We start from the raw sequence: 56,583 nt of genomic DNA, 5'->3' as shown, positions 1-56,583 counted from the left end.
AACAAGGAAATTGAGTGGCTATGCTATCCGGCATCGCAATGTCCCGCTATCCGATGCCATCCATATCGATGGGCTGCGCACCGGGTGGGTTGAACTGGCCCCGGGTAGAGGCAGCAACCCGGACAATGCAACATTCGTCACCCGGATGTATCAGAATATCCTCCATCGCGCGCCGGAACAGGCCGGCCACGACTACTGGCTCGATGTGCTCGACAGGGAAGGCGACCGTACTGCCGTGTTGATGTTCTTCAGCGAAAGCCAGGAAAATCGCAACGCCCTGGCTGCCACGATCGGCAAGGGTTTCGATTACATTCCATTCGCCTGATCCGGGAATTACTTGCCCCAATAGCACAGGAACATGTCGACGGCCGTTTCGACGACGGCCACTTCCTGTGCCTCGTCCAGCCCCGGCTGGCCCATTGCCACCTGGGGCCAGAATGCAAACGCTTTCAGCTGGCCCTGCAGCACATGGGCCATGAAGGCGGGATCACCGGGCTTCAGCTTGCCCTCCGCCTGTGCGGCGCGCAGCAGTGCCGCAGCACCTTCTTCCTTCTGAGACAGCTTTGCCACCATGCTGCGTGCCCGCTCGGGCGTGTGGATCGCTTCAGCGATCGCTACGCGTGCCAGGTCAAGAAAGTAGGGATCACGCAGCAGCGCTATCTTTTGCTGCAGCAAATCCATCAGTTGGCCGCGCAGCGGCTGATCAGCACGGTAAGACGCGGGATCGGTGGCGGCAGTGCAATCCCATAACTCTTCGAGGATCTGCGCAAACAGGTCGTCCTTGCTGGGAAAGTGATTGTAGACGGTCCGTTTCGATACGCCGGCCGTGGCGGCCACACGGTCCATCGACGTTGCATCGAAGCCGTTGGCACGAAATTCGGCAATTGCGGCCTGCACGATGGCGGCGCGCTTGCGGTCGGTCAGGCGGGTAGTGGTCATGCCCTATTTTACACCGGTAGTTTACTTTCCAGAGTCCGGGCGCTACACTTGAACTACACTGTGTAGTTTACATTTCATGCCACCCAGCCGCCAGGAGTTATCGTGCAATCCACCACCGCCTACGTGTCACCGCAGCTCCAGAATGGCCGCTTCCGCAATCCGGCGCGGATGCACCGCAGCGGATTCGGCAAGATGCTCGGGATCATGTGGCGTGCGCTGTTCCATAAGCCTGCCAACACCGTCCCGGCCGCGCCGGTTCCAGTGCAGACCATGGCGCGTGCCGCCATCGAGGCGGCGCCGGACCATACCGTGTGGCGGCTCGGGCATTCAACCGTGTTGCTGAAGCTGGAAGGCGTCCTGTGGCTGACCGATCCGGTCTTCGCGCGCCGGGCCTCGCCGTTCAGCTGGCTTGGGCCCGCACGGTTCCATGCGCCGCCACTGGCACTCGAGGAATTGCCGCCGCTCGAGGGCGTCATCCTGTCGCACGATCATTATGACCACCTGGACCGCGGTGCGGTCATGGCGCTGGCGGCAAAAACGCGGTATTTCATCGCGCCGCTCGGCGTTGGCGACCGGCTCGTCAGCTGGGGTATTCCAGCCGCCAAGGTACGGCAACTGGACTGGTGGCGTTCCATCAGGCTGGGCAATGTCGAACTCACCTGCACGCCGGCGCAGCATTTCTCCGGCCGTGGCCTGGCGGACGGCAACAGCACGCTATGGTGTTCCTGGGTGATCGCCGGCCGCGCACACCGGGTATTCTTCAGCGGTGATTCCGGCTATTTTCGCGGCTTCAAGGCGATCGGCGACCGCTTCGGCCCGTTCGACCTCACGATGATCGAAACGGGCGCCTACGACAAGGAGTGGCCGGATGTGCACATGCAGCCGGAGCAAACCCTGCAAGCCCATATCGACTTGCGTGGCGAAGTGCTGCTGCCGATCCACAATGGCACGTTCGACCTGGCCTTCCACGCCTGGCATGAGCCGCTCGACCGCATTGCCGCGCTTGCCGACCAGGCAGGCCAGCGGCTCGCCACGCCTCTGATCGGCCAGGCCATCCACTTGGCCGCGGCGCATGTCGATGATCGCTGGTGGCAAGTTGCCACCACGCGCTGAAGCCAGCGAAGGGACTGTCACGGAACGAAATCGGGGCAGGGGCCGGGGCTGCTGAACGGCCCGTTGTTGCGGCATTGCAGGTCTTGTGGGAGCCGATGCCGATAACTGGCATAACGAGGGGCCGGGCACGGCGCCGGGTATCAGCCTTTTCGGCGCCGCGGTGGTGCAGCGCGATCCGGTTCCTCGGGTGCTGCAAAACCATTGGCCGCGTAGCCGCCATGTTCGATCAGGTCGGAAAAGGTGCGGCGGCGGATTTCGTCACGCAGCAAGTCGGCCACCACTTGCGATTTCAACAGGCCCAGTTCGGCCGCCTCTTCGGCCAGGTCGCGCGGGAGATTGATTTCGATCGTCGTCATAGGCGGGAGTCTTTCTGTCAGGCCAGAATCAGGCGGTTGATGTAGGGGTCGAAAGGCAAGCTGCCGCTGTACGGTTCAGGTTCATACACATAGGCATAGCTGCGAAACAGCGAGTATTGAATCTGCAGCATCAGGCGGGGTTTCGATACAGGGGGAGAGCCCTTGTGCACGCCGGCGGTATCGACGGCAAAGCCGAAGCCCCGCTCGCCGACTGCGGTGATCAGGCTTTCTTCTCCATATTCGCGGCTGATCTCGCCGTCGGACTGGATCTTCAGGCGCACCGGTGCGCGTGTCTTGTGCGTGCCGCGCACGTACACATGGGGGCCGTCATCCGGCCCCACGTCCGTGAGGTAGACGATCACCTTGAAGTACCGCCAGTCCTCGGAATCGCGGTGAAACGTCTGCAGGTCCGAGCGCAGCCCCGGCGAGGGAAACGACCAGCGAACACCCAATTGCGATATCGTGGGCTTGCAGCCGATGTAGCGTTCGGCCAGTTCCAGCAGCCGGGTGTCGTTGGCCAGTGCCAGGATGTGCGGGCAGCGAACGATATCGTGCAGCTTGTATTCGGCCAGCCGCGCTGCCGGCGGCACGCGTGCCAGCGTGAACGTGGACGTTTCGTTCTGCCGGTCCGTCAGGATCTTGTTGGCGAAATAGCCGTGGATGTCGTCGCACTGGCTGGTGGTAAGTATGTTGCCCAGCGATGCGTAGCCTTCGGCGTGCAGCCGGTCCAGCAGTTGCAGGCGCGCGGGCACCGACACGCGGGTCGAGATCCCATGGCGGGCGCGCACCCAGTTGCGGAACATGCGTACGCACAGGCCACGCAGGGGAGGGGAAACGATGATGCGCTGCAGGTAATAGAGGAAGCTGTTGGCGGGCTTGAATCCGTGACCCGGCGTCAGTCGTGCATATCTCATATCGGTCTCCACCGAGGCCAGGCAATGAGATAGAAAGTTAGCGCAGGGGAAGTTTGCGGTATTGATGCTCAGCAGGCGCCACAGCCATACGGCTTCTGGCAAGGTTACCGATTTGATGGAGATCAGTTCGACTGTCCCGCGGGTCAACGCACAGGTGGACCCGCAGGCGCGGGGGGCTCGCCGTGTTCTTACATATTGCGCCGATACTGGCCACCGGTCTCGAACAGTGCGCTGGTGATCTGGCCCAGTGAGCAAACGCGCACGGCATCCATCAACTTCGCGAACACGTTCTGGTTGTCGATCGCCGCCTGTTGCAACGCTGCCAGGGCCGCCGGTGCGGCATCCGCATGGCGCAGGTGGAAGTCCGCCAACCGGTGCAACTGGGACTGTTTTTCGTCGTCGGTCGAACGGGCCAGCTCGATCGCCTGCGGCACCTCGGCGCCCTTGGGATTACGGAACGTGTTGACGCCGATGATCGGCAACGAACCGTCATGCTTCCTGTGCTCGTAGAGCAGCGACTCTTCCTGGATCTTGCCGCGCTGGTAACCCGTTTCCATGGCGCCCAGCACGCCGCCGCGTTCGGCGATGCGTTCGAATTCCTGCAGCACGGCCTCTTCCACGAGATCGGTCAGCTCGTCGATGATGAAGGCGCCCTGGTTCGGGTTTTCGTTCTTCGCCAGGCCCCATTCGCGATTGATGATCAGCTGGATCGCCAGTGCCCGGCGCACCGATTCGTCGGTCGGTGTGGTGATCGCTTCGTCATAGGCATTGGTGTGCAGCGAATTGCAGTTGTCGTAGATCGCGATCAATGCCTGCAAGGTGGTGCGGATATCGTTGAAGTCGATCTCCTGCGCGTGCAGCGAACGGCCCGATGTCTGGATGTGATACTTCAGCTTCTGGCTGCGATCGTTGGCGCCATACTTGTCGCGCATCGTCACCGCCCAGATGCGCCGCGCCACGCGGCCCAGCACCGTGTATTCCGGATCCATGCCGTTGGAAAAGAAGAATGACAGGTTCGGCGCGAAGTCGTCGATGTGCATGCCGCGCGCCAGGTAGGCTTCGACAAAGGTAAAGCCGTTCGACAGCGTGAATGCCAGCTGCGAGATCGGGTTCGCCCCCGCCTCGGCGATGTGGTAGCCGGAGATCGACACCGAGTAGAAATTGCGCACGCCGTGGTGCACGAAGTATTCCTGGATATCGCCCATGACCTTCAGCGAGAACTCCGTACTGAAAATGCAGGTGTTCTGGCCCTGGTCTTCCTTCAGGATATCCGCCTGCACCGTGCCGCGCACGTTCTGCAGCACCCAGGCCCGGATCTTCGTCGCTTCATCATCCGTCGGCTGACGCCCGTTCTGCGCCACGAACTTGTCGAGCTGCTGGTCGATCGCCGTGTTCATGAACATTGCCAGGATCGTCGGCGCCGGGCCGTTGATCGTCATCGATACCGATGTCGACGGGCTGCACAGGTCGAACCCGTCGTACAGTACCTTCATGTCGTCCAGCGTGGCGATGGAGACGCCCGAATTGCCCACCTTGCCGTAGATGTCCGGCCGCGGTGCCGGATCGGCGCCATACAGTGTCACGGAATCGAACGCTGTCGACAGGCGTTTCGCATCGAGCCCCTCCGACACCAGCTTGAAGCGGCGGTTGGTGCGGAATGCGTCGCCTTCGCCGGCAAACATGCGCGTCGGGTCCTCGCCTTCGCGCTTGAACGCAAACACGCCGGCGGTGTACGGGAACGAGCCGGGCACGTTTTCCAGCATCAGCCAGCGCAGCAGCTCGCCGTGGTCTTCGTACTTCGGCAGCGCCACCTTGCGGATCTTCGTGCCGGACAACGTGTGCTGCACGAGGCCCGTGCGGATTTCCTTGTCGCGGATTTTCACCACGTATTCGTCGCCGGCATATGCCGCCTGCATGTCCGGCCACATGGCCAGCAGCTTTTTCGCGCCGGCGTCCAGCGCGTGATCGCGCTCGCTGATGACGTCGTCGAAGTCGGCAGTGCGGCCGGCCGCCGCCAGCATGCGTTTTGCTTCCGTCAACTGCTGGCGCTCGCGCGCCAGCACCGATTGCCGGCGCACGTGCTTGTGATAGCCCCGCACGGTATCGGCGATCTCTGCCAGGTAGCGTGCCCGGGCCGGCGGCACGATCACGTTCTTGCCCGAAGAGTGGCGTACGTCCGCGCGGGCCAGCTGGCCGGGTTGCGTGCGCAGCCCGAATTGCGCCAGCTTCGGCAGCAGGGCCTGGTACAGCGCGGTAACGCCGTCGTCGTTGAAGCGTGAAGCCTGCGTGCCGAACACCGGCATCTCGTCCGGCTGGCGGCTCCACAGCTCGCGGTTGCGCTGGTACTGCTTGGCCACGTCACGCAGCGCATCCTGCGCGCCCTTGCGGTCGAACTTGTTGATCGCGATGAAATCCGCGAAGTCCAGCATGTCGATCTTTTCCAGCTGCGAGGCGGCGCCGAATTCCGGCGTCATCACATACATCGACACGTCCACGTGCGGCACGATCGCGGCATCGCCCTGGCCGATGCCGGACGTTTCCACGATGACCAGGTCGAACCCGGCCACCTTGCAGGCACGGATCACATCGGGCAAGGCCTGCGAGATCTCGGAACCCGCCTCGCGCGTGGCCAGCGACCGCATGAAGACGCGATGCCGCGTTTCACCGCCGAGGCTCCATGGATTGATGGCGTTCATGCGGATGCGGTCGCCCAGCAAAGCGCCCCCGGACTTGCGGCGCGATGGATCGATCGAGATCACGGCGATGTTGAGCGCATCGCCCTGGTCGAGGCGGATGCGGCGAATCAGCTCATCGGTCAGCGACGATTTGCCGGCGCCACCAGTGCCTGTGATACCGAGCGCCGGCACGCGCAGGCGGTCGGCCGTTTCTGCCAATTCCCGGCGCAGCGCGGCATCGGCCTTGTCGTTTTCCAGTGCCGTGATCAGCTGCGCCAGCGGGCGATGGCGCGCCACGATGTCGCCCGGCGCGTTGTCCGTGCTACCTCCACCCAGCAGCGGCGCCAGCGACGTGGGCGAATACTGCGACAAGTCCACATCGCACTGCTGCACCATCCACGCGATCATGCCCGCCAGGCCCATGCGCTGGCCGTCTTCCGGGCTGAAGATGCGCGTCAGGCCATAGGCATGCAGCTCGGCGATCTCCGCCGGCATGATCACGCCGCCGCCGCCGCCGAACACCTTGATGTGCGCGCCGCCGCGCTGGCGCAGCAGGTCGATCATGTACTTGAAGTATTCGACATGGCCGCCCTGGTAGCTGGAAATCGCGATGCCCTGCACATCCTCGGCCAGCGCCGCCGTCACCACCTCGTCGACCGAGCGGTTATGCCCAAGGTGCACGACTTCCACGCCGTGCGACTGCAGGATCCGGCGCATGATGTTGATCGAAGCGTCATGGCCGTCGAACAGCGACGCGGCGGTGACAAAGCGCACCTTGTTGGCCGGCCGCGGCGGCTGTGCATCGGCGGCGAGGGTCTTGGCGGAAGTCAGATCGTTCATGGAGGTCCCTGAAAATTCTGGCGGATCGCAATGATCCGATTATATGACGCTTACGTAAACGTAAAGATATCGTCTTTCGTTTCCTGAAACCGGGGTCAGACCCCGGTTTCAGGAAATATTTCTTAAAAATGGGGTCTGACCCCGGTGTCGAGAAACATCAGGCGGCGTGCTGGTGCGAGCCGCCGAAGGCGGCCAGCAAGCGGGCCTGCTCGGCGTGATACGTGGCGACGGCCTTTTCCTTCACGTGCCCGAAGCCGCGGATTTTTTCCGGCAGGGCGGCCAGTGCGACCGCGGTGTCGTAGTTCTCGGCGGTCAGGCGCGACAGCACGTCGGCGATCACCTGCCGGTACTGGCCGATCAGCGCGCGTTCCATCCTGCGTTCGGCGGTGCGGCCGAATACGTCGAGCGGGCCGCCGCGCAATCCTTTCAGGCGGGCCAGCACCTGGAAGGCCCGCCACGTCCAGGAACCATACTGGGCCTTGACCAGGTGGCCTTGCGCATCCTTCTTCGCGAAAATCGGCGGCGCCAGGTTGAATTTCAACGTGAAGTCGCCTTCGAATTGCGTCTTCAACTGTTCGACGAAGCGCCCATCCGTGTACAGCCGTGCCACCTCGTATTCGTCCTTGTAGGCCATCAGCTTGGCCAGCGATTTCGCCACCGCGATCGACAGGCGTTTCGACGGCATGCCCAGTGCGCTTTCCCGCTCGCGTACCTGTTCGACAAACTGCTGGTACAGCCCGGCATAAGCGGCATCCTGGTAGCCGGTCAGGAATTCCACACGCTTGCGCACGATCGACTCCAGGCCTTGCGGCATCTGCAGCACGACAGGCTGCGCCGGCGTGGCGATCAGCTCGACCCGCTTCGCATCCACCGCCGCGCGGCGGCCCCACAGGAAGCTTTTCTTGTTCGACTCGACGGCGACGCCATTCATCTCGATCGCGCGCAAGAGTGCCGCTTCGGTCAGCGGAATGCGGCCGTGCTGCCAGGCATAGCCCAGCATGAACAGGTTGGCGGCGATCGAGTCGCCCATCAGCGCCGTTGCCAGCTTCGTCGCGTCGACGAAGTCGGCCGCATCCGGTCCGCCCACGGATTCCTCGATCAGCGCGCGCACGTCGCCCACCGGATATTCCCAGTCGGCGTCCTGCGCGAACGTGCCGGGCGGCTGCTCGTGCAGGTTGACGACGGCCAGCGTGCGGCCCGGCCGCATCTTCGCCACCGCGTCGGCCGCGCCCGTGGTGAGCATGTCGCAACCCAGCACGAGATCCGCCTCGCCGGTGGCGATGCGCTGCGCACGCAGGTGCGCCGGCGACTGCACGATCTTCACGTGCGAGGTGACGGAGCCGTTCTTCTGCGACATGCCCGTCATGTCCAGCACGGATGCCCCCTTGCCTTCCAGGTGCGCGGCCATGCCCATCAGCGCGCCGACGGTGATCACACCCGTGCCGCCAATGCCGTTGATCAGGATGTTGTATGGGTGCTCGCACGCCGGGATCATCGGCTGGGGCAACGCACCCCATTCTTCCGTCTGGGTCTTGCCGGCTTGCGACTTCTTCAGTGTGCCGCCCTCGACCGTCACGAAGCTCGGGCAGAATCCCTTCACGCACGAATAGTCCTTGTTGCAGCTCGACTGGTCGATCGTGCGCTTGCGGCCAAACTCGGTTTCCTTCGGCAGGATCGACACGCAGTTGGACTGGATGCCGCAATCGCCGCATCCTTCACACACGGCCTCGTTGATCACCATGCGCTTGCCCGGATCGACGAGCTCCTGCTTTTTCCTGCGGCGCCGCTTCTCGGCCGCGCAGGTCTGGTCATAGATCAGCACCGTGCAGCCGGCGATCTCGCGCAGCTCGCGCTGCACCGCATCCATGTCCTTGCGGTCGTGCAGTGTCAGGAAGGCGGGCAGGTTCGAGCGGTCCGCATAGCGCGACAGGTCTTCCGTCACCAGGGCAATGCGCTTTACACCCTCGGCCGCCATCTGCTGCGCGATCATCGGCACCGATACCGTGCCGTCGACCGGCTGGCCGCCCGTCATCGCCACCGCGTCGTTGTACAGGATCTTGTAGGTGATGTTGACCTTCGCGGCCACGGCGGCGCGAATGGCCAGGTAGCCGGAGTGGAAATACGTGCCGTCGCCGAGGTTCTGGAACACGTGCGGCACCTTGGAAAACGCCGCCTGCCCAATCCACGGTGCGCCTTCGCCACCCATGTGCGTGGTCAGCTTGTTCATTTCCGGGTAGATGGACGTGGCCATCACGTGGCAGCCGATGCCGGCCAGCGCGAAGCTGCCTTCCGGTACCTTGGTCGACGTGTTGTGCGGGCAGCCGGAGCAGTAGAAAGCGGGACGGAACGGTGTGCTGATCGCTTTCTGCAACACGGCATCCTTGGCATCCAGGAACACCAGCCGCGCCTTGATCTGGTCGCAGATATGCGGATCGGTGACATAGCGTTTCACGCGCGAGGCAATCACCCGGGCAACCTGCGAGACCGAGAAATCGGCCTTAGGCGGCAGCAGCCATTCGCCGCGCGGCGCCACCCATTCGCCCTTGTCGTCGAACTTGCCGATCACACGCGGCCGCACGTCGTCGCGCCAGTTGTACAGTTGTTCCTTCAACTGGTATTCGACGAACTGGCGCTTTTCCTCCACCACCAGGATCTCGTCGAGGCCCTGGGCGAATTCGCGCACCGAATCCGGTTCCAGCGGCCACGGCATCGATACCTTGAACAGGCGCAGCCCCACCTTCGCCGCCATGTCTTCGTCGATGCCCAGCTCTTCCAGTGCTTCCAGCACGTCCAGGTAGGATTTACCCGAAGCGATGATGCCCAGCTTGGCATCGGGATTGTCGATCGTCGTGTGGTTCAGCCGGTTTTCACGCGCATAGGCCAGCGCCGCATAGATCTTGTAATCCTGCATCAGCGCTTCCTGGTTGCGTGCCTGCCGGCCCAGCGGCACGTTGGACAACCGCGCATTCAGTCCGCCCTCCGGCATGTGGAAATCCTGCGGCAGCTTCACCTGCACGCGGAACGGATCGGCATCCACCGAAGACGACGATTCCACGGTATCGGCCAGCGCCTTGAACGCCACCGCGCAACCGGAGAAGCGCGACATGGCCCATCCGTGCACGCCCAGGTCCAGGTATTCCTGCACATTGCACGGATAGAGCACGGGAATCATGCAAGCCGAGAAGATATGGTCGGACTGGTGCGGCAATGTCGACGAATAGGCGCCATGGTCGTCGCCGGCCACCAGCAGCACGCCGCCGTGCCGGGCCGTGCCCGCATGGTTCATGTGCTTGAAGACGTCGCCGCAGCGGTCCACGCCGGGGCCCTTGCCATACCACATCGCAAACACGCCATCGTAGTTGCTTGGCCCGATCAGGTCGACCTGCTGCGACCCCCAGACGGCCGTCGCGGCAAGGTCTTCGTTCACGCCGGGCACGAACTGCACATGATGCGCTTCGAGGTGCTTTTGCGTCTTCCACAGGGTTTCGTCAAGGCCGCCCAGCGGGGAGCCGCGGTAGCCGGAAATGAAGCCTGCCGTGTTCAAGCCGGCGGCCACGTCGCGCTTGCGCTGCATCAGGGGAAGGCGCACGAGGGCTTGTATGCCGGAGAGGAAGATCTTGCCGGATGTGGCAGTGTATTTGTCGTCCAGGCTGACGTCGTTCAGGCGGGCTGGCTGCGGACCGTTGGCACCGGGCAGCGGTGCGGCGGCACCGGAACCTTTTACCGAGGTATCGGGCATGGCTTGTCTCCAAAATCTTGTTTCGGTTGCGCCTGCGCCATCGCATCTCGGGTAGAGACATTCCAGCCCAGGCCACTGTCGGATTCGCCGATGGCATGCCGGTGGTGCGCCGGTCGTGCTCGGGTCCGCCCGCCGTCATCGGCGGTTATCGGCCCAGTGTACGCCCGGGTTGACGTATACGGAAATAGCGTTTGGGGATAGGGGTATAAGAAAAAATGATGGCTAACGGATCAGGGCAGCGTGGCACCCGGCCATACGTCGCCCGTGCACAGGCGGCGCACGACGTCGACAGCCAGCGTGCTGATGGCCGTGACAGCCGTCGTGGGCGGCAGGTTGCGCGAGGCGCACAACACCACGGTGCGGGAAATCGACGGTTCGTGGATGTCCAGCCAGGGCATCTGGCCCCGCTCGATCTCGGGCAGTACGGGCGCTACCGGCAGGATCGTCGCCCCCATGTCCGCCATCAATGCCGACTTCAGGATGGCGATCGAGTTGATTTCGATGACGCCGCAGGTTGCCAGGCCAGCCGTTCGCGCCACGGATTCAATGCGGGGCCGCACACCATGCTGCAGCCCTGGCAGGATCAGCGTGGCGCCCAGTGCTTCGGCCAGTGTCACCGCCGTGCGGTCCGGAAACCATGGCGCATCGGCACGGCAAATGAAGCACAGCGCTTCTTCGGCCAGCGGCGTGGTCGCGAACGGCGTCAGCTGGCCATCGTCGAACAGCACGGCAAGGTTGACCCGGCCGGATTTCAATTGCTCGGCCAGGTGGCCGGTCAGTTCCTCCGTCAATTGCAAGGTAATGTCGGGATACTGTTCGCGGGCCGCCGCCAGCAGCGGCAGGGCCAGCGCGGCGGAAATGCTGTGCGGCAGCCCCAGCGTAACGGTGCCGGATGGCCGGGCCGACTGGCTGACAGCGGAGCGGGCATCGGCCACCTGCTTCAGGATCGCTTGCGCGTGCTCGTAGAACACCTTGCCGGCATCGGTGCTGTGCACGCCCTGGGCGCTCCGATGCAGCAATCGTGCCCCCAATTCCGCCTCGAGTTGTCGCAACTGCTGGGTAAGTGCCGGTTGCGCCACATGCAGTACCCCGGCAGCGCGCGATAACGAGCCATGCTCCACGATTGCAACAAAATAGCGCAACTGCCGTAGTTCCATGTTTCCTGGAAGGCTGTCGTCAAATACTTCAAAAGACCCGGCAGGTCAGAAGAATTCGGCGGTATCGTTCGATTCCACGGCCTGCAGCAGGCCACCACTGACCAGCTCGTCATAATGGCATGCCATGTTGCGGCCGTGGCTCTTGGCGAAATACAGCGCCTGGTCGGCACGGCCGAGGATGACCACCGGTGCCTCGAGAGGGCTGATCGACACGAAGCCGACACTGACGGTGACCTTGCCCACCTGGGGGAAATCATGCTGCTCCACATTCATGCGGAAACGGTCGATGATCTTCCTGGCATTGTCCAGCGTGCTCGAGCGCAGCAGCACCACGAATTCCTCGCCGCCAAAGCGGAAGACCCGGTCCTGGGCACGGAATGACGAGGTCAGCAGGTTGGCGATCAGGATCAGCACCTCGTCGCCATACAGGTGGCCGAAGCGGTCGTTGACGTGCTTGAAATGGTCGACGTCGACCACGGCGAGCCACTGCTTTTCCTGGTCCGTATGCTGGCGGCGCTCCGGTTCGCCCGGCAGCAGCGTCAGCCCATCCTGCTCGCCGCCCGCGGCCAGCAGCATCTTGGCCAGCTGGTCGTCGAACGTCTTGCGGTTCAACAGGCCCGTCAGCGAGTCACGCTCGCTGTAGTCGAGCAGGTTCTGGAAGTTCTTGTAAACGCTGACGATACCGCGGATGACGTGGATGGTGTCGGCGGTGTACGGCGTGGGATTGACGATTTCCAGGCAGGTATCGGCCTTTTCTCCCAGCCAGATCGGTAACCACAACGTGTGCTTGCCTTCGTCATCCACGTCGTCGGCGGACAACTCGCGGCGGGCAATGCAACGCTCCAGCGCGGGAAAGCAGGCGATCGGTTCGCCAGGGCTGGCCGGATCCGGGCTTTCCTCCATCCTGGCTGCCTGCCCGGCCATCACCATGGCACGCGAGCGGACATACAAGTGCCCGCGCACACTCGCCAGTGTCAGTACCCGGGCGCAACTGGCGCCGGCAAGCTCCTGGACCGCCGAGATCACGGAAAAATCCAGCATCGCGTGATCGCGGTGGCCAGTCATGTCCACCATGTGTTTCAGAAGGGAATCCATGCTCTCGTCTAGAAGGTTGCAGCGGCTTTTTCCGGAACAAGGCACATAGTAATGCTGAGCACGAGGCCATTCCTGAGAATAGTTGATAAGGATAAATCTTTTCTATTTCAGGAGCAATTATCCCGATCGAAAAATTGTTGAAATGCGCCACGATTCTACACGGAGTCGCTATTTCGGCAGCGCGCCCGGTGCGACAAAGGGCATTGGAGAAATCCGCCACACATTCGGCGTGCCCTTGGGCAAGCTTGCGCTACATCAATGTTGGCCGGCGGCATAAAAACTATAGTTTCTCTACTGGCACACGACATACGGCCAGCACCAAAACCCAACCACAAAGTACTCAGGAGGAAACCATGAAAGCACTGATCATCGCTGCACGCCAATTCGCCAACGACGAAGAAGGTATCACCGCCATCGAATACGGCCTGCTGGCAGCTGTCGTTGCTGGTGTGGTCGGCGTTGCGTTCGCCGCGCTCGGCAAAACCGTCGGCGAGGCATTCGGCACCATCGGTACCAAGATCACCGGCGCCCTGAACCCGGCCCCGGTCACGCCCTGATCCGGAACAGCCCGCCGGTCCGACCGGCGGGCTTTTTTCATTGATAGGCACGCAATGAACCTGGCACTTCAAATCCTGCTGCTGTGGCTGGTGTTGCAGGCAGCCGTCACCGACCTCGCGCTGCGGCGCATTCCCAATGTACTCGTGCTGTCCGGCCTTGCCCTGTCGGTGCTGCTGCACTGGCGCACGGGCGCCGATGGTGCCGTGCTTTCCACCTGGCTGGCTGGCTTGGCCACGGGTTTCTTTCTTTTCCTGCCCCTCTATCTGTTACGCGGCATGGCAGCCGGCGACGTCAAGCTGATGGCGATGGCGGGCGCGTTCGTTGGCCCCGCATTGGCGTTCCAGATTGCGATCCTGTCCTGCCTGATCGGCGGCGTCCTCGCCGTTGGCATGCTGGTGGCGAATGGCCGCTGGCACATTCTTGCCCAGAACATGAAAACGCTGCTATGGCCACTGCTGTGCCAGATCTCCGGCTATCGGGTGCAGGCAGTATCGATCAGCCGCCAGGAAAGTGCTGGCAGCATGCCATATGGCGTGGCCATTGCCGCCGGTACGGCTTTCGTCGTCCTGGAACAACACGGTTTCACCTTTGTTTGAGATCAATATCCACCAGGAAACCCCCGCCTAAAATTGCTCCTCTACAACGGAGGAGCGCAATGTCAGACCTTCCCACACCCGCAGGCGAACGTACCGATGGGCAAACTCAACTGCCCCCACAGCCGAAAACGGTACGCGAGACCGGGCTGGAGCTGAGCCTGCTTGCCGAATTGGTGGCCAAGCATCTGTTCAGCTCCGGCAAGACTCACCTCCCAGTACTGACAACCCGGCTGCGACTGTCGATCAACGTGCTGCGCGAAGTGCTCGACTTCATGGTGGCCGAGCAGCTGGCCGAAGTGGCATGGCGTGGCGATGCCGACATCGACGTGCAATACCAGCTGACATCGGCCGGCCGGCAGCGCACCGCCGCCTGGCTCGAGCGCAGCCCATACTGCGGTCCCGCGCCGGTGCCGCTGGACGAGTACCGGACCCTGCTGCAACGGCAATCTGCCTTGTTGCCACCGGTCGCGGCACAAGCCGTCACCGCGGAGTTTGCCGACGACTGCCTGCCTGCCCAGGTGCGGGAACTGGTGGGGGCCGCCTTGCATGCGCACCGTTCGCTGCTGCTGCATGGCCCCTCCGGCAGCGGCAAGACCACGCTGGCGCGCCGGCTTGGCCGGTTGCTGCAGGGCACGGTCGGTGTTCCGTACGCGGTTGTCGTGGGCCAGGAAATCGTGCAGGTGTACGACAGCGCGATCCACCAGCCGCCGCCGGCACAGGCGCCTCGTCCGATGGGCGAGCGGCGCAGTACCGACAGCCGCTGGGCAGTGTGCGGCCGCCCCGTGCTGCACATGGGGGCCGAACTGGCCCTGGACATGCTGGACCTGCGCCACGACCCGTTCTCCGGCAGTTACCAGGCGCCGCCGCAAGTGAAGGCGGCTGGTGGACTGTTCATCGTGGACGACCTGGGCCGGCAGCGGGTACCGGCCGCCGAATTGCTGAACCGCTTCACGCAGCCGCTCGACACGGGGACCGAGCAACTGGCGCTGCAAGGCGGCCGCAAGTTTTCCGTGCCGTTCGATGTGACGATGATCTTTGTTACCAGCCTGGAACCGCAGGCGGTGCTCGATCCCTCGTCGCTGCGCCGGCTGGGCTACAAGGTGCATGTGGGGCCGATCGGCGAAACCGCCTATCGCATGCTGTTCCGCCAGCAGTGCCGCGCCATGCGCATCGTGCCCGACGAGGTGGCGCTGGGCTACCTGATCGAGGAGCTTCACCAGGGCAGCGGGCAGCCGCTGCTCGCCAGTTTCCCGCGCGACATCCTGTCGCGCATTGCCGACTTTGCCGCATTCACCGGCCAATCGCCTGCCGTCTCGGTTGCCACCGTCGACCAGGCCTGGTCAAGCATGTTTGCCATCACCGGCGTGCAGTTCGCCGGTTTTACCGATACCAACCTGTTCGAGAGGATCGAATGAAAAATCGCCGTGCTTACATGATGATGGCCTTCGCCATCGTGCTTGGCCTTGCCGCAGTCGCCCTGGCGTCACGCTGGCTGCTGGGGCAGGCGCCGGGCAATGCCACCCGCGTCGTCGTGGCAACCACCGATGTCAGCCTTGGGCAGCGCCTGGGGCCGGAAATGGTGAAACTGTCCGACTGGCCGGCCGGCAGCCTGCCGGTCGGGGCATTGCGCGATCCGCTGCAACTGTCCGGGCGGGTGCTGAAAACCAGCGTGCTGCGCGGGGAACCGCTGACGGAAGCAAAGCTGGCCCCGGCCGGCACGCTGGGCGGCCTCTCGGCCTTGATCACCGAAGGCAAGCGCGCGATCACCGTGCGCGTCAACGACGTGGTCGGCGTGGCTGGCTTTGCGCTACCCGGCAATTTCGTCGATATCCTCGTCAGCACCCAGGCCGATGCCGGCACCGCCAGCGAGAGCAGCGCGATTTCGAAGATCGTACTGGAGCGGATCCTTGTGCTGGCGGTCGCGCAGGAAGTGGGGCGTGACGATACCAAGCCCCGCGTCGTCAATGCCGTCACGCTGGAGGTGTCGCCCGAACAGGCGGAAAAGCTGGACCTGGCACGCAGCGTCGGCAGCCTCTCCCTCGTGTTGCGCAACCAGGTCGACCCGAACCCCGGCACGACCGCCGGCGCAACGAAGAACACCCTGCTCGGCCTCGTTACCCCGGAACCGATCAAGCCTGCTGCGCCGCCAGCACCGTCGCGTGCGACGGTACGCCAGGCGAGCGCTGCCTCACATCGCCACTGCATCGGCACCATTGCTGGCCTGCGTAGCCATCAAGAGTGCCTGTAAGGATGCCATCATGAAACTGTACTCCACCATACTGCTTGCCGGCCTGTCGGCAGCAGCGCATGCCGAAACCGTGCCGGCTCTGTCGACCTTGCCGCCGGCCGCCACCGCGGCAGCACCCGTCGTCGCGAACGCCGCGCCCCGCAAGTCGGCCGCGCTCGAGCGCGTCGATGGCCCACGCTGCCGCGGCAAGGCTGCCGTGCCGGGCCAGATGGCCCTGCAACTCGGCAAATCCACGCTGATGCGGTTGCCGGAACCGATCGTCAGCCGCAGTGTCGGCAACCCGGCCGTGCTGCAGGCGATGGCGGTGGCACCCGATACGCTGTACCTGGCAGGCGTGGACATCGGCAGCACCAACATGATCGTGCAGGGCAAAAGCGGCGCCTGCAGCGTGATCGAAGTGACCGTGGCGATGGACCCTTCGGCACTGCAGGGTACCCTGGCCGCGCTGCTGCCGGACGAGAAGGATATCCGGGTCACTGCCGCCGCGGACACGCTGGTGCTCAGCGGCACGGTAGCGGATGGCTCGACGCTGGCCCGCGTCCTGGAACTGGCCCAGGCGTATGTACGGCAGCCGGCAAAGCCGCTGGCCGGCAATGAGCGCGAAAGCAGCACCACACAAGCCGCCGGCGCCAGCACGCGCGTCGTCAACCTGCTGGGCGTGAGCGCACCACAGCAGGTGATGCTGGAGGTGAAGATCGCCGAGGTGTCGAAAACCTTGCTCGACAAGCTCGAAGCCGGCACTGCCATGCGCTTGCGCGGCGGTGAATGGACGGCTTCGCTGGTATCGAACTTCCTCAGCGGGACGTTGAAGGGCGGCGTCAGCCTGGCCAAGTCGCCGGCGAACGCGCTGCGCCTCGATGCCCAGCGCGACCAGGGGCTGGTGCGTCTGCTGGCCGAGCCGACGGTGATGGCGATCAGCGGCCAGGAAGGCAGCTTCCTGGCTGGCGGCAAGATTTTCATCCCGGTCGCCCAGGACAACAACAAGGTATCGCTGGAAGAAAAGGAGTTCGGCGTAGGCCTGCGCTTCACGCCGACGGTGCTCGCTGGTGGCCGGATCAGTCTGAAAGTGGCGCCCGAAGTGTCGGAACTGTCCCGCGAGGGCGTCGGCATCAGCGCCAACGGATTCACCGGCGGGGCGATCATGCCTTTGATCACGACCCGCCGCGCCACCACGACGGTACAGCTGTTCGACGGCCAGAGCTTCGCAATCGGCGGCCTGATCCGCAATAACCAGGTCAGCAACATCGACGCGCTGCCCCTGCTGGGTGAAGTCCCCGTGCTGGGTTCGCTGTTCCGCAGCACCGACTTCCAGCAGGACCGCACCGAACTGCTGTTCGTGGTCACGGCGCATCTCGTCAAGCCGCTGCCCTCGAGCGTGGCCCTGCCTACCGATGCGTTGCAGCCGGCCCGCGGCGGCGAGCTGTTCATGCAAGGCAGGATGGAATCGCGCACGCGTGCCGTCACCCCGGCGGCCGCGCCCGCGCCCGCGCAAGGTTCCGGCTTCCAGCTGAAATAAGGAGGAATCGATGAAAACCAGCCTGACCATGGCAGTACTCTTCTGCTGCTGCTCGCTTGCCGGCTGCGGCGGCCCCATTTCGCGCACGACGCCGCAGTGGGATGCCCGCTTCGGCGATGCGACACGCGCGGCGTTCGCCCGGCAAGTGATCAACCCCGACGCGGGCCGCGACACCCGCCCGGCCGCCGGCCTGGATGGCCAGGCCGCGGCCGCGGCCCAGAAGCGCTACCAGAACTCGTTCGCCGAGCCGCCGGCGCCGCCGGTATTCACCATCGGGATAGGTTCCAAATGAAACGGCTGCCAGCCACCGCGCACCGCCAGCGCGGCGTGGTCATGATCATGTACGCGTTGATGGTCACGTTCATCCTGGGCTTCAGCGGCCTGGTGGTCGACCTGGGCCTGGTGTACCTGCGCCGCGCCCAGTTGCAGGCTGCCGCCGACAATATCGCCATTAGCGCGGCACACCATTTGAACGGCACGGTTGCCGGCGTGAACGCGGCTGTCGCGGAAGCGGCGAACATCGCGAAAACGCTACCTGTTGTTTTCGCCGCCGGCAGCGCCGGAGTGGCAGCGGCCCTGCGCTTCAGTGGCGATCCCCGTGCCGAAGCCAGTGCGTGGCGGAACGTGGCGGCTGCGCAAGCGGCTCCTGCCGAGCTGTTGTATGTCCGAGTCGACATGGGCGCGCTGCCCGATGCGATGCGCCAGGTCCAGCCCTTGCTGATGGGGTTGTTGGGGAGCACCGAGGCATTCGATGTGCGGCCGGTGGCCGTTGCCGGCCGTGGTTCGCTGAACGTGATGCCGCTGGCCATCTGCGCACGCAGCAACCAGGCACTGACGATCCGCCTCAACGGTGTCGCCCCGAGCGCCCTGACGGAGCAGGTGGCCTACGGCTTTCGCGCGGGAATCACCTACAACCTGCTCAACCTGAACCCCAACGGGACCCAGCCCGTGTACTACCACGTCGATCCGCTTACGCCGACCGGACCGACGGGCATGAATGCAGAGAAGACGAACGACATCATGGCGTCGTTCATGTGCTCGGGCACGGTTGCGTATTCCCGGATAGGCAACCGTGGCCTCAACGTGCGCAAGCAGGATCCCGCGGTGAAAGGGCCATTCGCCCTGTGGCGGCAGATCAATTCACGCTTCAATCAATATGACACGGCGGGCGGCGCCCCAGCCTGCAACCGCTTCGGCGCACCGCCGGACCAGAATATCAAGGTGTTCAGGAGCGTCACCTGGCAGGCGGCCACGACGCAGGTGAGCGCCCAGCCGGCAATCGTCGACGGTGGGCTCGCCACGGTGGCCGACCGGCCGTTTTCCGAGCTCAACGGAGCGTTCAAGCCCACGGCGGCGCAATACGGTACCCGCTGGGCGTTCCATAGCCCGCGCACCTCGGAGAACATCCGATACCAGGCATCGTGGAACATGCTGTATCCATCGACCCCCAGTGTCAGCGCACCGTACATGACATTTGGCACCGGCTGGTTGCCGACCGGGCCTTATCACTACACAACCTTATCCGCGTCTTATTACATCAAGCCGGATGCCGGACCGTCCCTGCGGGGCCGGCGCCTGATGCATGTTCCGCTGCTGCGCTGTCCGGAAAACGACAACGAGGCCACCGTGCTGGCCTATGGCAGGTTCTACCTGTCCGCACCCGCGACCGACACGGAAATCCCTGCCGAATTCGCCGGCGTCGTGCCCCTTGCCGAAGAGGGCTCGCTGGCCGGCCCCGTGGAGCTGTTCCCATGAACCGCCACCCTTGCCGCGAACGGGGAACGGCCGCCATCGAAATGGTGTTCGTGCTCCTTACCAGCATCCTCCTGCTGGGAATCATCGTGCTGGTCGGGCGCCTGACCTGGCACGCCACCGCGCTTGTGAAAAGCGTGGCCGACACCACGCGCATCGTTGCCACGCTGCCGCGGACGACCCTGGTCGGTGGTGCCAGCAACGTCAGGGCTCTGGCTGAACGGCATGTGCGGACATCCACCCGGTCTGCGGGCCTCGACTTGCAGCCGCTGGATGGCATCGATGCGGAGTGCGGCAACAGCGCCTGCACGGATTTCAATTTCACCTTCGTCTCGGTCGAGGCAGCGATCCGCTTCTACGACACGATCTTTGGCAACAGCCTGTTCGAGGGCACCGCGAACTACAACATCCAGCCAGAGTACAACATGGCTTTTACCTACCGGCAAACCTATGTGCGCCCACCCCCACCCCCAACGAACTGAGCGCGGCGTGGTCATCGTCGAGCTGGCGCTCGTGATGTTCATCTTCCTGGTGCTGGTCATCGGCACGCTCGAGGTCGTGCGCGTCATGTACATGCTCAACGCGGTGCAGGATGTGACACGCGTCGCGGCGCGCGCCGCGGCGGTCACGGACTACACCCGTATCGAGGACATGGCTGCGCTGCGCCGGAATGCCTTGCTGCGCGCCGACGATGGCCCGATGCCGCTCCTGCCCGAACTCGGGCCTGCGCAGATCAACATCGAATACCTGGGCCAGGATACGGATGGCACGATCCGCCCCATCGCCAGGCCTGCTTGCCCCGCACAGAACGTCGTGAACTGCAACCGCGATCCCCATGGCGGCTCGTGCATCCGCCTCGTTCGCGTGAGCATCTGTACCGAGGCCGATGCGAACGGTGCGTGTACCCCGCTGGCCTACCGGTCGCTGAGCGGCATCGTGCCCGGCTTTAACTCCCTGACGGTGCCGCCCTCGGCCACCGTCGTCAAGGCCGAGTCGCTCGGCTTCGTACCCGAATCGCAACATTGCATGAATGGAGGATAAATAGATGAAAGCGCTGATGATCAGCAAGGATAGCCTGCTGCATGCGGAGATTGCCGCCCAGGGGTCGGCGCGGATGCCGGCACTGCAACTGGTGGCGTCGCGCCAGGGCGTGCGCGACGCCGCCGAACGGCCGCTGGCCGACCATCCCGACATGGTGATCTTCGATGCCGGCGATGTGGAGCCGGGCGAGTGGGAGATCGTCGAGCGGCTCGTGCGCCAATACCCGAATGCACGCTTCATGCTGCTGGCACGCGAGGCACACCAGGACCTGCTGATCCGCGCGATGCGCGCCGGTATGCGCGAGGTGCTGCAGCTGCCGCTGGTGCACCGGGCCTTCCACGAGGCGATGGACCGGGTCGAGATCGAAACCGGCGTCACGCGCATGCGCGATGGCAAGGTGCTCGCCTTCATCGCCTGCAAGGGCGGCAGCGGCGCCACGTTCCTGGCGACGAATTTCGCCTATGCGCTGGGCGCGCTGGCCGACAAGAAGGTGCTGGTGATCGACATGCACGGCCAGTTCGGCGACGCCACGCTGTATGTGTCGGACCAGAAGCCGGCGATGACGCTGGCGGACGTGTGCGCGCAGATCAACCGCATGGATGGCGCCTTCCTCGATTCCTGCCTGGTGCACGTGACGCCGAACTTCGGCGTGCTGGCCGGCGCCGACGATCCGGCCAAGGCGGCCGACATGAAGCCGGAACACATGGAGACGATCCTGCGCGTGGCACGCCAGCACTACGACTTCATCGTGCTGGATGTAGGCCGCCAGATCGACGCGTTGTCGCTGCGCGCGCTCGATGGTGCCGACGCGATCTACCCGGTGCTGCAGCTGGCGTTGCCCGATATACGCGACGGGCGCCGGCTGCTCGATATCTTCCGTTCGCTGGGCTACCCGGCGGAGCGCACGCGGCTGATCGTCAACCGCTACGAAAAGGGCGGCAAGCTGCGGCTGGCGGACCTGGAGCAGGCGCTGGGCGCCGACGTGATGCATACCGTGCCGAACGATTACCTGTCGGCGACCGACTCGGTCAACCAGGGAATTCCCGTGCTGCAGCTGTCGCGCGGCAGCCCGGTCGCACGCAGCCTGGCCGACCTGGTGGAAGTGTTGACGGAGCGCCGGGTGCCGGAAACAAAGGGCCTGTTCGACCGCCTGTTCGGGCGCAGCGAAGTTGAAATCTGATTATCACGGAGACCGCCATGAGTTTGCGAGAACGCCTTGCCCTGACCGAGGAATCCCGCCAGAACGTCGCCGCGCTGCCTGCCCAGTCGCAGGCCGCCTACCGCGAGCTGAAGACGATGATGCACCAGCTGATCCTGGACCGCATCGACCTGGAGCGCCTGAAACGGTTGACGTCCGAGCAGTTCAAGCATGAGCTGGCGCTGCTCGTCCAGCGCATCATCGAAGATGAGCGGATCGTGCTGAACCAGACCGAGCGCCATCACCTGGTGCTCGACATCCAGCATGAAATGCTGGGCTTCGGCCCGCTGGAACGGCTGCTGTCCGACAACAGCGTTTCCGACATCCTCGTCAATACGCATGAAAAGGTGTACGTGGAACGCGCCGGCCGGCTCGAGCTCACGGATGTGACCTTCAACGACAATGCGCACCTGATGAAGATCATCGAGAAGATCGTGTCCCGGGTAGGGCGTCGGGTCGACGAATCGAGCCCGATGGTCGATGCACGGCTGCCGGATGGTTCGCGTGTCAACGCGATCATTCCGCCGCTGGCGGTGGATGGTCCGATCCTGTCGATCCGGCGCTTTTCCGTCAATCCGCTGTCGATGCAGAACCTGATCGAGAACAAGAGCCTCACGCCACCGATGATGCAGGTGCTGCAGGCGCTGGGCCATGCCAAGGTCAACATCCTGATCTCGGGCGGTACGGGCAGCGGCAAGACCACGCTGCTGAACGTGCTGTCGGGCTATATCCCGGCGGCCGAACGGATCGTGACGATCGAGGACGCCGCCGAGCTGGCCATGCGCCAGCCGCACGTGGTGCGCCTGGAAACCCGGCCACCCAATATCGAAGGCAAGGGCGAGGTGAACCAGCGCGCACTGGTGCGCAATGCGCTGCGCATGCGGCCCGATCGCATCATCCTGGGCGAGGTGCGCGGCGCCGAGGCGGTGGACATGCTGCAGGCGATGAATACCGGCCATGAAGGATCGCTGGCGACGATCCACTCGAACACCCCGCGCGATGCGCTTGCGCGGCTGGAAAACATGGTGGGCATGTCCGGCCTGAACCTGACGCCGCGCGCCACGCGCCAGCAGATCGCGTCGGCCATCACCGTGGTGCTGCAGGTGTCGCGCCTGACCGATGGCACGCGCAAGCTGGTCAGCCTGCAGGAAGTCACCGGCATGGAAGGGGACGTGATCGCCATGCATGAAATCTTCCGTTTCGAGCAGACCGGCGTGGATGCGAACGGCAAGGTCAAGGGGCATTTCTTCGCCACCGGCGTGCGGCCGCGCTTTGCCGAACGGCTGGCCATGTTCGGCGTGCCGGTGCCCGACAATGCATTCGATCCGGACCGCGTGTTCGAATAGGAGAGCGCAATGGACATGGTCTTCACTGCATTCGCGGTGCTGTTGTTCGCCGCGGTGATCTTCATGGTGGAAGGTGCGTGGATGTGGTGGAGCACCAGCCACGGCCGGAGCGCGCGCCGCATAGCGCGCCGGCTCGACCTGATGTCCGGCCGTGCCGAGGGCGGCGAACGGATCAGCATCCTGAAGCAGCGCCGCTATGCCGCATCGGCCGAGTTCGACCAGTGGCTGCACGGCATCCCGCAACTGGCGCTGCTCGATCGCCTGCTGTTGCAGGCCGGCCTGCGCTGCCAGGTAGGGCAATTCCTCGTCAGGTCCGCCGGCGTGCTGGGCATGGCGCTGCTGCTGGTGCCTGCCCTGGGCATGCCGCTGCTGCCGGCATGCCTGATGCTGGCTGGCGCCATCGGCGGGCCCTATGGCCTGCTGCTGCACCTGCGCGCCACGCGGCTCAAGAAAATCGAGAGCCAGTTGCCCGAGGCGGCGGACTTCCTGGCGCGCGCGCTGCGCGCCGGCCACTCGTTCGCCAATGTGCTGAAGATGGTGGGCGACGAACTTCCCGAACCCATCGGCACCGAATTCAAGGCCACCTACGAGGAAATCAACTATGGCGCGCCGATGAACGAGGCACTGCACAACCTGGCCGCACGGATTCCGCTGACCGACCTGCGTTACTTCGTGCTGGCCGTGCTGATCCAGCGCGAATCCGGCGGCAACCTGGCTGAGCTGCTCGCCAACATCAGCCGGCTGACGCGGGCCCGGCTGAAACTGCAGGGCCAGGTGCGGGTGCTGTCGGCCGAGGGGCGCATGTCGGCCTGGATCCTTGGCCTGCTGCCGCTCGTCATGCTGGCCTTCATGAGCGTGACGAACCATGGCTACATCAGCTTGCTGTGGACCGATCCGACTGGCATCCGGATGATGTGGTTCGCCGGCGCCTCGATGGTGTTCGGCGCTTTATGGATGCGCAAGATCGTGAGGATTCGAGCATGAGCGGGCACCAGCTGTTTTTCCTGTTGATCGTATTCGTCGTCGTGGCCGGCGTGGCGCTGGCGGGAATGGCGATCTTCGCGCCCGCTGCGTTGCGCAAGCGGCTGCATGCATTCCGCAATGCCCCGGAGGAAAGCGCACCGGCCAGCGAGGGCGTCTGGGTCGAGCGTGTCGTGCGCGTGGCCAAGCCATTGACGAAGCTGTCGCTGCCGGAAGATGGCTGGGAACGTTCGCCATTGCGCACGAAATTCATCAACGCGGGCTGGCGCAGTCCGCACGCGCCCACGTTGTATTTCGCTACCAAGACCGTGCTGTCGCTTTGCGTCCCCGCGTTGCTGGCGCTCGTGCTGGCCGGCAGCACGGGGGGCTTGCTGCGCCAGGGCTTCCTGCTGGTGATGTTCACCGGCGCGGCGCTCGGCTATTACCTGCCGAACTTCGTGCTGTCCCGTACCGCTGCCTCGCGCCAGCGCGAGATCTTTGAAAACATTCCCGATGCGCTCGACCTGATGACCGTGTGTGTCGAGGCGGGCCTGTCGATGGAGCGGGCGCTGACGAAGGTGGCGGCCGAGATCGACGTCAAGAGCGTCGTGCTGGCGCAGGAGCTGCAGCTCGTGCTGATGGAAATGCGGGCCGGTTTCTCCAAGGAGAAGGCGTTGCGCAACTTCGCACTGCGCAGTGGCGTGGACGACGTGGACACGCTGGTCGCCATGCTGATCCAGGCCGAGCGCTTCGGTACCAGCATGGGCGACTCGCTGCGCGTGCACTCGGATAATCTGCGCCACAAGCGCTCGCTGCAGGCTGAGGAGGCCGCGGCCAAGATCGGATTGAAGCTGCTGTTTCCCCTGATCTTCTTCATGTTTCCTGCGCTGATGATGGTACTGGTGGGGCCTGCGGCCATCCGCCTGATCAGGGTGGTCCTGCCGGCGATGTCCGGCCAGTAATGAACGGAGTCGATATGAACACCATCAAGAAAACCGGCCGGCTGGCCGCCGTCGCATGCGCCGGCACGCTGCTCCTGGCGTGCAGTGGCCGCCAGGCTGTCGTGACACGGCATCCGGCACCGATGCCGGTCGTCGGGGCAGACGGGTACTATGCGATCGGCCGCGCCGAGCATGTGGGGCACCGGTACGCTGCCGCGCAGCGTGCCTGGGACGCGGCATTGCGGCTCGACCCGCGCCATGCCGATACCCGCAATGGCCTGGCTGTGCTGCACGCCGAACGCGGCAACTACAGCGCGGCCATCGCGCTGTGGCGCCCCCTGGTGGACGAAGGCACGGTCTTGCCGGCGGCCAAGCAGGCCTTCTTGCTCGGCAACCTGGGCTATGCGCTGTACCTGAAAGGCGAGCGGAACGAGGCGCTGGCCATGCTGGAAAAGGCATGTGTGCTGGATCCTTTCCAGCCGGTGGCGTGGGAACACCTTGCCACCGTACTCGAAGCGCTCGGCCAGACGGACCGCGCGCTGCAGATGATGAAGCAGGCGCGCACGCTGCGCATGCATGACATCCGCCGCGACTATGCGTTGAAGGATGGACAGGCGCCCAGCACCGCGGCTCCCGGGATTCCGACGGCTTCCACGGTTGCCACGATTGCCTCGGCTCCCACGGCTCCCACGGCGTTCGGCCCCAGCCCATGGCCCGAGGGGCTCGCCCGTACGGAGTTGCGGCAGGCAGGCGCCGTGATCGAGGTGCGCAGGGTCGAAGCGGCGGTTGCCGTGCCGATGCGAACGGCGTGGCCGCTTGCCAGGGCCGACGAGGAAGGCACCGGCGAACGCGGCGGTGTCCGGCTCGAGATCAGTAACGGCAACGGCACGCGCGGCATGGCGGCAGCGTGGAAGCGCCAGCTGGCGGGCCCGGAATGGAAGTCGGTGCGGCTGACCAACGAGAAGCCCTTTGCCGTGCCGGCAACGCGCATCGAATACCGGGGCAATGTCGAGGCAGGCATCGTGGCGCGGGAACTGGCCCGCCGGCTTGGCTTGCCGGCACCGACGGTCCTGGCGGAAGGCTCCCCGGTTGCCGCCCGCACCGACCTGCGCATCGTGCTGGGATGGGATCAGCGCGCTGCCGCGGCATCGGCTGGAAGACCCCCCGTGCAGGCTTCCCTGCAGGCGCCGTGACGAGCATGGAGGATGACCGGCCCGGTGCCGGTTCACGGCGCCCTGGCCGCGCTTACAGCGCGGCTTTTTCAGCGGCGCTCAGGCGTTTCGCGGTGACCTTCACGACCGCCATCGGCGCACCCTCGACCGCGACGGCATACACCTTCGGTTCCGGCGCTTCGTGGCCGATCCGGGAAACCGCGGCGCTGGCCATGCCGGTCGCACCGACGATGACGAGGGTGGCGAGGAAGATCGATTCCATGTGCTTGGCGATGTTCATGATGCTCTCCTGTGGGCTGTTCAGTCAGTGCGGCGTTGGTGTCGTGCGCTGCGGTGATTGAACTATAGGGAGAGCGCCGTCCATCCACCACGCGGATGCGACGAACGGCGATTTCGACGACATGAACTGCGTTTGCGGCGGGCCGTGGCCCGGCCTGCCGGCGCGCAGGCCGGGCAGGGCAGGGCAGAATCCCGGCAGGGATCAGAGAAGGGCGGCGATGGCTTCGCCCATCTGCGTGGTCGACGCCTGGCCGCGCATGTCCGGCGTATGCGGCCCGTCGCGCAGCACCTGTTCGATGGCGGCCATGATGGCGTCGTGCGCGGCCTTGAACCGCGCGTCGCCGTTGCCGAGGAAGTCCAGCATCATCGCGCCGCTCCAGATCATCGCCACCGGATTGGCGATGTTCCGGCCGTAGATGTCCGGTGCCGAGCCGTGCACCGGCTCGAACAGCGAGGGCAGCGTGCGCTCCGGGTTCAGGTTGGCCGATGGGGCGATGCCGATCGTGCCCGTGCACGCCGGGCCCAGGTCGGACAGGATGTCGCCGAACAGGTTCGATGCCACCACCACATCGAACCGCTCGGGGCTCAGCACGAAGCGGGCGCACAGGATGTCGATGTGGTACTGGTCCCATTTCACGTCCGCATAGGCAGGCGCCATCGCTTTCACGCGTTCGTCCCAGTAAGGCATGCTGATCGAGATGCCGTTCGATTTCGTGGCCGACGTGAGGTGCTTTTTCGGGCGCGACTGTGCCAGCTCGAACGCGTACTTCAGGATCCGGTCCACGCCCTTGCGGGTGAACACCGATTCCTGCAGTACCGTCTCGCGCTCGGTGCCTTCGAACAGGCGGCCGCCGGCGGACGAATACTCGCCTTCGGTATTCTCGCGCACCACGTAGAAATCGATGTCGCCCGGCTGCTTGTTGGCCAGCGGGCATGGCACGCCCGGCATCAGCCGCACCGGGCGCAGGTTCACGTACTGGTCGAACTGGCGGCGGAACTGGATCAGCGAACCCCATAGCGATACGTGGTCCGGCACCGTGTCGGGCCAGCCCACGGCGCCGAAGTAGATCGCGTCGAAGCCCCGCAACTGCGCGAACCAGTCGTCCGGCATCATCTTGCCGTGCTGCTGGTAGTAATCGCAGTTGGCCCACTCGAACGTGGTGAATTCCAGCGGCAGGTCGAAGCGTTGCGCCGCGGCGTGCAGCGTGCGCAGGCCTTCCGGCATGACTTCCTTGCCGATGCCGTCGCCGGCGATCACGGCGATGCGTTGCGTTTTCATGGGATCCTCCTGGTTGAATGGCCCCAGCATAGCGAATTTACAGGTTGGATATAATCTATTGTTTCGTTACTCGACTGTTCACGAATCGTGAAGAATCTGCCTGCGCTGGACGACCTGCAATTGTTCTGCACCGTCGTGCGGCTGAAGAGTTTTGCCGCCACGGCCCGCACGCTCGGCGTTTCCAATGCGTTCGTCAGCAAGCGGATCGGCGTGCTGGAAGATTCACTCGGTGTGCGCCTGCTGCATCGCACCACCCGCACCGTGGCGCTGACCGAGCAGGGGCAAGTGGTACACGGCTGGGCGCTGCGGATCCTGGAAGACGTGGAACAGATGGGCGACGCGGTTTCCACGGAGAAGATGGCGCCTGCCGGGCTGTTGCGCATCTGCACCAGTTCCGGCTTCGGGCGCAACAGGGTGTCGCCCGCGTTGTCCGCATTGGCGAAACGCTACCCGGCACTGGAGATCCAGCTGGAGCTGCTGGACCGTTCCGTCGACCTGATCGGCGAGGATTTTCACCTCGACATCCGCGTCGGCCAGGCCCACGAACCGCACCTGATCTCGCGCCGCATCGCGCGCAACGCGCGGGTCCTGTGCGCGGCGCCTGCTTACCTGGCGGAGCACGGCACACCGGCCACGCTGGCGGCCCTGGCGGCGCACCGCTGTATCGTGATCCGCGAACGCAACGAGGATTTCGGCCGCTGGACGCTGCAGGGGCCGCAAGGCGGGGAAACGGTGAAGGTGGCTGGCCCGCTGTCGGCCAGCAATGGCGAAGTGGTGCACGGCTGGGCGCTCGATGGCCACGGCATCATCCTGCGCTCCATCTGGGACGTGGGGCCCGCGATCGGGCGCGGCGAACTGGTGCGCATCCTGCCGGATTACGAACAGCCGGCTGACGTGTGGGCGATCTATCCGTCGCGGCTGTCGACGTCGGCCCGGCTGCGCGTGTGCGTCGAATTCCTGGAACAGTGGCTTACGCCGCCTGCTCCTCCTCCTCCGACTTAGCGGCCCGCATCCACTGCACCAGCGGCAGCGCATCCTTGAAGCCCCCGGCGATCATCGGCACCAGCGCATCCGGGTCGTTCAGGTCCAGGTCCACGTCGGTCCACACGAAAAAGCTTTTCAGCTTGATGAACTCGATGTGCTCGTGGTCCGGGTCGAACCCCTTGGGCGGGCGCTGCAGCTTGCCTTCGTTCTGGATGGTGCCATAGGTCGCCTTCAGGCCGCGGCTGTTCAACGCCTTCCTGAAACCCGCCGCATCGTCGACCATGTGCCGGCGCAGCGCGCGCAGCCGGTGCGGCGGCGGCATGTATTCGCCGGCGCCGAACTGCACCTGCCCGTGGCCGTTCAGCTGGAAGTAATAGGTGGGGCCGCCGGACTGGCTCGGCCGGCGCAGGTCGCTGGGCGCGAGCGCGGCCGAGAAATTGTCCTTGTACGGCCGCTTGTCATGGGCGAAGCGCACGTCGCGGTTGATGCGGAAGATCGCCTTCTTCGGATTGCAGTACTTCACTTCGGGATCGAACCTGCCCGTTGCCGCGATCACCTGTGTCACGAGTTCCGTGAACTCCTCGCGCAGGATGTCGTAGCGCGGCTTGTTCATCACGAACCACGGACGGTTGTTGTTCTCGGCCAGCTCTTGCAGGTAGCCGTTCAGGTCACGCAAATGCATTGGATTCTCTACTTTTTAGGGACTGGGCGCTTGCCCACGGTGATGGCCAGTTCGGCTTCGCGGTTCTTGCGCAGCACGCGCATGGTGGCCTTGCCGCCCGGCTCGAGCTGAGCGATCAGGTTCAGCATTTCGTTCGTGTCGCGCACCGGCTTGCCGTCGACGGAGAGCAGGATGTCGCCCGGCTTCATGCCGGCCTTGTCGGCCGGGCCGTTGCGCACCACGCCGGCGATGATGGCGCCGGCGTCGCGCTGCAGGCCAAAGCTTTGCGCCAGCTCGGGGGTGATCTCCTGCGATTCCACGCCGATCCAGCCACGCACCACATGGCCGCTCTTGATGATCGACTCCATCACCGTCTTGGCGGTACTGACGGGAATGGCGAAGCCGATCCCCACCGAGCCGCCCGTCTGCGAATAGATCGCCGAATTGATCCCGAGCAGGTTGCCATTGGTATCGATCAGCGCACCACCCGAGTTGCCGAAGTTGATCGCCGCATCCGTCTGGATGAAGTTTTCGAAATGGTTGATGTGCAGGTTGTTGCGGCCCAATGCGGAGATGATGCCCATCGTGACCGTCTGGCCCACGCCGAACGGATTGCCGATCGCCAGCACCACGTCGCCCACCTTCGCGCTGTCCACATTGCCGAGCATGATCGCCGGCAGCTGCTTCAGCTCGATCTTGATGACGGCCAGGTCGGTTTCCGGGTCCGTGCCCACCAGCTTGGCGGAAGCCTTGCGGCCATCGGCCAGCACGGCCTCGATCTCGTCCGCCGCTTCCACCACGTGGTAGTTGGTGAGGATGTAGCCATCCGGGCTGACGATCACGCCGGAACCCAGACTGTTCGAATCGTCTTCTTCCTCTTCGCCGTCGCGGTCGCCAAAGAAGCGCTTGAAGTACGGATCGCGCAGCAATGGGTGCTTGTCCGGCATTGCCTTCGACGTCAGGATGTTCACCACCGCCGGCATGGCGCGGCCGGCGGCCGTGCGGAACGAATTCGGCGTGGGCGCGGGGGCCGCCACCATGGCCGAAGCCGGCTGCGTTGGCGTGCCCAGCTGTTGCACCGTGCCGGGCCGCGCGCGCTGCCAGTCCGGCTGCACGGCGGAATAAACGAAATACAGTGCCAGCACGATGGTCACCGCTTGCGCAAACAATAACCACAATCGTTGCATGGCGTTCCTGGAGGATGGCAGCTACAAGCTGCTCGGTTATTTTTTCAGGGCGTCGCGGATTTCGCGCAGCAGCAGGACGTCTTCCGCCGGTGGTGCCGGCTCGGTCGGCTTGCTTGGTTCCTCGAGCCGCTGCCGGGCTTTATGCACCAGCCGCACCATCTGGAAGATCACGAACGCCAGGATGAGGAAGTTTAACAGGATGGTGAGGAAATTCCCGTAGGCGAGTACCGCGCCCAGCTTCTTGGCTTCGAGCAAGGGCAGGCTCGGGTCCTGATTATTCAGGGGGAAATAATAGTTGGCGAAATCGAGCCCGCCGAGCAGCTTGCCGATCGGCGGCATGATGATGTCCTGGACCAGCGAATCGACGATCTTGCTGAACGCGGCGCCGATGATCACACCCACGGCCAGATCGATCACGTTACCCCGCATTGCAAACTGCTTGAACTCCTGCATCATCCCCATGGTGATCCTCCCGGTAGTGGTAGTCAGAACAGTGGATCATACTGTTTTTCTGATAGCGAACCCAAGCGTATCCAGCCGGTGTTTACGGTGCGCCGCAACATGCCGACCATTTTTACTATTGCAACCTTTTCGCTTTGATGAGTGTTTATGTTCACTTATAATTTTGTGTTGCTATAGGTCTGTTGTCGCTTTACAAATATTCGAATTTTTATAAGATTGGGGTTTGTATGAGCATTGAGAAGCAGGTCGATCCCAGCCGGCGAGGTCTGTTAGTGGCCACGTGTGCTGCGGGGGGCGTTATCGGAATCAGTACCGCAGGCGTTTTGGTCAGCACGTTTCAACCCTCCGAGCGTGCCAAGGCCGCGGGCGCGCCGGTCGAAGTAGACATCTCCTCCCTGGCACCCGGTGAAATGGTCACCGTCGAATGGCGCGGCAAGCCGGTATGGATCCTGCGGCGCACCCCCGAGATGCTCGCTTCGCTGAAGAAGACGGATGGCCAGGTGGCCGATCCCGGTTCCGAGCGCAATCCCGACGAATTCACGCCTTCCTATTGCATCAACGAGGCCCGCGCCATCAAGCCCGAATTCCTCGTGGCCATCGGCATCTGCACCCACCTCGGCTGTTCCCCCTCTACCAAGTTCGCTCCCGGCCCGCAGCCGTCGCTGCCAGACGACTGGAATGGCGGCTTCTTCTGCCCCTGCCATGGTTCCACGTTCGACCTGGCCGGCCGCGTGTTCAAGAACAAGCCCGCGCCGGACAACCTGGTGGTGCCGCGCCACATGTACCTGAGCGATACCCGCATCCTGATCGGCAAAGACGAGAAAGGCGAGGCATAACATGGGCGGGTTCAAGGAGACGAAACTGCCGGCCGATGCGCCGGTGGCACAGAAGGCACTGGGCTGGGTCGACGACCGCTTCCCGCTGTCGAAATTGTGGAACGACCAGTGGGGCCGCTACTACGCCCCCAAGAATTTCAACTTCTGGTACATCTTCGGTTCGCTGGCCATGTTCGTGCTGGTGCTGCAGATCGTGACCGGCATCTTCCTGACGATGCACTACAAGCCGGACGCCAACCTGGCGTTCAACTCCGTCGAATACATCATGCGCGAAGTGCCGTGGGGCTGGCTGGTGCGCTACATGCACTCGACCGGCGCCTCGGCGTTCTTCATCGTCATCTACCTGCACATGACGCGGGCGCTGCTGTACGGTTCCTACCGCAAGCCGCGCGAGCTGATCTGGCTGTTCGGCTTTGCCATCTTCCTGTGCCTGATGGCCGAGGCGTTCTTCGGCTACCTGCTGCCATGGGGCCAGATGTCCTACTGGGGCGCGCAGGTGATCGTCAACCTGTTCGGCGCCATCCCGCTGATCGGGCCGGACCTGTCGCTGTGGATCCGTGGCGACTATGTGGTGTCCGATGCCACGCTGAACCGCTTCTTTGCATTCCACGTGATCGCGATTCCGCTGGTGCTGCTGGGCCTGGTGGCGGCCCACCTGATCGCGCTGCATGAAGTGGGCTCGTCGAACCCGGACGGCATCGAGGTCAAGGACAACCTGGGGCCGGACGGCCATCCGGTCGACTCGATCCCGTCGCACCCGTATTACACGGTGCACGACCTGTTCGGCGTGTCGGTGTTCCTGCTGATCTTCTCAACCGTGGTGTTTTTTGCGCCGGAAATGGGTGGCTACTTCCTCGAGTACAACAACTTCCTGCCGGGCGACCCGCTGAAAACGCCGCTGCACATTGCGCCGACGTGGTATTTCACGCCGTTCTACTCGGTGCTGCGCGCCGTCACCGCCGACTTCATCTGGGTGCTGATGGTTGCCGTGGCAGCCTACGTGAGCTTCCTGTGGATGAAATCCCGGCTGGCGTACATTACCAAGGTCATCATCGCCGTCATCGCTATCGTCCTCATCATCGGCATGCTGCCGCAGGTGCTCGATGCGAAATTCTGGGGTGTCGTGTTCTTTGGCGCCTCGGTGGTGATCCTGGCGTTCCTGCCATGGCTTGATCATTCGCCGGTGAAATCCATCCGGTATCGCCCGACTTGGCACAAGTACCTGTATGCGCTGCTGGCGATCACGTTCGTGACGCTCGGTTACCTGGGCACGCAACCGCCTTCGGTCGCCAAGACGATCGTGTCGCAGGCCGGTACGCTGTACTACTTCGCGTTCTTCCTGCTGATGCCGTGGTGGAGCACGATGGGTACCTTCAAGAAGGTGCCCGATCGCGTCGTCTTCCATCCACATTAACCGGGCCGACCAAAGGACACGAATGATGAATTTCACTCAGAAGTTTTTCGCCCTGGTTGCGCTGCTGCCGGCCCTGGCCCTGGGGGCCGAGGGCGGCCATCCGCTGGACCGGGCGCCGGATCGCTCGCACGACATGGCAGCGCTGCAGAATGGCGCCAAGCTGTTCGTGAATTACTGCCTGAACTGCCACAACGCCTCGTCGATGCGCTACAACCGCCTGCGCGACATCGGTCTTTCCGAAGACCAGATCCGCAACAACCTGCTGTTCACCGGCGGCAAAGTGGGCGAATTGATGACCACCGCCATGCCGGCCAAGGATGCCAAGGCCTGGTTCGGCGTGGTGCCGCCCGACCTGTCCGTGATTTCCCGGGCCAAGTCGGGCCCGGCGGGCTCCGGCGGCGATTACCTGTATACGTACCTGCGCACGTTCTACAAGGACGATACCCGGCCCACCGGCTTCAACAACCTGGTGATCCCGAACGTGGCGATGCCGCACGTGCTGTGGCAGTTGCAGGGCGTGCAGGGCGCCAGATGGGTGGACGAAAAAGACCCGCACGATGCGAGCAAGACCATCCACAAGTTCGCCGGTTTCGAGCAGCTCACGCCCGGCACGATGAGCAAGCTGGAGTTCGATACGGCGGTGGCGGATCTGGTCGGCTACATGGAATGGATGGCGGAACCGGCCCAGCAGACACGCAAGCGCCTCGGCGTGGCCGTGCTGCTGTTCCTGTCCGTTTTTGCCTTCCTGGCATGGCGCCTGAACGCTACTTATTGGAAAGAAATCAAATAAATTTGATTTTTACCAGCCGATTTTGGTAAGGTCGGGGTTTTTGCGCCGAACCGGCCATGCCGGTCCGGGCCAACTGGGGTGAACCGCTCGCGGTCTCGCCCCCTTTGTTTTCTTAAGGAACTACCAACATGATGGTTCTCTACTCGGGCACCACGTGCCCATTCTCGCAGCGCTGCCGCCTGGTCCTGTTCGAAAAAGGCATGGATTTCGAAGTGCGCGACGTCGACCTGTTCAACAAGCCGGAAGATATTTCGACGATGAACCCGTATGGCCAGGTGCCGATCCTGGTCGAGCGCGAATTGATCCTGTACGAATCGAACATCATCAACGAGTACATCGACGAGCGCTTCCCGCACCCGCAACTGATGCCGGCCGACCCGCTGATGCGCGCCCGTGCCCGCCTGATGCTGTTCAACTTCGAGAAGGAACTGTTCGTGCACGTGCACACGCTGGAAAGCGAGCGCAACAAAACGAACGACAAGAGCCACGACAAGGCCCGCGCCGAAATCCGCGACCGCCTGACCACGCTGGCACCGCTGTTCCTGAAGAACAAGTACATGCTGGGCGACGAATTCTCGATGCTCGACGTGGCCGTGGCCCCGCTGCTGTGGCGCCTGGATCACTACGGCATCGAACTGTCGAAAACGGCCGCGCCGCTGATGAAGTACGCCGAGCGCATCTTCTCGCGCCCGGCCTACATCGAAGCACTGACGCCGTCCGAGAAGGTGATGCGCCGCTGATCGGCGGTCTCGCGCAAGCTCACGCAATACCGGCGCTGCCAGCCCACCGGGGGCGCCGGCTCAAGAAGAACAGTCATGGCAGAAATTTCAACCAAGCCCTACATGCTGCGTGCCATCTACGAATGGTGCACGGACAGCGGCTATACGCCGTACCTGGCGGTGAAGGTCGATTCCGCGACCACGGTGCCGATGGAATACGTGAAGAAAGGCGAGATCGTGCTGAACATCAGCTACGGCGCCACGGCGGGCCTGAAGATGGACAACGACAGCATCCGCTTCAATGCCCGCTTCGGCGGCGTGTCGCGCGAGATCTTCATCCCCGTCAACAACGTGATGGCGATCTACGCCAACGAGAATGGCCAGGGCATGGCGTTCGAGCCGGTACTGGGGCAGGCTTCCGCCCCCGCGCCAGCCCCTACGGCGGAACCGCCCGCGCCCGCGCTCTCGTCGGTGCCTTTGTCATCCGCACCGGCGCCTGCCGTGTCGCCGGTCCCGGCGCCAACCAAGTCGGACGACAACGGCCCGGACGATGGCGGCGACGGCCCGAAGAAGGGCGGCCGGCCTACCCTGACCAGGATCAAATAGCGTATAATTTCGCTGTTGTTCAGATCACGCCGGCTTAGCTCATTTGGTAGAGCAGTTGATTTGTAATCATCAGGTGGCCAGTTCGAAACCGGCAGCCGGCACCAGTCGTTCAAGCAAAAAGCCCAGCCTTCATGGCTGGGCTTTTTGCCATCTGGACGTCATGTAGAGGCGGCCCCGCAAGCCTTGGCAGGCCAGTTCGGATAGCCCCCGGTTTTCAGGCAGTCGACGAGCTGCCAGTCAGCGCTGGAATTTCCTGCGGCGGCTGCCCGCAGCCATGAAGGCCAGGCCCGCCAGCAGCATGGTGACCGTGGCTGGTTCCGGGACCGCGGAGGTAAAGTCGAGGGGGATGCCCGACGAGGTGGTCGCGGAAAAGCCGGGTGGCAGTATCATCGCGATCGATGCCGTGTTGCTGAAATCGAGCGTGCCTTCGTTCAGGCCGGGATAGCCCATGGTAATGGACACTTCCGCTGTCATCGGCAGGGCCGAACCGGGGCCGTAGTAATTGAAATTGACGTTGCCCGAGACGACGCTGGAAAAGGCGCCGGTGGCCGTCACGCTACCCGTCGAACTGAGGATGGCCGAGAAGGGCGGATCAGGGATCGGCGCGCCGTACAGGTCGCGCAGGTTGATGCTGTAGTCGAGGAAACGGTTGAATCCGCTGAGTGCACCTGCCGAGATCGTCCCCTCCAGCGTCAGGACGACGGGCAGGCTGATCGTTCCAGGCGCCGTTCCCGCAGGTACGCTGATGAGCCAGTGATCCATGTACTGGACTTGCGCCGCGACCTGGCTGCTGCCCGGTACCGGCGAACTGCCGATCGCGTAGCCGGACATGCCGACCGCGCCGGTGGCCGCATCGCCATACACCGTTCCGCCGGCGGAGCCGCCCTGGCAAGCGGTGGCAGCACTGAGGGTCAGCGTATCCTGCAGCGTCGTACCGGGCACGATATGCGTATCGTGACATTGCCCGAGGCCCGATAATGCCGTGACCACGCCACCGAGGCTGGCCGTTGCCGCCGCAGGTCCCGCAAGAAGGCAGCCAGCCAGCATCGAGGCGACTGCAGACGAAATTCTTCCGTGTATGCCCATATCGACCTCGATCTTTCCTGTCGGGTGATGCGGATGGCGCAATGTGCGCTCCAGAACCGGCTCGCCAGCCGCTGTGTTTCAGAATGGGAACGCAGTCATGTGCATGCATTGATGACGTTCCGCCACCAGGCCATTCTGCAACCGATCGCCGTGCCGGGTTGTATGAAATTTGTCTTGTGCGGGATGTGGGACAGATTGGGCCGGTCGCCGTGGCAGCACGGCCACACGGTCACGCTTGCCTCGCTCACTCACTTCCTCACTCGCGCACGCCACGAACCGCTGCCGGTTACCGCCAGTTCTTCAACCGGCGCGGCGGCCGACCGACGCTCCGGGCAGCAGCACCGGTTGCCACAATTCCTGCAGCGACGCAGCCGGCGCTCCTGCAAGCAACGCCAGCAGCATCGCCCCCATCCGGGCGCCGGCGGCACGCGCATCGGGCTGGTCGATCGTTGCCACATCCAGCCCGGCCAGTGCATCGGCCATCCGTCCCCATACCACGAGCGACATGTCGCTGCCGATTCCGACGCCCGCGTCGAGCAGCGCGCGCACCGCACCCACGCCGGACAAGTGGTTATCGACGATTACCGCCGTCGGGCGCTCCGCTTCGGCCAGCAATTGTTGCATCGCCTGGTAGCCGCTGCGCCGGTCGATCGCCGATTCGATCAGCAGGCGCGGATCGGCCGCCAGCCCGGCATCGGTCAAGCAATCGACGAAGCTGTCCCGCCGCTGCCGTGCAAAATTCAATGTCAGCGGTGAGCCAAGCAGGGCAACACGGCGATGGCCATTGGCCAGCAATGCATCGAGCGCCAGGCGGATGCCGGCCGCGTTGTCGTAATCGAACCAGGCATGGCGGTCGCTGACGCCGGTGCGGCCATGGGCAACGAAGGGGAATCCCGCTTCCATCAGGTAGTCGATGCGCGGATCGTCCACCAGCGTGCGGCTGACGATCAGCCCGTCCACGCGCTGCCCGAGCACCATCTGCTGGTACGAGGGCAGTTCGTTCGACGGCGATACCGGAGCGATGATGAAGTTCATGCCAGCCGCTTCCAGCGCGGCGGAAATGCCGCCCACCACGTCGAGAAACATCGGGTCGCCCAGGTCGGCCGGCAGCAGCGGATAGAGGATACCCAGCACATTGCTGCGGCCGACGGCCAGGTGGCGCGCCACCGGGTTGGCCCGATAACCGCTGGCGGCCGCCGCGGCCCGAACGCGCTCTCGCGTGGCTTCCGACACTTCCGGGTAGCCGTTCAAGGCGCGGCTGACGGTGGTCTTCGACATGCCGAGCGTGTCGGCCAGGGCTTTCAGGTTCATGCAGGCGGGCGGCAGGGAAGGAAACGGAGCACAATGGAAGTCAGTGCGGTTGGCCGCCGATTATAGCGGAGGCCCCGGCACCGTTGCCGCCGCTGGCGCCTTCCACCGCGCGCCGGAAGAAGAACAGCATCACCAGCACCACGGCGATGGGAACCAGCGTCAGGTAAAACGCGAAATGGCCGCTGAACGCGCCGAACACGTAGCCCGTGATCAGCGATCCCGTGGTACCGCCCAGTGCGGAAAAGATCACCAGCAGTCCCGTCATCGGCGCATGCTGGTGCTGCGGCAGGGAGCTCAGCATCACCGAATTGATGCCCGGGTAGATGGGCGCCATGAACAGGCCGATCAGCGGGAACAGGAACGTGGCCGCCGGTGCCGTGAACCAGGTGATGCCGGCTTCGGGAACCGTGCCGTGGGTCAGCGGCAGCGCTATCAGCACCACGGCACCCATGCCGAGCAGGCAGCCGTTCATCACGGGGTACCAGTGCAGCTTGCGCAGCACCACGCCGGCCGAGAGGCGGCCGATCGCCAGGCAGGCGGCGAAGATGCTGGTGACCTGCACGCTCATCGCCGCCGGCAGGTGCAGGATTTCGTTATTGAACGTGGGCAGCCAGGTGCCCACGCTCTGCTCGATCAGCACGTACAGGAAAGCCGTGACGACGAAGATGCACACCAGCGGCTTGAAGAACAGCTTCAGCATGGCGGCGAAATCCTGTGCCAGGGTGCGCTCCACCGGTACCACCGCCAGCCGTTCGTCGAAGTGCGTACCGGCCAGCAGCACGAAGGTCAGGGCGCACAGCGCGGCCAATGGCCAGTAGACGTTCAGCCAGCTTTGCGAGCGCGGGTCCGCCGAATCGATGAAGAAGCTGAAGACCCAGTAGGCGCACAGCACCCCCACCATGAAGAAGCCTTCCAGCGTGTTCATGATGCCGGCGTGCTCCTTGCGGTTACGGGCGATCAGCCCCAGCGTCGAGTAGACGGACACCTTGACCAGCGCGAACGCCACGCCCACGCACAGGAACAGCAGCTTGGCGGTGGCAAAGCCCGGCACCAGTGGCATGGCCACGCACGCGCCGGTGACGATCGCCAGCCCGGTGAGCATCGCCCGCTTGTAGCCCAGGCGCGGCAGGAACGAGGCCACCAGGAACGACACGATCGCGATCGGCAGGTCCTTGAAACCTTCCAGCACGCTGGCAGCGGACTTGTCGACGCCATGGTTGTTGATAACCTGAAGAATGACGGTGCCCACGCTGTTGAGCAGGATCGCGAACACGAAGTAGATCAGGAACAGGATGAACAGGATACGGCGGCGTTGCATGGTGTCTCCTCCCAACGTTTGATTATTTTTATGGGGTCAGTCCAGCGCAAACGCCGCCAGGTCCGGGATCACCGCGTCGGCCTGCGCCAGCACGCGGGGATCGCCGACACCGATCGCGTACATGCCGGCCGCCTTGATCGACGCCACGCCGGCCACAGCATCCTCGACGCCGAAGCAGTCCGCGGGCGGTACGCCCAGCTCGTGCGCCGCCTTCAGGAAGATCTCCGGATCCGGCTTGCCGCGGGCGATCGTGCCGGCATCCACCACATAGTCGAACTTGCCGGTGATGCCGAGGCTGTCCAGCACCGTGAAGGCGTTGCGGCTCACCGAAGCCAGGCCGATCTTCAGGCCGGCCGCGCGGCAGGCATCGAGCGCGTCGACGGCGCCAGGCAGCAGGTCGGCCGGCGTCATCGTGGCGATCAGTTCCTTGTAATGTTCGTTCTTCGCCGTGGCCAGCGCCAGCTTTTGCGCATCGGTGTAGCTGCGCGGCGACGAGGCCAGGATCAGTTCGAGCGAACCCATCCGGTCGATGCCCTTCAGGTGCTCGTTGAACGCCTCGTCGAAATGTACGCCCTCCGCTTCGGCCAGGCGCTTCCAGGCCAGGTAGTGGTAGCGTGCGGTATCGGTGATCACGCCGTCGAGGTCGAAGATCACGGCCTTGAAATCCTTCATGCTGCGTCTGTTGCTGCCGTTCATGCGGCCTCCTGGTGTTCGGGTTGGGCAGCGGTCAGCTCGACCGGCCTGCCATGGTGGGTGAACCGCAGCGCGTCGCCCCGCGCCAGCCGGTAAGTCGTGCCGGCGGCGTTCACGCCAACTTCCAGCAGGCAGCCGCGCAGCTGGATGCGGAAACGATAGCCCTGCCACTGTGCCGGCAGGGTGGGGGCGAAGCGCAGGCTGCCGCCGTCGGTGCGCATGCCGCCGAAGCCGTATGCCACGCCGAGCCAGGTGCCGGCCATGGCGGCCGTGTGCACGCCGTGGCAGGTGTTGCCGTGCGTGTCGTCCAGGTCGAGGCGGGCCGTTTCCATGAAGTAGTCGTAGGCCTTGCCGGCGTACCCGACCTCGGCGGCAACGATCGAGAAGATGCACGACGACAGCGACGAGTCATGCGTGGTCACCGCTTCGTAGTAATCGAAGTCGCGCCGCTTGTCGTCCAGTTCGAAACGGGAGGACAGGAGCAGCAGCGCCAGCACCACGTCGGCCTGCTTGCAGACCTGGTGGCGGTAGATCACCATCGGGTGGTAATTCAGCAGCAATGGGTAGTTTTCCGCTGGCGTATTGGCGAAGTCCCATCGCTTCTTCGACAGGAAGCTGTCGTCCTGCTCGTGGATCCGCAGTTCGGCGTCGTAGGGCAGGCGCATCAGCCGTGCGGCATTGGCCCATTCTTCCGGTTCGGCTGGATCGAGCGACATCGACTGCGCGATGCGCGCATGGTCTTCCGGGAATTCCCTGGCGAGCCGCGTCGCGATGGCGGCAGCGAATTCCAGGTGGGCCTGGGCCATCGCGTTGGTATAGTAATTGTTGTTGACCAGGGCCGTGTACTCGTCCGGTCCCGTCACCTCGTTGATGACGAATCTGCCGTGGCGGTCGTAACTGCCGATGCCGGTCCAGATGCGCGCCGTTTCCATCACGATCTCGGCACCATGCGCCCGCAGCCAGGCATCGTCGCCCGTCGCGTCGAGGTACTGGCGGATCGAATACGCGATGTCGGCATTGATGTGGTACTGCGCCGTCCCGGCCGGGAAGTACGCCGAACATTCCTCGCCGGCGATGGTGCGCCATGGGTACAGTGCGCCTTTCGCATGCGACATCTGGCGGGCACGGTGGCGTGCCGATTCCAGCCCGGCCCACCGGTACTCCAGCAAGGCACGGGCGATCTCCGGCTTGTTGTACAGGAAGAAGGGAAAGATGTAGATTTCCGTGTCCCAGAAATAGTGGCCTTCGTAGCCTTCACCCGTCACGCCCTTGGCGGAAATATTGGTCTTGCCGTCGCGGCCCACCGATTGCAGCAGGTGGTACTGGTTGAAGCGGATGCCTTGCTGCAGCAGGTCGTCGCCATCGATTTCCACGTCGGCCTGCTGCCAGAAACCGGCAAGGTACGCGGCCTGGCGGACCACCAGCGCATCGAAGCCTTCGGCCCTGGCTGCGTCGAGCAGGTCACGGCTGCGCGGCATCAGTTCGGTCTCGGGATAGTCGCGCGACGTGTGGTAGCACGCGTACTTGCGCACGGTGGCCTTCTCGCCCTGCGCCACCGCTATCGCGTAGCTTTGCTCGAGCCGCAGGTCGTCACGGCGGCATTGCGCCTGCACCGCGGGCCGGTCGGCGACCTCGGTCAGCGTGGCGCTCACCAGCGTGAAGCCGCTGTTGCGGGTGCGCTGCACCAGTGCACTGAAATCGCCTTCCTGTTCCGCCGACAGCAATTGCAGCGATGCGCCGGAGACGGCCGATCCGATCCGCGGATCGTCGCCCGCCTCCAGGTTGCGCACCGCGCCATCGAGCGACGAAACGAAACGCACCGTGCCGGAAAAGTTCAGCGGCGTGACTTCCACTTCCAGCGCCAGCAGGTGCCGGTTGTCGAGGCACACGAGCCGGCGGCTGCGCAGCGCGATCGAGCGGCCCGACGGAGCCGTCCAGGTCAGCGTGCGTTCCAGGACACCCTGCCGCAGATCCAGTGAACGGGCGTAGTTCTCCAGAGTCCCTTGCAGCGGGTCGAAGCGTTCCGCTGAAGACGCACTTCCGTCATCGATCCAGATGGCGATGCCCTTGGCATTCGGCACATTCAGCATGAACTGGTTGGTTTTCGCCAGTGCAAAGGCCGTCTCCGGATAATGGATCGGTTCGGATTCATGGAAGCCGTTCAGGTAGGTGCCGTCGCGCGACGTGCCGGCCGGCCCGCTCCAGCCTTCTTCCGCCGTGCCGCGCACGCCGATGTAGCCATTGCCGAGCGCAAACAAGGTCTCGTTCAGGAAATGGCTGGCGGCATCCGGCGCATCCTCGCGCAGGCACCAGGGGTCAGGGGGAAAGCGATGGTTCCGGACTTGCATCTTGTCTCCTTCAAACCGGTTTGGATAATGGGCGGCAGCAGCCATCGGGCTGTTGCACAGGGAGGTCAGGTCTGCCGCACCATCAGCATGGTGGACAGCATTTCGGATGTGACAGGCTGGCCGTTGATCAGGTCCAGCATTTTCTTCGCCAGCAGCACGCCGCCGTCGCGCAGGTACTGGTGCACCGATGTCAGTGGTGGCACGAAGCTCGCCGCGCCGGGCGTGTCGTCGTAGCCGATGACGGAAACGATTTCCGGCACGTGCAGGTTTTTCTCGGCCAGCGCGCGGATGGCACCCATCGCCAGCAGGTCGCTGGCGGCGAACACGCCATCGAAACCATGGCTTTTTTTCTTCAGCAACGCTGAAATGCAATCGAACCCGGCTTCGAACGTGAAGGCCTTGGGGCGCATGATGTGCACGCTGCCCTGGCTGCCGATCGCTTCGATGAAGCCGGCACACCGTTCCTGTACCTCGGCATGGTCGACGTCGCCCAGGAAGACCAGCTTCTTGCGGCCCAGTTCGAGGAAGCGGTGCGCCGCGCTGATGCCACCCTTGCGGTTGTCACTGCCCACCACGACCGTATCCGACCCCGGTTCCGGCGCACCCCACACCACCAGGGGAAGGCCGGCCTTCTTCAACGCCGTCACCGCTTCGCCATGCGAGCCTTGCCCCAGCAGGATCAGGCCGTCCGCACCCCGCACCGGCGCCGTGTCCAGCAATTGTTTCGAGGTCAGTACCACGCTGTAGCCCGCCGTGGTCAGTTCCTGCGTGATACCGCCCAGCAGTTCAAGAGGGTAGGGATCCGACATTGGGCGGCCCTTGGCCGGAGTCATCTCCACCACGACCGCCACCGAATACGAGCGGCCCATGCGCAAGTTGCGAGCGCTGACATTGAAACGGTAGCCTTGCTCTTCGGCCACGCGGCGCACCTTGTCGCGGGTAGCTTCGGTCACCAGCGGGCTGTTGCGCAACGCCCGCGACACGGTGATCTTGGAAACGCCCGCCAGTTGGGCCAGGTCTTCCATTGTCAGTCCGGAGTCGGGTTTTGCGGCAGCCATCGGGTGTCCTGAAAAAAGTTGGAGGCCATTATGACAGATCCAACACTGTTGTCACGCGAAATGACATCGATAGCATTTTCATTGACATCGATGTCATTTGTGCGTTTCAATGTTGTCACACAGACCAGCGGCGGCGCCATCGGGGCGCATTGTCCGGAGACGACAATCCATAAATGAAAGCAAAACTGCCATGAACAACAGGTTCCTGCTGTCCTCGATTTCCCTTGCCATCCTTGCGCTGACGGGCCAGGTGCGCGCCGCCGCGCCGCAGGAAGCGGTCGCACCGGCCGCCACCACGCAAGACGTTTCCGGTGCCTCCGGTAGCGCTGCCCAGGAGGGCGGCGGCGCGGTGCAGGCCGAACTGCAGCAAGTTGTGGTGACCGGTGTCGCCACTGGCGGCGTGCGCAAGCTGGACTCGGCGTTTTCGATCACCACCGCCACCGAGGAACAGCTCAGGCAGGCCGCACCCAGCAGCACGGCCGACATCCTGAAGCTGGTGCCGGGCGTGTATGCGGAAGCCACGGGCGGCCAGTCGGGCGCCAACATCGAAGTGCGCGGTTTCCCGTCCGGCTCGGATTCGCCATTTGTTTCCGTGCAATTGATGGGCAACCCCATCTATCCGGTACCGACGCTGTCGTTCTTTGAAGGTTCGTCCGCGTTCCGGCTCGACGATACGGTGGAGCGCGTGGAAGTGCTGCGCGGCGGTCCCAGCACGATCTTCTCGAATGGCCAGCCCGGCGCGACGATGAATTTCATCCTGAAGAAGGGTAGCGATACGCCGGAAGGCTTGATCCGCTTCTCGACCGGCACGGGCGAACTGCGCCGGGTCGACGTGTTTTATGGCGGCAAGATCGCCGACAACTGGTACGGCACCATCGGCGGCTTCTACCGCAATACGAATGGTGTGCGCGATGCCGGCTTCCCGGCCGACAAGGGCACGCAGTTGACTGCCACGCTGACCCGCAAGCTCGACAATGGCGAAGTCACGTTCTACGCCCGCCGCACCGATGACAAGAACGCGTTCTATACGGGCGTGCCGCTGATCTCGTCCAACGAAGGGCGCACCATTTCGGCATTCCCGGGCTTCGACCCGTTGACGGGAACCCTGATGAGCGGCGAAATGCGCCGCTTCACCGTGGAGGCGGGGTCTGGGCGCACGTTGAACTACGACCTGGGCGATGGCCGCGGCCTGAAATCCACCGTGTTCGGCATCGACTTCGCGCAAACGGTCGGCGGCTGGAACGTGTCGAACAAGTTCAATTACTTCGACGGCGACCTGAATACGATCGCCATGTTCACCGGGAACAACCCGCTGTCGATGGGGGCGTACAACGCCGGTGCGCTGTCCTCCTATCGCAATGCCGTCACGGGCAGCACCGCCACCGCGGCCACTGCCACTTACCTGGACGGCACGCCTGTCGCCGACACGCAGCAGGTGGTGCAGGCCGGCCTGTGGGCCGTGGAAAAACAGCTGCAATCGGCCACCGACGAAATTCGCGTCAGCCGCGAGTGGATGAAGGACAACACGGTGACGATCGGCGGCTACTTTGCCAACTACTCGTCGGATGACGTCTGGTACCTGGGCAACAGCCACCTGATGACCGCCGTGCCCAACGCCCGGCTGATCGACGTGCGCCTGAACAACGGTATCGTCGTTTCCAACGGCGGCAAGGAGGGCCCGGTCAACTACGCGCCGGTGGCTTCCTACGACGGCAGCAACACCGCGCTGTTCGTCGCCAATGAATGGAAGATCAACGACCGCATCAAGGTCGATGGCGGCATTCGCCGCGAACGGCAAAAGCTCGATGCGACGGTGTCGAACCTGGTCACCGGCGATACGGACAACAACCCGCTGACCGTGTACAACAACGGCACCTCGATGCCAACCAGTTCGAACACCGCGTTGAGCCGCACCGATTCCGCCAATTCGTTCACGATCGGCGGCAACTTCAAGCTGTCGCGCGATGCGAGCGTGTTTGCCCGCGCCAACCGCGGCCATACCTTCATCGCGTTCGACGATTTGCGCAACGCCGGCACGCAAGCCAAGGTCGACGACCGCGGCCTGCTCCCCACGCCAACGATCGAGCAGTTCGAGGTGGGCTTCAAGACCGCTTCGCCGCTGTACAGCGCCTATGTCAATTATTTCCGCACCGACTTCGACGGGATCGCGTTCCAGCAGATCCTGGCCGACGGCACGATCCTCAATTCCGTCAGCGGCTCGAAAGGGCAGGGCGTGGAGTTCGAACTGGCCGTGCGGCCGGTGCGCGACCTGACTCTGACCCTGACGGGCAACTGGCAGGATTCGGAGTACAAGGACAATCCGACAACGGCTGGCAAGCGCGTGCAGCGGCAACCGAAACTGCAGGGCCGTTTCACCCCGTCCTACAGGATCCCGATGGGCGACAACGAGCTGAGGCTGTATGGCACCTACACGTACATCGGCGACCGCTGGGCCGACCAGGCCAACCTGCAGTACCTGCCATCCTACAAGACGTTCGACCTGGGCGCCGTGTACCGGCTGGGCGAGAAGATCGAGTTCCGCATCAATGGCAGCAACCTGAACAACGAACTGGGTCTGACCGAAGGCAATTCGCGCCTGACCACCGGCGGCAGCGGCCCGATCAATGCCCGGCCGCTGTTCGGCCGCACGTGGGAAGCTTCGGTCATGTACCGCTTCTGAAACCATCGAGAAGTCCCCGGGCCCGGCGTATCAAGGACGCCTTGCCCGCTCTCGCTTTGGCGGCCTGCGGGCCGCTTTTTTATGATTGCGTTTCCTGGTCGACGGGTATTGCAAGGCGCAGCACTCCGCAGAGTCCCGGCCTGTACCACGACCGGCATGTCGCCAGCCTGCTAATATCGCAGCCTTTCGCGAATCACGCTGCCGGCACTGTCATCGTCCCCAGTCAGTAGAGGACCATGTGGCCGGTCCGGCCCACCGGAGTTTTCATGACATCACCCACCCGCCCATCGAACTGGCAGGATTTCGAGCGCCTCTCCACTGCGCTGGCCTCCGAAGTCTACAAAACGCGTTTCCGCCGCTGGGGCAGCGCCGGCCAGCGCAAGAATGGCGTGGATGCGTGGACGACCGCGCCGGACGGCCGGGTGATCGCGTTGCGCTTCGAGGGGCGGACCGAGCGTTACGGCCAGCCACTGGCGAAAACGGATATCGACGCCGCGCTGGCGGAAGCGGCAGGCTTTCCACACAAGGTCGATGAATTTGTGCTGCTGTCGGCAGGGGCGGACGATGCCACCGTCCAGGCTTATGCGGCCGAACTGACCGCCAGCCGGAAAGCCGCTGGCCAGTCGTCGATCACGGTGTGGGGCTGGCAAAGCATCGCCACGCACATCGGGCAGCAGCCGAAAATACAGGGGGCCTTTTATGGCCATGAGGTGAAATCCTCTTTGAAGTTCAAGCTGGTCCTGCTTGCCGCCGCGCTCATCGTCGTGGCCGGCGGTGTCGGTTCGCTCTTCCTCGGCAAGAATGCCATCGACGCATCGAACGCCAAGCCGAAGGATCCGGCCGTCAATGTCGGCAATATCGCCGCGAACCTGGATGAACTGAACGAAACGTACCAGCAATGCCAGGCCCTGCTGGCAAAGAATGTCTTCACGTTCAGCCACGAACTGGCCGAAACCTGCCGGGATCCTGCCACGGCGCAGCTTGCCGCGCTGTCGAAAAAGGTGGAAAAGCATCGTTCCGGATTCGATGCGCAGGCCAAGATCGAGCTGGAACGGCTGCTGGCCATCTTCCGCGAAGACGTGCGTGAGACGACGGTGGTGACCTCGGCCGCGCAGGCATTCGACAGCGCGGTGGTGCAGTCGATGAAGGATGGTTGCGCGGCAGGGAAACCGGCAGCGGACGACAGCGCGGTGACGCGCGCCGGCGCGGTGGCCGTCGTGGCCCAGGTGCGCTATTACTTCCTGCTCAAGGACTTCATCATTCCCGAACTCGCGACGGCCAAGGAAATCCTGCAGCTCCACGCCAGCGGCGCGCCGGCACCGGAACGGATGACGGCCGCAGCGGGGCGCATGGAGCAACTGCTGAAGGAGCGGGTGGCCTATGCCGTCAAGGAAACGCGCGTGCCGTTCACGCTGTCCTCGGTCAAGCACACGGTCGCGCGGGACGCCGTGCCTGACACCGACGCGGCCGCCGAAGAGGCGCGCTGGCGCGACGTACTGGCACAATCTGCCACGCAATCGCTGCGCGGCCGGGCCAGGGATATCGAGGCGCTGGTCGCGTGCGGCGCATTGAAGAAAGAGGAAGCGCAGGCGCTGGCGCAGCCACCGGGCGCCTGACCCCGGTTCAATGCAGCGCGGCATCCCGTGCCGGTTTGCTAAGATGAGCACAACGTTTACATAAGGGAGTGCTTATGGCTCTGCAACACGCATCATCCGGCCAGGTCATCGCATTGCAGCGCAGCGGTGAGGATGGCTCGCAGTTTTCATCGATCGCGCTGGCCAAGACCGACGAAATCGAACTGATCCGTCTCGTGCTGCCGGCCGGGAAGACCATGCCCGAACACTGGGTGAAAGGCGAAGTCACGCTGCAATGCCTGTCTGGCGAGATCGCCATCGATGCGCATGGCCGCACATCCACGCTGCATGGCGGCGAGATGCTGTACTTGGCCGGCGCAACGCCGCATGCCCTGAAGGCGGTGGCCGATTCGGTGGCGCTGCTGACGATTGTACTGAAGAGCTGACGGGAATTCGGCCGCTACGGCAACGCTTACCCGCAGTCGAAATGCACCGCATACAGCACGCGCGGGCTGCCGAGCGGCATGCCATTGACGGGATTGCGGTCCAGCCGCGCCGCTTCTTCCAGCTGCACGCAGGCATCCGGCATCACCCTGGCACCCGCCACGAACACGTGCGTCACGCCGGCTGCCCGTAACGGAGCGGAGCGTAACCACACTTCGTGCGGTGCGGTCAGGCTGGGCGGCAATGCCAGCATGTGCCGGGCTTGCGGCATGCTGACCACGCGGTTCGACAAACGGGCACCGAACAGCGGATAGTGCCAGCTGCGATCCGCCGTGTTCAGGATCGTCGCGTTGGCCGGCAGCGCATCCACCGCTGCCGGATATTCGTAGAACGACGGGCGGGTGACCTGCTGTGACAGCACGATGCGGTCGCCGAACTGCAGCACCTGCCGCGACAGGAACACACCCAGCATCGCCACGATGCACAGCGCCAGGCCCGTGTCGAACACGCGCCGCCATGGGCCCGTGGCTTGCGTGACGGCCCATGCCAGCAACGGCATCGCCAGCGGCAGCGCAGCGAGCATGTAGCGCGGCTGCCGGTCGCCCAGCAGGCACCAGGCCGCCACGATGAACAGCACCGCGAACAGCAGCGACAGCCGCACGGCATGACGCCGCAGGCCATCGCGCGCCACGGCGGCACCCAGAGCGACCGCCGTACCGGGAATGGCGGCGGCCACGAATGCGCCCGATCCCGAGCTGTGCTTGAAATTCAGGCCGAAGCGCTGCGGCTCCGTCCATGGATAGACGAGCCATTGCCAGGCGCTGTCCACCCATTCGTGCTCGGTGGTGAGGCGCAGTGCCGGGTCGAAATCGGCGGACGGCAGCCAGCCGAACCATGCGCCGACCAGCGGCACGCCGACCGGGTGCAGCGGATTGCCGAACATGACGACGTTGCGCAGCATCCAGAAGCCTCCGCACAGCAATGCCACCCCGCCAAACAGGGCAGCATTGCGTAATGCGCCGGCCAAACCGGCGCCGCGCGCGCATGCAACGAGGCCGATGGCCACGGCACTGAGCAGGTGCAGGCTCTTGAAGCCGAACGCCAGGCCGGCGCACAGCCCGGCCAGCGTCATGGCCACGGCCGGGCGCAGCGGCGACAGCACGAAACACATCGCCAGGGTCGCGAAGGCGATGCCGCCGATATCGGCGCCCAGTTCCACCGACGAGAAGGCGATCATGGGCACGCCCAGCATGCCGCAGCAGGCATACAGCGTAGCCTGGCGATCGGCGTCGGCCAGCCGGCACAGCATGCCGACCGCCAGCGCGAGCGGCACCAGCAAGACCAGGTTCGCGCCCGCAACGAGCCGCTCCGGCAGCGCATCGAGCAGCACGGCCCACAGCACGCTCGCATTGGCAGGGAAGGTATGGGGGAAGTTGCCGTCCCACGCCATCAGCGAGTGCGTTTGCCGCAGGTGCGCGGACAGCGGCAGGTGGTAAGCCATCACTTCGTAGCCCTGGGGCCGGCCTGCGGCCAGCATCACGCCGGCCAGCGCGAAAACGGCCAGCGTCAGCCAGGGCAGGAAACCCCAATGGCCGCGCGGCCGCACGAAGCCAGCCGGGGCGGGAACCCGCCACAGCGCCAGCGCCAACGCCAGCGCCATCAACAACAGCGCCGCATTGCCGGCAGTGGCGCCGGGCATGCCGCTCACCAGCTCCAGCACGCCAAGCAGGTGGAAAGGCAGGAAAAATGCGCCGAAGAACACGGCAACGGCCACGAGATGGCGCTCCGCGTCAAACCGCTGCGCGACCAGCTTTGCAACCCATGCGCAGAGCAGCAGGTAGAAAAGGGCGCTCACGGAGAGGGGCTCATGGCGAAGGGCTCATGGCGAAGGCTCACTGCAGGTGCTCCGCGATCGTTTGCATCGCGCGCCACAGCATCGCCAGGTGATTGCGAATGCCTTCGCTGCAGGTGAAGTACACCATGGCGGAACATGCCGACACGCCGGCCGGCACCTTCGACACCAGCGCCGCCGGCAATCGCCTCATGGCTGGTCCTTGGCGCGGATGCCGGTACCAAGCTTGTTGCCGCAAACGGCCTCGACATGAAAGCGCGGCCGCTTCTTCGTCGATTCGTACACCTTGGCCAGGTATTCGCCGATGATGCCCAGGCTGAGCAGCTGCACCCCGCCCAGCAGGTACATCGGGATGACGACCGAGGCCCAGCCCGGCACCGCCTGGTCGGTGAACATGCGGATGCCCAGCGCCCATGCCGACAACAGCAGGCTGCCCAGCGACACCAGCGCTCCCGCGCCCGTGATCAAGCGCAGCGGATAGGCCGTAAACGATGTCACGCCCTGCCATGCGAGCGACAGCATCTTGCGCAGCGGGTATTTCGATTCGCCGGCAAAGCGCGGCGCCCGTTCGAACTCCACGACGGCAGTGCGATACCCGAGCTGCGGAATGAGCCCGCGCAGGAACAGATGGGTTTCCTCGTAGTCGCGCAGGCTTTCGATCGTACGCCGGCTCATCAGCCGGAAGTCGGCATGGTTGAACAGCACCTGCACGCCGAGGAAGGCCAGTAGCCGGTAGTAGCCTTCGGCGGTCGTGCGCTTGAAGATGCTGTCGGCGTCGCGGCAACGGCGTACCGCATACACGATTTCGCTGCCGGCGCGGTAGGCGCCGAGCATGCGCGGGATCGCCTCGAGGTCGTCCTGCAGATCGGCATCGAGGCTGACGAGCACTTCGCCCGGCGCCGTGAGCAAGCCGCACAGCAACGCGTTCTGGTGGCCGCGATTGCGGCTCAGCTTGATACCGCAGACGGTCGTAAACGCCGCCGCGTATTCCGAGACCAGGCGCCAGGTGCCGTCGCTGCTGCCGTCGTCCACGTAATAGATCGCGCTGCCCGGTGCGGCCTTGCCTTCGGCCTCGAGCCGGGCCAGCAGCGCTACCAGCCGGCGCGTGGTTTCCGGCAGCACCTCCTGCTCGTTAAAGCAGGGCAGCACGAGGCTGACGACGGGCGCCGGCTTCAGTTCCGGTTGCGTCGGAAAGTCCAGGCGCCATGGATGCAGTAGTTCCATACGATCACTCCCATGGTGGTCAGCAGTTGGGCAGGTACGGTGGGCAGGCCCGCGCGCAGCAGCGCGGTCAGCAGGAGGTGGTTCAGCAGCAGGCCAGTGGCGGCCACGGCGGCGAAGCGTGGCGCGGTAACCCGGCGCTGTTCATTGCTGTGGAAGGTTAATTGATCGTTCAGCAGGTAGTTCAACAACGCGCTGAGGACGAACCCGATGCCCGAGGCGCTTGCGGCCGGCAGGCCGGCGCGCATCATCAGCAGCATCACCAGGTAATGGGCGGCCGTGGACGCGCCGCCCACGCACAGGAAGGCAAACAGGCTGCGTGCCGAGAAGTTGGCACGCGTGGTGGAGAAGCGAGTGGACATGGATGACGAACGGGCAAGCGGACCCGTCAAGTCTATCCATGCCTTTCAGCGAACGACTGCGATTGGATCAAACGTTACTTGGAAGCGGGGGCGAGTGTCTCATCGCGGGGATCGCGGGCCAGCATCCGGGCCACCAGCACCTCGGGTTTCACGCCATCGAACAGCATCGATGCCACGCCATTGGTGAGCGGCATGTCCACGCCCAGCCGGGCCGCCAGTTCGCGCACGGCCTTGGCGCAGGGCACGCCTTCGGCCACATGGCCCAGTTCGGTCACGATCGTGTCCAGTGCCTTGCCCTGTGCCAGGCCCAGGCCCACGCGACGGTTGCGCGACAGGTCGCCCGTGCAGGTGAGGATCAGGTCGCCCATGCCGGTCAGGCCCATGAACGTTTCGATATTGCCGCCCAGCGTCGTGCCCAGGCGGGTCACCTCGGCCAGCCCGCGCGTGATCAGCGCGGCGCGGGCGTTCAGGCCCAGGCCCATGCCGTCGGCACAGCCGGTGGCGATCGCCATCACGTTCTTCACGGCACCGCCGACTTCCACGCCGATCAGGTCGTCGCTCGAATACACGCGCATCGTGCCGCCATGCACCGCGGCCACCACGCACTCGCGCAGCGCGGCGGACGTGGAGGCAATGGTCAAAGCACACGGCAGGCCGCGCGCCACTTCCTGCGCGAACGACGGGCCGGACAAAGCGCCGCCGACGATGTCGTCGCCCAGCACTTCGCGGAAAATCTGGTGCGGCAGCAGCCCCGTTTCATATTCAAAGCCCTTGCACAGCCAGACCAGGTTCGGGATCGGCCGCCCCTTCAGGCTGTGCAGCAGCGGCCGCAGGCCGGCCACGGGCGTGGCCGCGATCAGCAGGCCATCGTGGCCATCGGCATCGCGCGCGGTGTGGGCCACCGCTTCGTCGAAGTCGGCCGTTACGCGCAGCGCAGGTGGAAACGGAAAGCCGGGCAGGTAGTGGGTGTTGTCGCGGGCTGCGGCGATTTGCGCCATGGCGCAGGCATTGCGGCCCCACAGCACCACGTCATGGCGCGCGGCCACCGCGATGGCGACGGCCGTGCCCCACGCACCGGCGCCCAATACGGTGATACGGCGCCGGGTCGGTTGATTCTCTTGCATGTCAGATACCCCAGATGTCACTGCTGCGCACATAGCCGGCCGGGCCGTCGCGGTGGCGGACCTTGATCCAGCCGTTCGCGCCGGGTTCCCCCAGCTCCAGCAGCACGCCCTTGTCGGCCGTGAAGACCACGGCCGACGCATCGTCCTCGGCCGCGCGCACTTTCACATTCGGCACGCGTACGATGACATTGCGGCGGGAAGAAAGGCCGCGCGCCGGCGTCCAGGCCAGCTCGCCGGAAACGTCACGCACCTTGACCCAGTCGCCATAGGTGAGCACGATTTCCAGCGGCGCGCCGCGCGGCACGATGAACAGCTTGACGCCCTTCGTGGAAGGCGCGTCGTACAGCACGGCGGGCGCCGTGCCGACCGTCTTGAAATCGGCAGCCCAACTGGCGGCGCTCGCCAGCAACAAGGCGGACCCAATTATCAAGCGCGTAATACTCATTGCAAAAAACTTTCGTCCAAAATGATCAAAGGCCACAATGGGCCTTTGATATGGGGAGAAGCGGCGGCGGGACAGCATCCCGGCCGCTCCTGTTCAGCCGGATTACTGAACGGTGTTCGTGCCTTCGCCAGCGTTGGCTTGCTGCTCGGCGATTGCCTGCAGGCGCTGCTGGTAGAACACTTCGAAGTTGATCTCGGCCAGGTGCACAGGCGGGAAGCCGGCACGGGTGATCAGGTCGGCGATGTTGGCGCGCAGGTACGGGTACACGATGTTCGGGCAGCCGATGCCCAGCAGCGGATCGAGCTGTTCGGCCGGGATATTGCGTGCTTCGAAAATACCTGCCTGCTTGCCTTCGACCAGGAATGCCACCTTGTCGGCCACCTTGGCGGTCACGGTGATGGTCACCGTGGATTCGAAGATGCCTTCCTGCAGGGGCACGGCGCCGACATCCAGGGCCACTTCGATCGACGGGGCTTGCTGCTCCAGGAAGATGCCTGGGGAATTCGGCTGTTCCAGCGACATGTCTTTCAGGTAGACGCGTTGGATTTGGAATACGGGTTGCAGGTTTTCGTCAGACATGGAACGCTTTCATTGAATTGGACAGATGATTATGTCGCCCGCCCAGGATGGCCTGGATCAAACGCGTGGGCAATTGTAGCAAAACAAATATGCCTGCCCGCCTTTTTTTGCCCGGCGCCGTCATTTTCTTAAACTAGCTATTCAGTAGCGGATCCAGGCGGCCGGCCTGGTCCAGCGCATACAGATCGTCGAAGCCGCCAACATGGGTATCGCCGACATAAATCTGCGGCACGGTGCGCCGCCCGGTTTTCTGCATCATCACCTGGCGCTGGGCCGGATCGAGGTCGACACGGATCTTGTCGATATTCTTGATGCCCTTGCTTTCCAGCAGGCGCTCGGCGCGAATGCAGTAGGGGCAAACGGCGGTGGTGTACATGGTTACTTGAGCGGTCATGGCGGTATCTCTCCTTTATTTGGTGATTGGCAAACCCTGGGTTTTCCACGCTTCGATGCCGCCGTCCAGGACGACCACATCGGCAAACCCCGCCTTTTCCAGAATCGTTGCGGCACTACGGGCCCGCGTCCCTTTTTGGCAGACGACCACGGCCGTCCTGTTCTTGAATTTCTCCAGCTCGCCAATGCGCTTGGCCAACTCGCCCAGCGGAATATTCCGTGCGTCCGGCAGGTGACCCGCGCCGAAAGCCGCGGCATCGCGTACGTCCACAATGGTGGCCTTTGCCCGGTTTATCAACAGCGTAACCTGTTGCGGACTCGCTTTTTTGCCTCGTTGCGTCAGCGCTGGCCACAGCAAGGCGCCACCCGACAACACGGCAATGCCGACGAGAAAGATATGGTCGAGGATGAATTTCACTTAGCTTCCATTGGTTGAAGTCAATCCGCGCATTATAAAATAGAAGACGAACAACGGCTCTGGCCGACGATTTCCCCATCCCCCAAAAGAAGATTGCCCTATGTATAAAATTGTTTTCATGCGTCATGGCGAGTCCACGTGGAACCTCGAGAACCGTTTCACCGGCTGGACCGACGTGGACCTGACCGAAAAAGGTGTGAAGGAAGCGAAGGCCGCCGGCGAAGTGCTGAAGCAGGAAGGTTATACGTTCGACCTGTGCTACACCTCCGTGCTCAAGCGCGCGATCCGCACGCTGTGGCTGACGCTCGACGAGATGGACCTGATGTACCTGCCGGTCAAGAACGACTGGCGCCTGAACGAGCGCCACTACGGTGCGCTGCAGGGCCTGGACAAGGGTGAGACGGCGGCCAAGTTCGGCGACAAGCAGGTGCTGGTCTGGCGCCGCAGCTACGACATTCCGCCGCCCGCGCTGGAAGAAGGCGACGACCGCGCATCGTTCAACGATCCGCGCTATGCCGGTCTCGCAAAGGAGCAGATCCCGCTGACCGAATGCCTGAAGGATACGGTGGCACGCGTGCTGCCGGCCTGGAACGAGGAAATCGCTCCCGCCATCAAGGCCGGCCGCAAGATCCTGATCTCGGCCCATGGCAACAGCCTGCGCGCGCTGATCAAGATGCTCGACAATATCAGCGACGAGGAAATCGTTGGCCTGAACATCCCGAACGGCCAGCCGCTCGTGTATGAACTGGACGCCGACCTGAAGCCGATCCGTCACTATTACCTGGGCGACCCTGCCGCGATCGCCGCCGCACAGGCAGCCGTGGCCAACCAGGGCAAGGCCAAGTAACATTCGATGCCAGTCAACCGTTCGCGGCGCGCCGGCGCCTTGTTTACCTCGCTGGCCGTGGCCGCGGCGCTGGTCTTCGGCGGGGGCGATGCCCTCGCCGCAGCCAAACAGACCAACCGCAGCAAGCAGAAAGCCGCCGCCGAGGCGGAGCGCGCCGCGCTGCAGCAAAAACTCAATGCCTTGAAGCGCGATATCGGCCAGACCGAGACCGCACGCGAGGATGCGGCCGACACGCTGGCCGAATCCGAAGAGGCGATCTCGAATGCCAACCGCCAGTTGCGTGAACTGGCTGCCGAAACCGAAGCCACCACGGCGAAGATCACCACGCTGTCCACGGAGCGCGAGCGGCTGTCAGGCACCATCGCCAGCCAGAAGGGGCAACTGGCGAAGCTGCTGCGCGAGCAGTACGTGGCCGGCAACGAAGACCGGATCAAGCTGCTGCTTTCCGGCGACAACCCGAACCGCATCAACCGCGACCTGCAACTGATGTCCTACGTGTCGCAGGCGCAGGCCGCGCTGATCGAATCGCTGCGCACCAACCTCGCGGCGGTGGAAATCAACCAGGCCGAGGCGCAGAACGCCCGGGACGAGCTGGTGGAAATCGCCGAGGAAGAACGCCAGCAGAAAACCGTGCTGGAACAGCAGAAGGCAAAGCACGCCGCGCTGGTGGCGAACCTGTCGCAAAAACTCGATACGCAGCGCAAGGAAGTCGGCCGCATCGAGCGTGACGAACAGCGCATGGGCGCGCTGGTGACACGGCTGAACAAGCTGATCGAGGAACAGGCGCGTGCCGCCGCGGCCGAAAAGGCACGCCAGGAGCGGCTGGCGGCACAGCGCGCCGCGAAAGCCAGGGCGGAAGCGGAAGCGCGGGCGCTTGCCGCGGCAAAGGCCAAGGCCGAACGCGAACGGCTGGCGCGCGAAAGCCGGGAACAGCGCCAGGCACAGACGCAGGCACAGAAGCAGGCACAGAAAGAAGCGCAGGACAGGGAAGCGAGGATTGCCCAGAAGCCCGAGCCGAAGCCGGAACCGAAAATCGTGCAGCGCGAGCCCGTGAAGCCTGAACCGCGCGAGGAAGCCGCGGCACGCCCGTCCGATGTCGCACTGGCGCCGGCGGCACCGGCCGGCGCGTTCGCCAGCCTGAAAGGGCAGATGCGCGCCCCGGTAGGAGGGCGCGTGGCCGCCCGCTTCGGCAGCAAGCGCGGGGACGGCCCCAGCTGGAAAGGGGTCTTCATCCTGGCCGGAGAAGGCGCCGAGATCCGCAGCGTGGCGCAGGGCCGCGTCGTGTTCGCCGACTGGCTGCGCGGTTTCGGCAACCTGATCATCGTCGACCATGGCGGCCAGTACATGAGCATCTATGGCAACAACCAGTCGCTGCTCAAGCGCGTGGGCGACGTGGTCAAGGGCGGCGACGTCATCGCCGCCGCCGGCAACAGCGGTGGCAACGAGGAATCGGGTTT

The 56,583-nt window shown here is 64.2% G+C and carries 54 protein-coding genes and 1 tRNA gene (2 of these 55 running past the window's edge); 28 read left to right on the top strand and 27 right to left on the bottom strand.

The window, feature by feature from the left end; genetic code table 11:
* A protein-coding gene (locus tag ACY65G_RS23125) for a DUF4214 domain-containing protein (RefSeq protein ID WP_464999642.1) crosses the window boundary here: on the top strand, positions 1-325 show its 3' portion. Its footprint begins 17 nt before the window's first position; only the last 325 of its 342 coding nucleotides appear in the window; the start codon falls outside the window, past its left edge; the stop codon is at positions 323-325.
* Between the two features lie 8 nt (positions 326-333).
* Here the strand turns inward: ACY65G_RS23125 and ACY65G_RS23120 are convergent, their stop codons facing one another.
* The gene (locus tag ACY65G_RS23120; protein WP_464999641.1) at positions 334-939 is read right to left on the bottom strand and encodes a TetR/AcrR family transcriptional regulator; all 606 of its coding nucleotides are present in this window, start codon (positions 937-939) and stop codon (positions 334-336) included.
* Between the two features lie 102 nt (positions 940-1,041).
* Here ACY65G_RS23120 and ACY65G_RS23115 point away from each other — a divergent pair, with 102 nt between their 5' ends.
* On the top strand, positions 1,042-2,052 hold the full coding sequence (locus ACY65G_RS23115; RefSeq protein ID WP_464999640.1) for an MBL fold metallo-hydrolase: 1,011 nt from the start codon (positions 1,042-1,044) through the stop codon (positions 2,050-2,052).
* A gap of 140 nt (positions 2,053-2,192) precedes the next feature.
* Here the strand turns inward: ACY65G_RS23115 and ACY65G_RS23110 are convergent, their stop codons facing one another.
* From ACY65G_RS23110 to ACY65G_RS23085, 6 genes are all read right to left on the bottom strand, one after another.
* On the bottom strand, positions 2,193-2,408 hold the full coding sequence (locus tag ACY65G_RS23110; RefSeq protein ID WP_464999639.1) for a hypothetical protein: 216 nt from the start codon (positions 2,406-2,408) through the stop codon (positions 2,193-2,195).
* Between the two features lie 17 nt (positions 2,409-2,425).
* Positions 2,426-3,322 carry a phytanoyl-CoA dioxygenase family protein gene (locus ACY65G_RS23105; RefSeq protein ID WP_464999638.1) on the bottom strand — a complete coding sequence of 299 codons (897 nt, stop codon included), beginning with the start codon at positions 3,320-3,322 and terminating at the stop codon, positions 2,426-2,428.
* A gap of 188 nt (positions 3,323-3,510) precedes the next feature.
* A complete protein-coding gene (icmF, locus tag ACY65G_RS23100; RefSeq protein WP_464999637.1) occupies positions 3,511-6,837 on the bottom strand; it encodes a fused isobutyryl-CoA mutase/GTPase IcmF in 3,327 nt (1,108 codons plus the stop codon).
* A gap of 157 nt (positions 6,838-6,994) precedes the next feature.
* Positions 6,995-10,576 carry an indolepyruvate ferredoxin oxidoreductase family protein gene (locus ACY65G_RS23095; protein WP_464999636.1) on the bottom strand — a complete coding sequence of 1,194 codons (3,582 nt, stop codon included), beginning with the start codon at positions 10,574-10,576 and terminating at the stop codon, positions 6,995-6,997.
* 230 nt (positions 10,577-10,806) lie between these two features.
* Positions 10,807-11,733 carry a LysR substrate-binding domain-containing protein gene (locus ACY65G_RS23090; protein ID WP_464999635.1) on the bottom strand — a complete coding sequence of 309 codons (927 nt, stop codon included), beginning with the start codon at positions 11,731-11,733 and terminating at the stop codon, positions 10,807-10,809.
* A gap of 45 nt (positions 11,734-11,778) precedes the next feature.
* Entirely contained in the window at positions 11,779-12,828 is a 1,050-nt protein-coding gene (locus ACY65G_RS23085) for a GGDEF domain-containing protein (protein WP_464999634.1), read from the bottom strand.
* 353 nt (positions 12,829-13,181) lie between these two features.
* Between ACY65G_RS23085 and ACY65G_RS23080 the strand changes: the two genes are divergently transcribed.
* Genes ACY65G_RS23080 through ACY65G_RS23015 form a run of 14 tightly spaced genes read left to right on the top strand, consistent with a single transcriptional unit; the run spans position 13,182 to position 26,177 of the window.
* On the top strand, positions 13,182-13,385 hold the full coding sequence (locus ACY65G_RS23080) for a Flp family type IVb pilin (protein WP_464999633.1): 204 nt from the start codon (positions 13,182-13,184) through the stop codon (positions 13,383-13,385).
* 54 nt (positions 13,386-13,439) lie between these two features.
* Positions 13,440-13,982, top strand: coding sequence for an A24 family peptidase (locus ACY65G_RS23075; protein WP_464999632.1), 543 nt, complete (start codon positions 13,440-13,442; stop codon positions 13,980-13,982).
* 59 nt (positions 13,983-14,041) lie between these two features.
* Positions 14,042-15,397 (top strand): ATP-binding protein, encoded by a 1,356-nt coding sequence (locus ACY65G_RS23070; protein ID WP_464999631.1) that lies wholly within the window; start codon positions 14,042-14,044, stop codon positions 15,395-15,397.
* Positions 15,394-16,230: a Flp pilus assembly protein CpaB gene (cpaB, locus tag ACY65G_RS23065; protein WP_464999630.1), complete on the top strand. Its 837-nt coding sequence runs from the start codon at positions 15,394-15,396 to the stop codon at positions 16,228-16,230. The genes ACY65G_RS23070 and cpaB overlap by 4 nt, the downstream gene beginning before the upstream one ends.
* 10 nt (positions 16,231-16,240) lie before the next feature.
* Positions 16,241-17,746 (top strand): type II and III secretion system protein family protein, encoded by a 1,506-nt coding sequence (locus tag ACY65G_RS23060; RefSeq protein ID WP_464999629.1) that lies wholly within the window; start codon positions 16,241-16,243, stop codon positions 17,744-17,746.
* Positions 17,747-17,756: 10 nt separating this feature from the next.
* Positions 17,757-18,038 carry a hypothetical protein gene (locus ACY65G_RS23055; protein WP_464999628.1) on the top strand — a complete coding sequence of 94 codons (282 nt, stop codon included), beginning with the start codon at positions 17,757-17,759 and terminating at the stop codon, positions 18,036-18,038.
* Entirely contained in the window at positions 18,035-19,501 is a 1,467-nt protein-coding gene (locus tag ACY65G_RS23050; RefSeq protein WP_464999627.1) for a pilus assembly protein TadG-related protein, read from the top strand. Before ACY65G_RS23055 ends, ACY65G_RS23050 begins: the two co-directional genes overlap by 4 nt.
* Complete coding sequence (locus ACY65G_RS23045) at positions 19,498-19,980, top strand: TadE/TadG family type IV pilus assembly protein (RefSeq protein WP_464999626.1); 483 nt, start codon at positions 19,498-19,500, stop codon at positions 19,978-19,980. The genes ACY65G_RS23050 and ACY65G_RS23045 overlap by 4 nt, the downstream gene beginning before the upstream one ends.
* Before the next feature lie 7 nt (positions 19,981-19,987).
* Positions 19,988-20,539 (top strand): TadE family protein, encoded by a 552-nt coding sequence (locus ACY65G_RS23040; RefSeq protein WP_464999625.1) that lies wholly within the window; start codon positions 19,988-19,990, stop codon positions 20,537-20,539.
* Positions 20,540-20,543: 4 nt separating this feature from the next.
* A complete protein-coding gene (locus ACY65G_RS23035) occupies positions 20,544-21,719 on the top strand; it encodes an AAA family ATPase (RefSeq protein ID WP_464999624.1) in 1,176 nt (391 codons plus the stop codon).
* 17 nt (positions 21,720-21,736) lie between these two features.
* Positions 21,737-23,083, top strand: coding sequence for a CpaF family protein (locus tag ACY65G_RS23030; RefSeq protein ID WP_464999623.1), 1,347 nt, complete (start codon positions 21,737-21,739; stop codon positions 23,081-23,083).
* A gap of 9 nt (positions 23,084-23,092) precedes the next feature.
* On the top strand, positions 23,093-24,067 hold the full coding sequence (locus tag ACY65G_RS23025) for a type II secretion system F family protein (protein ID WP_464999622.1): 975 nt from the start codon (positions 23,093-23,095) through the stop codon (positions 24,065-24,067).
* Entirely contained in the window at positions 24,064-25,005 is a 942-nt protein-coding gene (locus tag ACY65G_RS23020; RefSeq protein ID WP_464999621.1) for a type II secretion system F family protein, read from the top strand. The genes ACY65G_RS23025 and ACY65G_RS23020 overlap by 4 nt, the downstream gene beginning before the upstream one ends.
* A 14-nt stretch (positions 25,006-25,019) precedes the next feature.
* Entirely contained in the window at positions 25,020-26,177 is a 1,158-nt protein-coding gene (locus ACY65G_RS23015) for a LytR C-terminal domain-containing protein (protein WP_464999620.1), read from the top strand.
* A gap of 52 nt (positions 26,178-26,229) precedes the next feature.
* On the opposite strand, the gene ACY65G_RS23010 is transcribed toward ACY65G_RS23015, so the two are convergent.
* Positions 26,230-26,436: a hypothetical protein gene (locus ACY65G_RS23010; RefSeq protein ID WP_464999619.1), complete on the bottom strand. Its 207-nt coding sequence runs from the start codon at positions 26,434-26,436 to the stop codon at positions 26,230-26,232.
* A 201-nt stretch (positions 26,437-26,637) separates the two neighbouring features.
* Positions 26,638-27,714 carry a tartrate dehydrogenase gene (locus tag ACY65G_RS23005; RefSeq protein ID WP_464999618.1) on the bottom strand — a complete coding sequence of 359 codons (1,077 nt, stop codon included), beginning with the start codon at positions 27,712-27,714 and terminating at the stop codon, positions 26,638-26,640.
* A gap of 87 nt (positions 27,715-27,801) precedes the next feature.
* Between ACY65G_RS23005 and ACY65G_RS23000 the strand changes: the two genes are divergently transcribed.
* Positions 27,802-28,716 (top strand): LysR substrate-binding domain-containing protein, encoded by a 915-nt coding sequence (locus ACY65G_RS23000; protein ID WP_464999617.1) that lies wholly within the window; start codon positions 27,802-27,804, stop codon positions 28,714-28,716.
* Here ACY65G_RS23000 and ACY65G_RS22995 read toward each other — a convergent pair.
* The 3 genes from ACY65G_RS22995 to mscL are packed head-to-tail and all read right to left on the bottom strand — an operon-like array spanning position 28,685 to position 31,008.
* The gene (locus ACY65G_RS22995; protein ID WP_464999616.1) at positions 28,685-29,380 is read right to left on the bottom strand and encodes a DUF2461 domain-containing protein; all 696 of its coding nucleotides are present in this window, start codon (positions 29,378-29,380) and stop codon (positions 28,685-28,687) included. The genes ACY65G_RS23000 and ACY65G_RS22995 overlap by 32 nt on opposite strands.
* 8 nt (positions 29,381-29,388) lie before the next feature.
* Positions 29,389-30,546, bottom strand: a complete 1,158-nt coding sequence (locus ACY65G_RS22990) for a S1C family serine protease (protein ID WP_464999615.1) — start codon at positions 30,544-30,546, stop codon at positions 29,389-29,391.
* Between the two features lie 36 nt (positions 30,547-30,582).
* Positions 30,583-31,008: a large conductance mechanosensitive channel protein MscL gene (gene mscL / locus ACY65G_RS22985; RefSeq protein WP_464999614.1), complete on the bottom strand. Its 426-nt coding sequence runs from the start codon at positions 31,006-31,008 to the stop codon at positions 30,583-30,585.
* A gap of 227 nt (positions 31,009-31,235) precedes the next feature.
* Here mscL and petA point away from each other — a divergent pair, with 227 nt between their 5' ends.
* The 6 genes from petA to ACY65G_RS22955 all read left to right on the top strand — a co-directional run bounded on the left by petA (position 31,236) and on the right by ACY65G_RS22955 (position 35,477).
* The gene (gene petA, locus ACY65G_RS22980; protein ID WP_464999613.1) at positions 31,236-31,844 is read left to right on the top strand and encodes a ubiquinol-cytochrome c reductase iron-sulfur subunit; all 609 of its coding nucleotides are present in this window, start codon (positions 31,236-31,238) and stop codon (positions 31,842-31,844) included.
* 1 nt (position 31,845) lies between these two features.
* On the top strand, positions 31,846-33,258 hold the full coding sequence (locus ACY65G_RS22975) for a cytochrome b (protein ID WP_464999612.1): 1,413 nt from the start codon (positions 31,846-31,848) through the stop codon (positions 33,256-33,258).
* A gap of 25 nt (positions 33,259-33,283) precedes the next feature.
* On the top strand, positions 33,284-34,048 hold the full coding sequence (locus ACY65G_RS22970) for a cytochrome c1 (protein WP_464999779.1): 765 nt from the start codon (positions 33,284-33,286) through the stop codon (positions 34,046-34,048).
* Positions 34,049-34,176: 128 nt separating this feature from the next.
* On the top strand, positions 34,177-34,788 hold the full coding sequence (locus ACY65G_RS22965; RefSeq protein ID WP_090436157.1) for a glutathione S-transferase N-terminal domain-containing protein: 612 nt from the start codon (positions 34,177-34,179) through the stop codon (positions 34,786-34,788).
* Positions 34,789-34,863: 75 nt separating this feature from the next.
* Positions 34,864-35,373 carry a ClpXP protease specificity-enhancing factor gene (locus tag ACY65G_RS22960; RefSeq protein ID WP_464999611.1) on the top strand — a complete coding sequence of 170 codons (510 nt, stop codon included), beginning with the start codon at positions 34,864-34,866 and terminating at the stop codon, positions 35,371-35,373.
* A 28-nt stretch (positions 35,374-35,401) separates the two neighbouring features.
* Positions 35,402-35,477 (top strand) — tRNA-Thr (locus tag ACY65G_RS22955).
* A 133-nt stretch (positions 35,478-35,610) separates the two neighbouring features.
* Here the strand turns inward: ACY65G_RS22955 and ACY65G_RS22950 are convergent.
* The 6 genes from ACY65G_RS22950 to ACY65G_RS22925 form a co-directional block, all read right to left on the bottom strand.
* Positions 35,611-36,501: a PEP-CTERM sorting domain-containing protein gene (locus tag ACY65G_RS22950; RefSeq protein WP_464999610.1), complete on the bottom strand. Its 891-nt coding sequence runs from the start codon at positions 36,499-36,501 to the stop codon at positions 35,611-35,613.
* A gap of 258 nt (positions 36,502-36,759) precedes the next feature.
* Positions 36,760-37,770 (bottom strand): substrate-binding domain-containing protein, encoded by a 1,011-nt coding sequence (locus tag ACY65G_RS22945; protein ID WP_464999609.1) that lies wholly within the window; start codon positions 37,768-37,770, stop codon positions 36,760-36,762.
* A gap of 40 nt (positions 37,771-37,810) precedes the next feature.
* Positions 37,811-39,088, bottom strand: a complete 1,278-nt coding sequence (locus ACY65G_RS22940) for an MFS transporter (protein WP_464999608.1) — start codon at positions 39,086-39,088, stop codon at positions 37,811-37,813.
* Between the two features lie 36 nt (positions 39,089-39,124).
* Entirely contained in the window at positions 39,125-39,784 is a 660-nt protein-coding gene (gene pgmB, locus ACY65G_RS22935) for a beta-phosphoglucomutase (RefSeq protein WP_464999607.1), read from the bottom strand.
* Positions 39,781-42,129 (bottom strand): glycoside hydrolase family 65 protein, encoded by a 2,349-nt coding sequence (locus ACY65G_RS22930; RefSeq protein ID WP_464999606.1) that lies wholly within the window; start codon positions 42,127-42,129, stop codon positions 39,781-39,783. The genes pgmB and ACY65G_RS22930 overlap by 4 nt, the downstream gene beginning before the upstream one ends.
* Before the next feature lie 65 nt (positions 42,130-42,194).
* Complete coding sequence (locus tag ACY65G_RS22925) at positions 42,195-43,187, bottom strand: LacI family DNA-binding transcriptional regulator (protein ID WP_464999605.1); 993 nt, start codon at positions 43,185-43,187, stop codon at positions 42,195-42,197.
* Positions 43,188-43,377: 190 nt separating this feature from the next.
* On the opposite strand from ACY65G_RS22925, the gene ACY65G_RS22920 reads away from it, so the two are divergent.
* From ACY65G_RS22920 to ACY65G_RS22910, 3 genes are all read left to right on the top strand, one after another.
* The gene (locus ACY65G_RS22920) at positions 43,378-45,867 is read left to right on the top strand and encodes a TonB-dependent receptor (protein ID WP_464999604.1); all 2,490 of its coding nucleotides are present in this window, start codon (positions 43,378-43,380) and stop codon (positions 45,865-45,867) included.
* 266 nt (positions 45,868-46,133) lie between these two features.
* On the top strand, positions 46,134-47,483 hold the full coding sequence (locus tag ACY65G_RS22915) for a hypothetical protein (protein WP_464999603.1): 1,350 nt from the start codon (positions 46,134-46,136) through the stop codon (positions 47,481-47,483).
* A 74-nt stretch (positions 47,484-47,557) separates the two neighbouring features.
* A complete protein-coding gene (locus tag ACY65G_RS22910; protein WP_130186657.1) occupies positions 47,558-47,887 on the top strand; it encodes a cupin domain-containing protein in 330 nt (109 codons plus the stop codon).
* Positions 47,888-47,913: 26 nt separating this feature from the next.
* Here ACY65G_RS22910 and ACY65G_RS22905 read toward each other — a convergent pair whose 3' ends face one another.
* The 9 genes from ACY65G_RS22905 to ACY65G_RS22865 all read right to left on the bottom strand — a co-directional run bounded on the left by ACY65G_RS22905 (position 47,914) and on the right by ACY65G_RS22865 (position 54,279).
* Positions 47,914-49,740: a hypothetical protein gene (locus ACY65G_RS22905; protein ID WP_464999602.1), complete on the bottom strand. Its 1,827-nt coding sequence runs from the start codon at positions 49,738-49,740 to the stop codon at positions 47,914-47,916.
* A gap of 37 nt (positions 49,741-49,777) precedes the next feature.
* A complete protein-coding gene (locus tag ACY65G_RS22900; protein WP_464999601.1) occupies positions 49,778-49,930 on the bottom strand; it encodes a hypothetical protein in 153 nt (50 codons plus the stop codon).
* Complete coding sequence (locus ACY65G_RS22895) at positions 49,927-50,961, bottom strand: glycosyltransferase family 2 protein (protein ID WP_464999600.1); 1,035 nt, start codon at positions 50,959-50,961, stop codon at positions 49,927-49,929. The genes ACY65G_RS22900 and ACY65G_RS22895 overlap by 4 nt, the downstream gene beginning before the upstream one ends.
* Entirely contained in the window at positions 50,910-51,320 is a 411-nt protein-coding gene (locus ACY65G_RS22890; protein ID WP_464999599.1) for a GtrA family protein, read from the bottom strand. The genes ACY65G_RS22895 and ACY65G_RS22890 overlap by 52 nt, the downstream gene beginning before the upstream one ends.
* Positions 51,321-51,394: 74 nt before the next feature.
* Positions 51,395-52,444 carry an NAD(P)H-dependent glycerol-3-phosphate dehydrogenase gene (locus tag ACY65G_RS22885; RefSeq protein WP_464999598.1) on the bottom strand — a complete coding sequence of 350 codons (1,050 nt, stop codon included), beginning with the start codon at positions 52,442-52,444 and terminating at the stop codon, positions 51,395-51,397.
* Between the two features lies 1 nt (position 52,445).
* A complete protein-coding gene (locus tag ACY65G_RS22880; protein ID WP_464999597.1) occupies positions 52,446-52,889 on the bottom strand; it encodes an SH3 domain-containing protein in 444 nt (147 codons plus the stop codon).
* A 102-nt stretch (positions 52,890-52,991) separates the two neighbouring features.
* The gene (gene secB / locus ACY65G_RS22875; protein WP_464999596.1) at positions 52,992-53,468 is read right to left on the bottom strand and encodes a protein-export chaperone SecB; all 477 of its coding nucleotides are present in this window, start codon (positions 53,466-53,468) and stop codon (positions 52,992-52,994) included.
* A gap of 133 nt (positions 53,469-53,601) precedes the next feature.
* Positions 53,602-53,862: a glutaredoxin 3 gene (grxC, locus tag ACY65G_RS22870; protein WP_464999595.1), complete on the bottom strand. Its 261-nt coding sequence runs from the start codon at positions 53,860-53,862 to the stop codon at positions 53,602-53,604.
* A 15-nt stretch (positions 53,863-53,877) separates the two neighbouring features.
* Complete coding sequence (locus tag ACY65G_RS22865; protein WP_464999594.1) at positions 53,878-54,279, bottom strand: rhodanese-like domain-containing protein; 402 nt, start codon at positions 54,277-54,279, stop codon at positions 53,878-53,880.
* A 100-nt stretch (positions 54,280-54,379) separates the two neighbouring features.
* On the opposite strand from ACY65G_RS22865, the gene gpmA reads away from it, so the two are divergent.
* Both gpmA and ACY65G_RS22855 read left to right on the top strand, forming a co-directional pair.
* On the top strand, positions 54,380-55,126 hold the full coding sequence (gene gpmA / locus ACY65G_RS22860) for a 2,3-diphosphoglycerate-dependent phosphoglycerate mutase (protein ID WP_464999593.1): 747 nt from the start codon (positions 54,380-54,382) through the stop codon (positions 55,124-55,126).
* 6 nt (positions 55,127-55,132) lie between these two features.
* Positions 55,133-56,583 carry the 5' portion of a murein hydrolase activator EnvC family protein gene (locus tag ACY65G_RS22855; RefSeq protein WP_464999592.1) on the top strand. Its footprint extends 61 nt past the window's final position, so only the first 1,451 of its 1,512 coding nucleotides appear in the window; the start codon lies at positions 55,133-55,135; the stop codon falls past the right edge of the window.

Source organism: Pseudoduganella sp. jia 12, assembly GCF_055502675.1.
This window is presented reverse-complemented; position numbering and strand designations above follow the sequence as displayed.

Bases quoted from the DNA above. Each gene is read 5' to 3' on its own strand.
- ACY65G_RS23120 (WP_464999641.1), bottom strand. From the start codon at position 939: ATGACCACTACCCGCCTGACCGACCGCAAGCGCGCCGCCATCGTGCAG.
- ACY65G_RS23110 (WP_464999639.1), bottom strand. From the start codon at position 2,408: ATGACGACGATCGAAATCAATCTCCCGCGCGACCTGGCCGAAGAGGCG.
- ACY65G_RS23105 (WP_464999638.1), bottom strand. From the start codon at position 3,322: ATGAGATATGCACGACTGACGCCGGGTCACGGATTCAAGCCCGCCAAC.
- icmF (WP_464999637.1), bottom strand. From the start codon at position 6,837: ATGAACGATCTGACTTCCGCCAAGACCCTCGCCGCCGATGCACAGCCG.
- ACY65G_RS23095 (WP_464999636.1), bottom strand. From the start codon at position 10,576: ATGCCCGATACCTCGGTAAAAGGTTCCGGTGCCGCCGCACCGCTGCCC.
- ACY65G_RS23090 (WP_464999635.1), bottom strand. From the start codon at position 11,733: ATGGAACTACGGCAGTTGCGCTATTTTGTTGCAATCGTGGAGCATGGC.
- ACY65G_RS23085 (WP_464999634.1), bottom strand. From the start codon at position 12,828: ATGGATTCCCTTCTGAAACACATGGTGGACATGACTGGCCACCGCGAT.
- ACY65G_RS23080 (WP_464999633.1), top strand. From the start codon at position 13,182: ATGAAAGCACTGATCATCGCTGCACGCCAATTCGCCAACGACGAAGAA.
- ACY65G_RS23075 (WP_464999632.1), top strand. From the start codon at position 13,440: ATGAACCTGGCACTTCAAATCCTGCTGCTGTGGCTGGTGTTGCAGGCA.
- ACY65G_RS23070 (WP_464999631.1), top strand. From the start codon at position 14,042: ATGTCAGACCTTCCCACACCCGCAGGCGAACGTACCGATGGGCAAACT.
- cpaB (WP_464999630.1), top strand. From the start codon at position 15,394: ATGAAAAATCGCCGTGCTTACATGATGATGGCCTTCGCCATCGTGCTT.
- ACY65G_RS23060 (WP_464999629.1), top strand. From the start codon at position 16,241: ATGAAACTGTACTCCACCATACTGCTTGCCGGCCTGTCGGCAGCAGCG.
- ACY65G_RS23055 (WP_464999628.1), top strand. From the start codon at position 17,757: ATGAAAACCAGCCTGACCATGGCAGTACTCTTCTGCTGCTGCTCGCTT.
- ACY65G_RS23050 (WP_464999627.1), top strand. From the start codon at position 18,035: ATGAAACGGCTGCCAGCCACCGCGCACCGCCAGCGCGGCGTGGTCATG.
- ACY65G_RS23045 (WP_464999626.1), top strand. From the start codon at position 19,498: ATGAACCGCCACCCTTGCCGCGAACGGGGAACGGCCGCCATCGAAATG.
- ACY65G_RS23035 (WP_464999624.1), top strand. From the start codon at position 20,544: ATGAAAGCGCTGATGATCAGCAAGGATAGCCTGCTGCATGCGGAGATT.
- ACY65G_RS23030 (WP_464999623.1), top strand. From the start codon at position 21,737: ATGAGTTTGCGAGAACGCCTTGCCCTGACCGAGGAATCCCGCCAGAAC.
- ACY65G_RS23025 (WP_464999622.1), top strand. From the start codon at position 23,093: ATGGACATGGTCTTCACTGCATTCGCGGTGCTGTTGTTCGCCGCGGTG.
- ACY65G_RS23020 (WP_464999621.1), top strand. From the start codon at position 24,064: ATGAGCGGGCACCAGCTGTTTTTCCTGTTGATCGTATTCGTCGTCGTG.
- ACY65G_RS23015 (WP_464999620.1), top strand. From the start codon at position 25,020: ATGAACACCATCAAGAAAACCGGCCGGCTGGCCGCCGTCGCATGCGCC.
- ACY65G_RS23010 (WP_464999619.1), bottom strand. From the start codon at position 26,436: ATGAACATCGCCAAGCACATGGAATCGATCTTCCTCGCCACCCTCGTC.
- ACY65G_RS23005 (WP_464999618.1), bottom strand. From the start codon at position 27,714: ATGAAAACGCAACGCATCGCCGTGATCGCCGGCGACGGCATCGGCAAG.
- ACY65G_RS22995 (WP_464999616.1), bottom strand. From the start codon at position 29,380: ATGCATTTGCGTGACCTGAACGGCTACCTGCAAGAGCTGGCCGAGAAC.
- ACY65G_RS22990 (WP_464999615.1), bottom strand. From the start codon at position 30,546: ATGCAACGATTGTGGTTATTGTTTGCGCAAGCGGTGACCATCGTGCTG.
- mscL (WP_464999614.1), bottom strand. From the start codon at position 31,008: ATGGGGATGATGCAGGAGTTCAAGCAGTTTGCAATGCGGGGTAACGTG.
- petA (WP_464999613.1), top strand. From the start codon at position 31,236: ATGAGCATTGAGAAGCAGGTCGATCCCAGCCGGCGAGGTCTGTTAGTG.
- ACY65G_RS22975 (WP_464999612.1), top strand. From the start codon at position 31,846: ATGGGCGGGTTCAAGGAGACGAAACTGCCGGCCGATGCGCCGGTGGCA.
- ACY65G_RS22970 (WP_464999779.1), top strand. From the start codon at position 33,284: ATGAATTTCACTCAGAAGTTTTTCGCCCTGGTTGCGCTGCTGCCGGCC.
- ACY65G_RS22965 (WP_090436157.1), top strand. From the start codon at position 34,177: ATGATGGTTCTCTACTCGGGCACCACGTGCCCATTCTCGCAGCGCTGC.
- ACY65G_RS22960 (WP_464999611.1), top strand. From the start codon at position 34,864: ATGGCAGAAATTTCAACCAAGCCCTACATGCTGCGTGCCATCTACGAA.
- ACY65G_RS22945 (WP_464999609.1), bottom strand. From the start codon at position 37,770: ATGAACCTGAAAGCCCTGGCCGACACGCTCGGCATGTCGAAGACCACC.
- ACY65G_RS22940 (WP_464999608.1), bottom strand. From the start codon at position 39,088: ATGCAACGCCGCCGTATCCTGTTCATCCTGTTCCTGATCTACTTCGTG.
- pgmB (WP_464999607.1), bottom strand. From the start codon at position 39,784: ATGAACGGCAGCAACAGACGCAGCATGAAGGATTTCAAGGCCGTGATC.
- ACY65G_RS22930 (WP_464999606.1), bottom strand. From the start codon at position 42,129: ATGCAAGTCCGGAACCATCGCTTTCCCCCTGACCCCTGGTGCCTGCGC.
- ACY65G_RS22925 (WP_464999605.1), bottom strand. From the start codon at position 43,187: ATGGCTGCCGCAAAACCCGACTCCGGACTGACAATGGAAGACCTGGCC.
- ACY65G_RS22920 (WP_464999604.1), top strand. From the start codon at position 43,378: ATGAACAACAGGTTCCTGCTGTCCTCGATTTCCCTTGCCATCCTTGCG.
- ACY65G_RS22915 (WP_464999603.1), top strand. From the start codon at position 46,134: ATGACATCACCCACCCGCCCATCGAACTGGCAGGATTTCGAGCGCCTC.
- ACY65G_RS22910 (WP_130186657.1), top strand. From the start codon at position 47,558: ATGGCTCTGCAACACGCATCATCCGGCCAGGTCATCGCATTGCAGCGC.
- ACY65G_RS22900 (WP_464999601.1), bottom strand. From the start codon at position 49,930: ATGAGGCGATTGCCGGCGGCGCTGGTGTCGAAGGTGCCGGCCGGCGTG.
- ACY65G_RS22895 (WP_464999600.1), bottom strand. From the start codon at position 50,961: ATGGAACTACTGCATCCATGGCGCCTGGACTTTCCGACGCAACCGGAA.
- ACY65G_RS22890 (WP_464999599.1), bottom strand. From the start codon at position 51,320: ATGTCCACTCGCTTCTCCACCACGCGTGCCAACTTCTCGGCACGCAGC.
- ACY65G_RS22885 (WP_464999598.1), bottom strand. From the start codon at position 52,444: ATGCAAGAGAATCAACCGACCCGGCGCCGTATCACCGTATTGGGCGCC.
- ACY65G_RS22880 (WP_464999597.1), bottom strand. From the start codon at position 52,889: ATGAGTATTACGCGCTTGATAATTGGGTCCGCCTTGTTGCTGGCGAGC.
- secB (WP_464999596.1), bottom strand. From the start codon at position 53,468: ATGTCTGACGAAAACCTGCAACCCGTATTCCAAATCCAACGCGTCTAC.
- grxC (WP_464999595.1), bottom strand. From the start codon at position 53,862: ATGACCGCTCAAGTAACCATGTACACCACCGCCGTTTGCCCCTACTGC.
- gpmA (WP_464999593.1), top strand. From the start codon at position 54,380: ATGTATAAAATTGTTTTCATGCGTCATGGCGAGTCCACGTGGAACCTC.